This is a genomic window from Geomonas diazotrophica (assembly GCF_018919385.1).
In the GTDB taxonomy this organism is placed as follows: domain Bacteria; phylum Desulfobacterota; class Desulfuromonadia; order Geobacterales; family Geobacteraceae; genus Geomonas; species Geomonas diazotrophica.
In genome coordinates, this window is the sequence record NZ_JAHLMF010000004.1 from 172875 (window position 1) to 229459 (window position 56585).

General features: G+C 61.1%; 53 protein-coding genes (2 of these 53 cut by a window edge). 18 read left to right on the forward strand and 35 right to left on the reverse strand.

Features of this window, described 5'->3' with window-relative positions; translation table 11 throughout:
• On the forward strand, positions 1 to 128 hold the 3' portion of the coding sequence (locus KOM00_RS05585; RefSeq protein WP_236026761.1) for a sigma 54-interacting transcriptional regulator. Its footprint begins 1636 nt before the window's first position; 128 of the gene's 1764 nt are visible here — the last part of the coding sequence; the start codon falls outside the window, past its left edge; the stop codon is at positions 126 to 128.
• Between the two features lie 9 nt (positions 129 to 137).
• Here the strand turns inward: KOM00_RS05585 and KOM00_RS05590 are convergent, their stop codons facing one another.
• From KOM00_RS05590 to KOM00_RS05605, 4 genes are all read right to left on the reverse strand, one after another.
• Positions 138 to 380, reverse strand: coding sequence for a hypothetical protein (locus KOM00_RS05590; protein WP_216497849.1), 243 nt, complete (start codon positions 378 to 380; stop codon positions 138 to 140).
• A gap of 170 nt (positions 381 to 550) precedes the next feature.
• Positions 551 to 1672: a sigma 54-interacting transcriptional regulator gene (locus KOM00_RS05595; RefSeq protein ID WP_216497850.1), complete on the reverse strand. Its 1122-nt coding sequence runs from the start codon at positions 1670 to 1672 to the stop codon at positions 551 to 553.
• Between the two features lie 313 nt (positions 1673 to 1985).
• Entirely contained in the window at positions 1986 to 2918 is a 933-nt protein-coding gene (locus tag KOM00_RS20885) for a PAS domain-containing protein (RefSeq protein WP_239027522.1), read from the reverse strand.
• Positions 2919 to 3010: 92 nt separating this feature from the next.
• On the reverse strand, positions 3011 to 3301 hold the full coding sequence (locus KOM00_RS05605; protein ID WP_216497851.1) for a sll1863 family stress response protein: 291 nt from the start codon (positions 3299 to 3301) through the stop codon (positions 3011 to 3013).
• Between the two features lie 491 nt (positions 3302 to 3792).
• Here KOM00_RS05605 and KOM00_RS05610 point away from each other — a divergent pair, with 491 nt between their 5' ends.
• The 15 genes from KOM00_RS05610 to KOM00_RS05680 all read left to right on the forward strand — a co-directional run bounded on the left by KOM00_RS05610 (position 3793) and on the right by KOM00_RS05680 (position 15382).
• Positions 3793 to 4110 (forward strand): hypothetical protein, encoded by a 318-nt coding sequence (locus KOM00_RS05610; RefSeq protein ID WP_216497852.1) that lies wholly within the window; start codon positions 3793 to 3795, stop codon positions 4108 to 4110.
• A 36-nt stretch (positions 4111 to 4146) separates the two neighbouring features.
• Positions 4147 to 5022: a sensor histidine kinase gene (locus KOM00_RS05615; protein WP_216497853.1), complete on the forward strand. Its 876-nt coding sequence runs from the start codon at positions 4147 to 4149 to the stop codon at positions 5020 to 5022.
• A gap of 104 nt (positions 5023 to 5126) precedes the next feature.
• Positions 5127 to 5441, forward strand: coding sequence for a BON domain-containing protein (locus KOM00_RS05620; protein ID WP_216497854.1), 315 nt, complete (start codon positions 5127 to 5129; stop codon positions 5439 to 5441).
• Between the two features lie 103 nt (positions 5442 to 5544).
• Complete coding sequence (locus KOM00_RS05625; RefSeq protein WP_216497855.1) at positions 5545 to 5694, forward strand: lmo0937 family membrane protein; 150 nt, start codon at positions 5545 to 5547, stop codon at positions 5692 to 5694.
• A 138-nt stretch (positions 5695 to 5832) separates the two neighbouring features.
• Positions 5833 to 6201: a GGDEF domain-containing protein gene (locus KOM00_RS20985; RefSeq protein ID WP_216497932.1), complete on the forward strand. Its 369-nt coding sequence runs from the start codon at positions 5833 to 5835 to the stop codon at positions 6199 to 6201.
• Entirely contained in the window at positions 6198 to 6683 is a 486-nt protein-coding gene (locus tag KOM00_RS05635) for a ferritin-like domain-containing protein (protein WP_216497856.1), read from the forward strand. The genes KOM00_RS20985 and KOM00_RS05635 overlap by 4 nt, the downstream gene beginning before the upstream one ends.
• Positions 6684 to 7188: 505 nt before the next feature.
• A complete protein-coding gene (locus KOM00_RS05640; protein ID WP_239027523.1) occupies positions 7189 to 9345 on the forward strand; it encodes a putative bifunctional diguanylate cyclase/phosphodiesterase in 2157 nt (718 codons plus the stop codon).
• A gap of 481 nt (positions 9346 to 9826) precedes the next feature.
• A complete protein-coding gene (locus tag KOM00_RS05645; protein ID WP_216497858.1) occupies positions 9827 to 11164 on the forward strand; it encodes a M48 family metalloprotease in 1338 nt (445 codons plus the stop codon).
• 88 nt (positions 11165 to 11252) lie between these two features.
• Positions 11253 to 11675 carry a nucleotidyltransferase substrate binding protein gene (locus tag KOM00_RS05650; protein ID WP_216497859.1) on the forward strand — a complete coding sequence of 141 codons (423 nt, stop codon included), beginning with the start codon at positions 11253 to 11255 and terminating at the stop codon, positions 11673 to 11675.
• Entirely contained in the window at positions 11675 to 11983 is a 309-nt protein-coding gene (locus tag KOM00_RS05655; RefSeq protein ID WP_216497860.1) for a nucleotidyltransferase domain-containing protein, read from the forward strand. The genes KOM00_RS05650 and KOM00_RS05655 overlap by 1 nt, the downstream gene beginning before the upstream one ends.
• A 29-nt stretch (positions 11984 to 12012) precedes the next feature.
• Entirely contained in the window at positions 12013 to 12375 is a 363-nt protein-coding gene (locus tag KOM00_RS05660) for a hypothetical protein (RefSeq protein ID WP_216497861.1), read from the forward strand.
• Positions 12376 to 12422: 47 nt separating this feature from the next.
• Positions 12423 to 12983, forward strand: coding sequence for a dihydrofolate reductase family protein (locus KOM00_RS05665; protein WP_216497862.1), 561 nt, complete (start codon positions 12423 to 12425; stop codon positions 12981 to 12983).
• 177 nt (positions 12984 to 13160) lie between these two features.
• Positions 13161 to 13925, forward strand: coding sequence for an alpha/beta hydrolase (locus KOM00_RS05670; protein WP_216497863.1), 765 nt, complete (start codon positions 13161 to 13163; stop codon positions 13923 to 13925).
• Between the two features lie 23 nt (positions 13926 to 13948).
• The gene (gene merB / locus KOM00_RS05675) at positions 13949 to 14611 is read left to right on the forward strand and encodes an alkylmercury lyase MerB (RefSeq protein WP_216497864.1); all 663 of its coding nucleotides are present in this window, start codon (positions 13949 to 13951) and stop codon (positions 14609 to 14611) included.
• Between the two features lie 39 nt (positions 14612 to 14650).
• On the forward strand, positions 14651 to 15382 hold the full coding sequence (locus tag KOM00_RS05680) for a hypothetical protein (RefSeq protein WP_216497865.1): 732 nt from the start codon (positions 14651 to 14653) through the stop codon (positions 15380 to 15382).
• 273 nt (positions 15383 to 15655) lie between these two features.
• On the opposite strand, the gene KOM00_RS05685 is transcribed toward KOM00_RS05680, so the two are convergent.
• Positions 15656 to 16297 carry a hypothetical protein gene (locus tag KOM00_RS05685; RefSeq protein WP_216497866.1) on the reverse strand — a complete coding sequence of 214 codons (642 nt, stop codon included), beginning with the start codon at positions 16295 to 16297 and terminating at the stop codon, positions 15656 to 15658.
• Positions 16298 to 16341: 44 nt separating this feature from the next.
• Here KOM00_RS05685 and KOM00_RS05690 point away from each other — a divergent pair, with 44 nt between their 5' ends.
• On the forward strand, positions 16342 to 16605 hold the full coding sequence (locus KOM00_RS05690; RefSeq protein WP_216497867.1) for a hypothetical protein: 264 nt from the start codon (positions 16342 to 16344) through the stop codon (positions 16603 to 16605).
• Positions 16606 to 16946: 341 nt separating this feature from the next.
• Here the strand turns inward: KOM00_RS05690 and KOM00_RS05695 are convergent, their stop codons facing one another.
• The 8 genes from KOM00_RS05695 to KOM00_RS05730 all read right to left on the reverse strand — a co-directional run bounded on the left by KOM00_RS05695 (position 16947) and on the right by KOM00_RS05730 (position 27792).
• Entirely contained in the window at positions 16947 to 19370 is a 2424-nt protein-coding gene (locus KOM00_RS05695) for a glucan 1,4-alpha-glucosidase (RefSeq protein ID WP_216497868.1), read from the reverse strand.
• Positions 19371 to 19407: 37 nt separating this feature from the next.
• Positions 19408 to 20190: a 3-oxoacyl-ACP reductase FabG gene (gene fabG, locus KOM00_RS05700; protein ID WP_216497869.1), complete on the reverse strand. Its 783-nt coding sequence runs from the start codon at positions 20188 to 20190 to the stop codon at positions 19408 to 19410.
• 26 nt (positions 20191 to 20216) lie between these two features.
• Positions 20217 to 20996, reverse strand: a complete 780-nt coding sequence (locus tag KOM00_RS05705) for an MIP/aquaporin family protein (protein ID WP_216497870.1) — start codon at positions 20994 to 20996, stop codon at positions 20217 to 20219.
• Between the two features lie 260 nt (positions 20997 to 21256).
• Positions 21257 to 22330, reverse strand: a complete 1074-nt coding sequence (locus tag KOM00_RS05710; RefSeq protein ID WP_216497871.1) for a GTP pyrophosphokinase — start codon at positions 22328 to 22330, stop codon at positions 21257 to 21259.
• A gap of 252 nt (positions 22331 to 22582) precedes the next feature.
• Positions 22583 to 23713: a potassium channel family protein gene (locus KOM00_RS05715; protein WP_216497872.1), complete on the reverse strand. Its 1131-nt coding sequence runs from the start codon at positions 23711 to 23713 to the stop codon at positions 22583 to 22585.
• Positions 23714 to 23921: 208 nt separating this feature from the next.
• Positions 23922 to 25541: a sensor histidine kinase gene (locus tag KOM00_RS05720; protein ID WP_216497873.1), complete on the reverse strand. Its 1620-nt coding sequence runs from the start codon at positions 25539 to 25541 to the stop codon at positions 23922 to 23924.
• Positions 25538 to 26368 (reverse strand): phosphate/phosphite/phosphonate ABC transporter substrate-binding protein, encoded by an 831-nt coding sequence (locus KOM00_RS05725; protein ID WP_216497874.1) that lies wholly within the window; start codon positions 26366 to 26368, stop codon positions 25538 to 25540. The genes KOM00_RS05720 and KOM00_RS05725 overlap by 4 nt, the downstream gene beginning before the upstream one ends.
• A gap of 566 nt (positions 26369 to 26934) precedes the next feature.
• Positions 26935 to 27792: an SDR family oxidoreductase gene (locus KOM00_RS05730; protein ID WP_216497875.1), complete on the reverse strand. Its 858-nt coding sequence runs from the start codon at positions 27790 to 27792 to the stop codon at positions 26935 to 26937.
• A 97-nt stretch (positions 27793 to 27889) separates the two neighbouring features.
• On the opposite strand from KOM00_RS05730, the gene KOM00_RS05735 reads away from it, so the two are divergent.
• Positions 27890 to 28291 carry a winged helix-turn-helix transcriptional regulator gene (locus tag KOM00_RS05735; RefSeq protein ID WP_216497876.1) on the forward strand — a complete coding sequence of 134 codons (402 nt, stop codon included), beginning with the start codon at positions 27890 to 27892 and terminating at the stop codon, positions 28289 to 28291.
• 36 nt (positions 28292 to 28327) lie between these two features.
• On the opposite strand, the gene KOM00_RS05740 is transcribed toward KOM00_RS05735, so the two are convergent.
• From KOM00_RS05740 to KOM00_RS05845, 22 genes are all read right to left on the reverse strand, one after another.
• Positions 28328 to 29977, reverse strand: a complete 1650-nt coding sequence (locus tag KOM00_RS05740; RefSeq protein WP_216497877.1) for a PAS domain-containing sensor histidine kinase — start codon at positions 29975 to 29977, stop codon at positions 28328 to 28330.
• 102 nt (positions 29978 to 30079) lie between these two features.
• Positions 30080 to 32065 carry a (Fe-S)-binding protein gene (locus KOM00_RS05745; RefSeq protein WP_216497878.1) on the reverse strand — a complete coding sequence of 662 codons (1986 nt, stop codon included), beginning with the start codon at positions 32063 to 32065 and terminating at the stop codon, positions 30080 to 30082.
• 146 nt (positions 32066 to 32211) lie between these two features.
• Positions 32212 to 33555 (reverse strand): electron transfer flavoprotein subunit alpha, encoded by a 1344-nt coding sequence (locus KOM00_RS05750; RefSeq protein WP_216497879.1) that lies wholly within the window; start codon positions 33553 to 33555, stop codon positions 32212 to 32214.
• Positions 33556 to 33567: 12 nt separating this feature from the next.
• Entirely contained in the window at positions 33568 to 34380 is an 813-nt protein-coding gene (locus KOM00_RS05755; protein ID WP_216497880.1) for an electron transfer flavoprotein subunit beta/FixA family protein, read from the reverse strand.
• Positions 34381 to 34532: 152 nt separating this feature from the next.
• Positions 34533 to 35354 (reverse strand): CoA-transferase subunit beta, encoded by an 822-nt coding sequence (locus KOM00_RS05760; protein WP_216497881.1) that lies wholly within the window; start codon positions 35352 to 35354, stop codon positions 34533 to 34535.
• 1 nt (position 35355) lies between these two features.
• Positions 35356 to 36321: a CoA transferase subunit A gene (locus KOM00_RS05765; RefSeq protein WP_216497882.1), complete on the reverse strand. Its 966-nt coding sequence runs from the start codon at positions 36319 to 36321 to the stop codon at positions 35356 to 35358.
• A 99-nt stretch (positions 36322 to 36420) separates the two neighbouring features.
• Positions 36421 to 37578 carry an acyl-CoA dehydrogenase family protein gene (locus KOM00_RS05770; RefSeq protein WP_216497883.1) on the reverse strand — a complete coding sequence of 386 codons (1158 nt, stop codon included), beginning with the start codon at positions 37576 to 37578 and terminating at the stop codon, positions 36421 to 36423.
• A 46-nt stretch (positions 37579 to 37624) separates the two neighbouring features.
• Positions 37625 to 38542 carry an electron transfer flavoprotein subunit alpha/FixB family protein gene (locus KOM00_RS05775; protein ID WP_216497884.1) on the reverse strand — a complete coding sequence of 306 codons (918 nt, stop codon included), beginning with the start codon at positions 38540 to 38542 and terminating at the stop codon, positions 37625 to 37627.
• Positions 38543 to 38551: 9 nt separating this feature from the next.
• Entirely contained in the window at positions 38552 to 39328 is a 777-nt protein-coding gene (locus tag KOM00_RS05780; RefSeq protein ID WP_216497885.1) for an electron transfer flavoprotein subunit beta/FixA family protein, read from the reverse strand.
• 28 nt (positions 39329 to 39356) lie between these two features.
• Positions 39357 to 41474 carry a heterodisulfide reductase-related iron-sulfur binding cluster gene (locus KOM00_RS05785; RefSeq protein ID WP_216497886.1) on the reverse strand — a complete coding sequence of 706 codons (2118 nt, stop codon included), beginning with the start codon at positions 41472 to 41474 and terminating at the stop codon, positions 39357 to 39359.
• 95 nt (positions 41475 to 41569) lie between these two features.
• Positions 41570 to 42709 (reverse strand): acyl-CoA dehydrogenase, encoded by a 1140-nt coding sequence (locus KOM00_RS05790; RefSeq protein WP_216497887.1) that lies wholly within the window; start codon positions 42707 to 42709, stop codon positions 41570 to 41572.
• Positions 42710 to 42890: 181 nt separating this feature from the next.
• Positions 42891 to 43673: an enoyl-CoA hydratase/isomerase family protein gene (locus KOM00_RS05795; RefSeq protein WP_216497888.1), complete on the reverse strand. Its 783-nt coding sequence runs from the start codon at positions 43671 to 43673 to the stop codon at positions 42891 to 42893.
• Between the two features lie 18 nt (positions 43674 to 43691).
• Positions 43692 to 44543 (reverse strand): 3-hydroxybutyryl-CoA dehydrogenase, encoded by an 852-nt coding sequence (locus KOM00_RS05800; RefSeq protein WP_216497889.1) that lies wholly within the window; start codon positions 44541 to 44543, stop codon positions 43692 to 43694.
• A gap of 41 nt (positions 44544 to 44584) precedes the next feature.
• On the reverse strand, positions 44585 to 45760 hold the full coding sequence (locus KOM00_RS05805) for a thiolase family protein (protein ID WP_216497890.1): 1176 nt from the start codon (positions 45758 to 45760) through the stop codon (positions 44585 to 44587).
• Positions 45761 to 46014: 254 nt separating this feature from the next.
• Positions 46015 to 47181 (reverse strand): M24 family metallopeptidase, encoded by a 1167-nt coding sequence (locus KOM00_RS05810; protein ID WP_216497891.1) that lies wholly within the window; start codon positions 47179 to 47181, stop codon positions 46015 to 46017.
• On the reverse strand, positions 47175 to 47708 hold the full coding sequence (locus KOM00_RS05815; RefSeq protein ID WP_216497892.1) for a nitroreductase family protein: 534 nt from the start codon (positions 47706 to 47708) through the stop codon (positions 47175 to 47177). Before KOM00_RS05815 ends, KOM00_RS05810 begins: the two co-directional genes overlap by 7 nt.
• Before the next feature lie 150 nt (positions 47709 to 47858).
• The gene (gene icmF, locus KOM00_RS05820) at positions 47859 to 51107 is read right to left on the reverse strand and encodes a fused isobutyryl-CoA mutase/GTPase IcmF (RefSeq protein ID WP_216497893.1); all 3249 of its coding nucleotides are present in this window, start codon (positions 51105 to 51107) and stop codon (positions 47859 to 47861) included.
• A 25-nt stretch (positions 51108 to 51132) separates the two neighbouring features.
• A complete protein-coding gene (locus KOM00_RS05825; RefSeq protein WP_216497894.1) occupies positions 51133 to 51717 on the reverse strand; it encodes a DUF6125 family protein in 585 nt (194 codons plus the stop codon).
• Between the two features lie 219 nt (positions 51718 to 51936).
• Complete coding sequence (locus tag KOM00_RS05830; protein ID WP_216497895.1) at positions 51937 to 53946, reverse strand: solute symporter family protein; 2010 nt, start codon at positions 53944 to 53946, stop codon at positions 51937 to 51939.
• Between the two features lie 32 nt (positions 53947 to 53978).
• Positions 53979 to 54284 (reverse strand): DUF485 domain-containing protein, encoded by a 306-nt coding sequence (locus KOM00_RS05835; protein ID WP_216497896.1) that lies wholly within the window; start codon positions 54282 to 54284, stop codon positions 53979 to 53981.
• Between the two features lie 112 nt (positions 54285 to 54396).
• Positions 54397 to 55233, reverse strand: a complete 837-nt coding sequence (locus tag KOM00_RS05840) for an IclR family transcriptional regulator (RefSeq protein WP_216497897.1) — start codon at positions 55231 to 55233, stop codon at positions 54397 to 54399.
• Positions 55234 to 55256: 23 nt separating this feature from the next.
• Positions 55257 to 56585 carry the 3' portion of an acetyl-CoA hydrolase/transferase C-terminal domain-containing protein gene (locus KOM00_RS05845; protein WP_216497898.1) on the reverse strand. It continues 231 nt past the right edge of the window, so only the last 1329 of its 1560 coding nucleotides appear in the window; its start codon lies off the right edge, out of view; it ends in the stop codon at positions 55257 to 55259.

The window sequence follows — 56585 nt, forward strand, 5'->3', positions numbered from 1 at the left end:
ACATCCTCGGTGTGCTGCTGAAAACAGGTTGGCGCATCGAGGGAGCCAGTGGCGCGGCAGGGATACTCGGACTCAATGCCAGCACCCTGCGCGCCCGTATGCGGAAATTCGGAATCATCCGTAAATAGTTGGCAACTTCATGGCTTATGCTTCGATTCTTGATCGCGCTTTAACTTCCTGCAGCCTTCTATCAGTGCAATTTTCTGGGTCTCGATGGCTGCCTCACAGGAACGTTCATCTTCGGCGGTCAATGGCGCTGTACCGTTTCTCGACTCAAGCAGGTTTTCTATATTAGACTCGATCCCTCGTACGAACCCGATGAATTCTCTATATTGTCTTTCTTTGATGTCTTCTGTCTTGTCCTTGATGCTGATATCCATGGCAGTCTCCTTTTATTGGTATTCCTGGTCCTACGCCTTGCGTTTCGTGCCGGCGCAGTATGAATTGTCGAGGTAGCGGGACAGGTTGGCGAACCCGCCCTGGATTGCCGGCTCAGGGGATAGGGGAGCGATATATGTGACAGTCGTTGGGCAGGCAAACAGTTGATCCTTCACTGGTCACGCCTGTACTGGCGCAGGATGCCGAATTTCCGCATCCGTGCCCGAAGCGTGCTGGGATTAAGCCCGAGGAGTACGGCCGCTCCGCGATCCCCCTCGATGCGCCAACCTGTTTTTTGCAGCACGTTGAAGATGTAGCCACGTTCCAGTTCGGCAAGTGCCTTGATCTCCATCTCCCCAGTACGAATGATGCCGGACTTTTCCCAAACCTGCAGTTCGCCCCCATGGCCGGTGATCAACGCCCGCTCGATGATGTTCTCGAGCTCCCTGACGTTTCCGGGCCAGTGGTAAGACTGCAGGTCGCCTAGTGTAGCGCTGGAGACGCTTGCTGCCTTCTTGCCGATTTGCCCGTAGTGTTTGGCAAGGAAATGATCTACGAGCAGCGGGATGTCTTCTTTGCGCTTCCGAAGGGGGGGGATGGTGATGGGAAATGCGCTGAGGCGGCAGAACAGGTCCCCCCGAAACCTGCCAGCCCGAACCTCCGGCTCCAAGTCCCGGTTGCTTGCCACAATGACCCGCACATCGACCTTTATGGTGCGAGGGCTGTCCATACGCTGGAGTTCCCCGTCCTGGATGAGTCGGAGCAGTCTCCCCTGCAGTTCCGGTGACAGTTCGGCGATCTCTTCAAGGAGTATCGTGCTTGCATCGGCCAGCTCGAAACGCCCGATCTGCCGCCCCTCGGCTCCGGCACACTCTCCACTCTCCCACCCGAAGAGCTCGCATTCGACCAGGTTCGGAGGCAGTGCCGCTAGGTTGACCGTGACCATAGGCCGGTCCCTGCGAGAGCTTTTGTTGTGGATGGCGTGTGCCGCTACTCTCTTCCCCGTGCCGGCCTCTCCAATCAGCAGCACCGTCGTATTCAGGAAAGCTGCCTGTTCGACCCTCCGCAGGAGCTGCAAAATGGCGTTGCTTCTACCAATGACCTCGCCGAAGTTATACGTCTTGGCTATCTCCTGCTGCATGTATCTGTTCTCGGCCTGAAATCTGTCTTTCAAGCGCTTTATCTCCGCATAGGCGCCAAGGAGTGATCCCTCCGCCCTCTTGCGTTCCTCTATCTCCTGGGTCAGCTGCATATTCGCCCGGGCCAGGTCGTTGAGTCGTCTGTCCACCTCCATCCACCTCCACCCCCTCTCCGCTTCCCGTCAGGGAGGATTTCGCAACATGCGTGCCAGACAAAGCCGCCTGTGATGGAGGGTTCAAGCTGCCGATTAAACAGGGAAAAACCAGAGAAGGGATTCGGTGGGAGAGATAAGGCGTCGAGGGGAATCCGTCAGGTTTACCATAACTGCTACATATGACGGAGAGCCTTATGGCAGATGTTGGCGGGTGAGACCGATAAGGGGTGAAATCTTCAGCGGTAGCGGAAGCAATTGGCTTGACTTCGATCCTGAACCCAGCGCGCCGCTGGGAGATTAACCAACTGCCAAATTATAACGAACTCCCTGCTGCAACAAGCTTCTCAAGCCTCGCAATTTCCTCGCGCAAACCCGCCTCCAGGGCCTTGGCAGCGGTGATATCGGAAAAGGTGATCACCACCCCGTCGATTACCTCCTCCATGGTGCGGTAAGGCATGATGCGCACCAGATACCACCCCCCGTCGGCGGTGGCAATCTGCCTCTCAGAAAAGACCAGAGTCCGCAGTACCTCCTCCGCCTCCTCGATGATCTCAGGATAGTGCAGGTGGCTCACGATGTCACCCAGAGGACGCCCCACGTCACCCGGGATCAGCTTGAAAAGTTTATTGACCCCCTTGGTAAAGCGCCGGATGCGGAATTCGTTGTCCAGGAAGATGGTAGCTATTTCCGTGGAGTTCAAAAGATTCCTCATGTCGTTGTTTATCCGCGCGAGCTCGTCCATCTTCGACTGCTGCTCGGCGTTCACCGTCTGCAGCTCTTCGTTTAATGACTGCATCTCCTCCTTGGACGTGGTCAGCTCCTCGTTGGTGGACTGGAGCTCTTCGTTGGTGGATTGAAGCTCTTCGTTGGCTGACTTCAGCTCTTCTTGCGAGGACTGCATCTCCTCGCAGGTGGTCTGCAGCCTTCCCCGCAACTGCTGGAGTTCCTGCTCCAACTCGAGAACCCTGGCGTGATCGGATAGAGAGCCCTTGGCCCTAGTCGACCGTTTCCCCCCTGGAGTTGTAGCCTGGTCGATAAAAACGATCATCACCATCCCACTGAGCACCTCCGGCTCTTCTATGGCCCGGACGGTGACGTCAACGGTCTGCGTACTGCCCCCCTCAGCGATCTTGACCCCCTTGAGGATAACGGCCTCCTTTTGCCGGAGTGCCTTCTCGAACGCGATCCTCAGATCATAACTGAGTCCTTCGCGCGCCATGGCGAAGATATTCCAACCTTCACTCACATCCGCTTGATGGGCGCCTGGTCATACAAAGGTTCTCTTGGCGAAGAAGGCAAGCACTGCTATATTGAGAGAATAATTATCAACTGTTAAGCTTATTTTATTTTCATCACTGCGTCATGCAGGATGGTTCTGATCTCACCCAGGACCTGCTCAGTCCCCACTTTCAGATCCTCCCATTCGTCATCGCTTGCAACCGCAATCCTCTGCAACCGTTCACTTGCATCATCGTACTTGCGCTGCAAAGCCGCGATGGCTTGATGGTAATCCGAACTGGACTCCGCGGTGGCGGCGCTCGCCACCTTGTCCTTTAGCCGGTCGATCTGGTTATTCCATTCCACCATCTGCGCCGAGAGTTTCTCCACATACTCTTTTTGCTTGTCCATGTGTACCTCCTCCCACGCTGCCATACTGAACAAACCAGGTATTTCTTACTTTAAGAAGCTCTGAGGTACAACTAACGTGCCAGTTAAAACTCCTGACGTCTTAGAAGCTAAGACCTTGATATACTGCATATCCGCGAACTTTACCAATCACTGAGCACGGTAGCCGCCCAACAAATCTGTCGTATTTGGCGGTGCCGCAACATATGGAGGCCTGCCGGCGTAACGCGCGAGTTGCCATTGGCTGGGTCTCAAAAGAACCGGGATACCTTCTACCGCTAAGATAGCCGTAGGCCGTCATATGTCCCAGTTATGTCAAACATGACGGATCAGTTACGCCTGGATTTCGGCACCATCCCGACCCCCTTTCCAAATAGTCCCCTCATTTCAGATGATTTCGCTCTCGCTCTCCCTCGGGTCGTCTCTGGCGTGAAAGTTGCGAAGTCCCCTCTCAGCAGCAGACCAGTGAATTGTGATCTCACAAGGGAGAAGCTATGCAATCAGTCAGGATATCAGTCGACTTGTTTACAGCGCTCACCGGGGCACTGTTAACCATCAGTCCCATGACTTCGAGAGCGGCAGAACATGCACCAAATGCTTACGGTGAACCGTCTGCAACGTATGCCCCGGAACAAGTCTTCACCCCGGACGTCGGTGTAGCGGCCTGGAGTGATCTGTCGGTGGAAAGCGATGTCGTGAGGCACGCGAAAGAAAGGATCCCACATGGAGGTTCCGAACAAGACGATCTCTCCGGAGCGCTGCTGGAGGAAATGGTCAAAATGGACCAGGGCCAGCCTGTAAAAAGACCATGACCACTGAGCCGCAGCCGCTCCCGGAAAGGACATCATATGCGCATGGAAACTGAGACGCTCGGAAAGGGCCAAAAGCAGATACATGGAGACCGGGTGCCTAATGAAGTGAAAAGCCAGCAGGGCGGAGCCTCGCCATGGCGCCGCCCTGCGCAGGACCAGATCCGCGCTCTCCCCCCTGAGAATGAGCTCCCCCTGAGCCACGCCGATCAGCCGCGCGTGCAGCAGGAGTTGCAACTCATGACCGAGGCCAATAGCGATCTGGAGGCATTCAACGCCACCATTGCCCACGACCTCTGCTCAGCGATTACGGCCATCAGTGGCTATTGCCAGCTGCTCAGCGAGATTTGCCGGAACCAGCTCGATGACCAGGGGAAGGCATACCTCGAGTGCATCTATGATGCGACACGGGACACGAAACAGCTCATCGCGTCCTTGCTCAACTTTTCACGCGTCAGCCGCATCGAGTTGAGCCGGGAAAAAGTAAACTTGAGCGAGATGGCAAAAGTGGTGGCGAAGCAGCTGAGGCTCTCGTCACCGGCGCGGAGGGTCACCTTCCGAATCGCCCCGGGAATCAGCGTTGAAGGCGACCCTGGACTTTGTCGCAGCGTCCTGGACAACCTCATCGGCAACGCCTGGAAGCATAGCATCGGTCGTAAAACGACAGTCATAGAGTTCGGCACGATCCCAATGGCAGGGCAGACGGCCTATTTCGTCCGGGACAATGGGCCGGGATTTGACATGGCGTTTGCGGACCGGCTCTTTGTCCGTTTCCAGCGCCTGCCCGGGACCACCGCTGAGGGACACGGCATCGGCCTTGCCACCGTCGACAGAATCGTCAGACGCTACGGCGGCCGGGTCTGGGCCGAGAGCAAACCCGGGGAAGGCGCGACCTTCTTTTTCACCATGGGATGACCTGCTGACAACGGATGGTATTTGCATGACCAAGTCTCCAAAGGTCAGGTATCCCAGCTGCTACCGTTGAGACGGGAAATTCGAGCTTGAAAGGAGAGGCCATCATGTTAAAACCGCGTCGCGTTTTGAGACTTATCGCCTGCTTCGCACTGCTAAGCGCATGCCCGGCATACGCTGGTGCGCAGAACCAGGAAAGCACGGGTCAGTATGTCGACGACTCGGTGATCACGGCCAAGGTGAAGAGCGCCATATTCGGCGACCCCACGCTTAAATTGCTGCAGATAAAGGTAACAACCTACAAGGGTGTAGTTCAGTTGAGCGGGTTCGTCGATTCGAAGCAGAGTGCCGACAAGGCAGGGGAAGTCGCACGGGAGGTCAAGGGCGTCGTGTCTGTGCAAAACGACCTTATCGTGAAATAGCCGTTCATCTCGCTCGACAAAGGAAGACCTGCTCCGGCGGGTCTTCTCGGTTTTTACCACTCGAACGGGTAGCGGGCGCGCACTGCGCCGCAGGGAGGATCTCATGCTTTGGACAATTTGTCTGATTCTGATAGTTCTGTGGCTTGCGGGGATGGTTACCTCGTACACTATGGGGGGCCTGATCCATATCCTGCTGGTCATAGCCATAATCGTCTTGCTGGTGCGCGTCATCCAGGGGCGCAGGGTCCTTTGACCCATGCCGTTGACCATCGAGCCCGAGGAAAGCAGCCTGGTAAGGACCGCCACAGGGCCTATTTCGATGAAGAGTTGGAACGGCTGGCCCAGAGCGCTATGTTTCCCATGACCCTGGTGATGGCGGACGTCAACGAAACTGAAAGGTTTCAATGACGCACTGGGGCATGCAGCGGGAGACGAGCTGATAAAGATGGCGGCCCGGGTCATCAGGAGCGCCTTCCGTACCAAGGACATCGTTTCTCGGATCGGAGGAGACGAGTTTGCAGTAATCCTGCCGCAGACGGCAACCAGTGTGGCCAGGGAAACCGTCCGCCGGAGCATGAGTTGCCCGGAGGTCGCGAATGGCCAGGTGAGCATCGCCTTCGGCATAGCCACCGCAAAAGACAGGGATCAGCTTCGGGACACCTTGAAGCTCAGTGACGAGAGGATGTATCGCGAAAAGTCGGAGCAGAAACGATCGCAGCCAGAAGGCCCTGAAGACCAGGGAGGAGGGGGAACGCCATGAATGTTTTCGATTGCGCCATAAAGATGGAAGAGGACGCGAGGGGTTACTACCAGCAGCTGGCAGAGTCGGCCGGCACTGAGGAACTGAAGAATCTCTTCACCCTGCTGGCCCAGGCCGAGCAGGAACACCACGATGCCTTGGTGGAGCTGAAGGCGGGGATCAACTCAAGAAAATCGCAATTCGAGGCCTTGCGGGAGGCGGCGTGCCTCTTTAAACCCCTGCTCGCCAAGCGCGAACAGATGGCAGCGCTAAAAAAGGACCCGGACGCCTATCAGATGGTCACCCGCCAGGAGCAAAAATCGATAACATTCTACGAGGAGCTGGCTGCGCAGACAAAGGACGACGAGGCGCGCAAGATCGTTCTAAGTATCGCCGACGAGGAACGCAGGCACCTGAGCATCGTCGAAAATATCTATTCCTTCGTCGAGTCGCCCAAGAACTTCCTTGCCTGGGGCGAGTTTAGTAACATCCAGGAATACTGAGAGGTAAAAAGCCCCCTGATTCGGATTTCTCGGATTAGTACCGAAAGGCAGCCTTCGCTACAAAGCAAATATATCCATTATGACCTGGGCCCCTCCAGAGGGGCCCCCGCAATGGTGAAGCGCCAGTTTGTGGCGCTTTCTGCAACCCATTACGGATACTGTCAAATATGACAGTTTTCGCAGGCAGCAAGTCTTTGGCGAAGCACTCCCGGCACTGCATCACCCTGCAGAATCAGCCAGTTGATAACCACGCCCCGTTAAAACCAGCTGGCACGTTAGTTGCGACCTTCTCTGGGGAGGCGGTATCAAAGAGTGCTGACAACCAAGGGTGGCGGCAACCGGGCGGAAAATTGCGGAACCACCGTGCCAGAATGTTTGCAACTGGGTCATTGAGCAGGAAGTACACCAGCAGAGGTCGACAATGGAATCCGAACGGGGAAAAGAGAGACCGGACCGGACAAAGGATGAGACCCGGCGACTCCTTCATGAACTGCAGGTGCGTCAGGTGGAACTTGACGTGCAGAACGCGGAGCTGCGCCATACAAGGGATGAGCTCGAGGCGACGCTTGATAAGTTTACCGACCTCTACGATTTTGCCCCGATCGGATATTTCACCCTGGACCGCCAGGGGGCAATCCGCGCCGTTAACCTTAGTGGTGCCAGTCTCCTAGGCATCGAGCGCAGCGACCTTTTGGGAAGACTTTTCCTGGAATTTGTCCCCGCAAAGGCCCGCCCTGGCTTCTCCGAATTCCTCGGGAGGGTGTTCGACTTGCAGAAGAAGGAATCCTTGGAGACGGCGCTTAACCCGCAAGGGGATGCTCCTCTCTTTGTGCACATAGATGCCGCGCTCTGCGGTTCGGGGCTCGAGTGCCGCTGTGCCGTTTCGGACATCTCTGAGAAGAAGCAGGTCACCGACGCCCTGGCGAAGAGCGAGGAGCAGTACCGTGCCATAGTAAGCAACATAAACGAGTACGTCTACAGTGCCAGCTTCGAAAACAACGCCCTGGTGTCGACCTACCACAGTCCCAAGTGCGTCGACATCACCGGCTATTCCCCGGAGGAATACGCACGTGACCCCCACTTGTGGCTTTCCATGGTTCATGAAAATGACCGGGAACTAGTCCTTCGTTTTCTTGATGCCGTTTATGCCGGCAAAAAACCCGAGCCGATCAGGCACCGCATCCGGCACAAAAATGGCAGCGAACGGTGGATTCTGAACAGTTGTACGGTACAGAGGACGGAAAGCGAGGGGGTTGCCACGATTACACGGCTGGACGGCTTCATCCTCGACATCACCGAGTTGAAGCTCGCAGAGGAGAGCATATTTTTCCTTGCCTACCACGATCCGCTCACCGGGCTTCCCAACCGCAGCACGCTGTATAAGCGGATAACTCAGTTGATGACGGTAGCGAGGAGAACAGGCAAAGGCATAGCCTTGCTGTTTCTGGATATCGATGGTTTCAAGAAGGTAAACGACTCACTGGGCCACGATGTTGGAGACCGGGTCCTCCAGTCGGTTGCAAGGCGCCTGAAGGAATGCACGCGATACTGCGACATCGTGTCGCGGCTTGGGGGAGACGAGTTCGTCATCATGCTCTGGGATTGCGGGGCCGCGGAGGCTACAGTTGTGGCAAATAAAATCATCACTTCAGGTTTCAGCGTCCCGGAGGTCAGTGCCCCCCTTAACGCCAGCATCGGCATAAGCCTGTTCCCCCAGGACGGTACGGACTACCTCACACTGCTAAAGCACGCCGATGTCGCGATGTACCACGCCAAGAAATCCGGCGGCAAGAAGCATCAGTTCTTTACCCGCAGGTTAAACGAGCACGCCCGCGAGCGGTTCATCATGGAGGCCGATTTGCGGCACGCAGTGGAGCGAAGCGAGTTCGTGCTGTACTACCAGCCGAAGGTCGACCTCACCACCGGAAAATCCAGAAGCATGGAGGCGCTGATCCGCTGGCAGCATCCCGTCAGGGGGTTCACCCTGCCTGGCAATTTCATCGGCATAGCGGAGGAAACCGGGCTTCTTACCCCGATCAGCAAATGGACCATACGGACCGTCTGCCGGCAGCTACGCCAGTGGAGGCAGCAGGGGATCGGCCCTCTTTCTGTGGCGATAAACCTTTCAGCAACCTTCTTCCAGCAGGCAGACTGCGAGGAAATCATCGAGTCGGCCCTGTATGAAACAGGGGTGCCGCCCGAATGCCTGGAGCTGGAGCTGACCGAAGCCACCCTTATGAACGATCCGGACAGGGTCCTAGGGAGCATGGCCGCCATGAAAGCGCTTGGGGTGCAACTGTCCATCGACGATTTCGGGATGGGCTATTCCTGTCTCAATTATCTGAAGAAGCTCCCGATCGACAAGCTGAAGATCGACCAGTCCTTCATTCATAATATAGCTTTCGATACCGACAACATGGCGGTGGTTCGCGCCATCATGAGCATAGGTCGGAGCATGCAGCTCAAGGTAATAGCGGAAGGAGTGGAGAACGCCTCGCAACTCGCCTGGCTTCAGGCGGAGGGGAGCGAGGAAGCGCAGGGATTCTACTTCAGCCGCCCGATGTCGGTGAACGGGCTAACCCCTCTCCTCAAGCAGGGGGCCAACTACCTGCACAACCCGCGCGGCAAGCAGAGAATCAGGGAGTCGGAAATCCCCCGCTAGCTCCTGTCCTGCCCCCTCTTCTGCAGCATCGCGGTTAAGCGGTCGCCACTGTCCAACCGTTTTATCGACTATTATGGGCCTCGCTTTCCTCCTGGGAGCGAGGCTCCTTTTTATTCGGTGCCGCTTTCTGCCGCAACGCGTTCCGTCATATATGGCGACAAATACAACCGGATTCCGGGTGATGCCCGTTCTCCTCTTCCTCCGCCGGGTATGGATTCGCCCCCGCGGTGCCGCGATATGGCACTCGAGACAGAATGCCCCAGTAGGCAGTCGGGAAAATATTGACAGAAACGACAAATAGTACTACATAGCCGTTGGCCGTGCGACAAGACAGAGACAGTCGAATTGCTCGCACCAAACTCGCACCAAACTCGCACCAAACTTCCACCCAAAAGCCTGAATTTGGGTAATCCTTACCGGTCTGATGCGGACTCTGAAAGGCCTTTTTTCCATACCTAGCCCACAGAAAGAGGTCATTGCGATGAGTTCACGCTTGGTTGCCGTCACCTGCCCGTCGTGCGGGTTGAGCAAATCCGTCCCCTTTGACCAATGCCCGCCCGACGCGACGGTCACCAACTGTCCCAAGTGCAAAACAACCTTCGTCTTTTCCAGGGACGCAGCCTCGCTGCAAGCGCCGCCCCCCCTGGAGCAGGCCGCTCCCCCCAAGGCGGCAGGCACAACCGAGGCATCTGCTCCCCGGCAATGTCCCAAGTGCGGCTACGAGAGGAAGGAGTCCGACGCCGTCTTCGATGCCGCGTCCTGTCCCAAGTGTCACGTGGTCTATGCCAAGTGCACCGCTCCCGAGGTATCGGCAGCTGCCGCGAAAATTTCCGGCATCGTCCGCCCCGTCAACGCCGGCACCCTCATCTACCACCGCGAACACACCCTCTTCACCATCCACGCCGTGGTCGCCCTCATCTACTGGGTGGGCCTGGTCTTCGTTACCAAAGGCGCCTTTCTGTTCGCACTCCCCGCCCTCCTGGTCGCACTGCTGGTCGGCCAGTCCGCGCTGATAGCCCATCTCAAAGGGAACGGGATCAAGCTCTCCCCCACCCAGTTCCCGGACCTCTACGACCGGCACGTCCGCTGCTGCAAGGCCCTGGGGCTCGCCGACTATCCCGACGCCTACCTGATCAACGGCAGCGGTTTCCTCAACGCCTTCGCCACCAGGTTCCTGGGGAGGAACTTCGTGGTGCTGTTCTCCAACACCATCCAGGCCATGTCCGACCGTCCCGACGCCATCAACTTCTACATCGGACACGAGCTGGGACACATAAAGCAAAAGCACCTGCAGTGGGCCCCCTTTATCTGGCCGGTGAGCCTTCTTCCCCTGGTAGGCGCCGCCTACTCCCGCGCCCGCGAGTACACCTGCGACCAGTTCGGCCGGGCCTGCTGCGACAGTACCGAAAGCGCCTTGAAGGGGCTGATCGCCCTCTCCGCCGGGGAGAAGCTCTGGTCCGAGGTGAACATCGACGCCTACCTGGAGCAGACCGCGCACAGCAGCGGCTTCTGGATGTCGCTCCACGAGCTCATCTCCGACTACCCCTGGCTGGTCAAAAGGGCCGCCCGGATCAACAACCCGTTCGTCGCTCCCCCTCCGCGCAGCCTTTTCGCCTGGATCTTCGCCCTCTTCATGCCGCGCATGGGTGTAGGCGGCTCCGCCGCCGGCGTGCTCGTCACCGTGGCTATCATAGGGATCCTCGCCGCGATAGCCGTCCCCCAATTCGCAGCCTACAAGGCCAAGGCCCAAAACGCGCAGATGCGATCCATGCAGATGAACGTCCCTCCCCTGGGCAAGATGGCACCGAGGCAACCGTGAGTTCTGTTTGCGTTGAAACCACCCTAAAAAAAATGTAAAGTCCTCAGGAACCATAGAAATCGCAGTTGCTGTGGAAAAGGAGCCTGCCGTGCCTGAAGATATCCGCTGGAAACAGCGCTTCAACAATTACCTGAGGGCGTTGAAGACCTTGACAGAGGCAGTGCAGCTAGCGAATGAGCGCCAACTGACCAAGCTGGAAGAACAGGGAATGGTCCAAGGTTTCGAGTTCACCCACGAACTTGCCTGGAATGTTCTGAAAGATTATCTGAGCGAGAAAGGAATCATCGGCCTCATTGGCTCCAAGGACGCGACAAGAGAAGCATTCAAGAACGGGCTCATTGAAGATGGCACCGCGTGGATGGACATGATCAAGGCCCGCAATCTCAGCTCCCACACTTACAATCCTGAAACAGCAGAGGAGATCGTAGAAAGCGTACTTACCCGCTTTTACCCCCAGTTCGAGCTGATGGCGAAGAAGTTCACGGCGTTGGCAACAGACGAGGACGATTGATGCCCTTTGGCTTGAGCGATGACACTATCGAAAAGATCTGCGATGTCTTAAGCCATCATGCTGGCGTTAAAAAGGCAGTCCTGTACGGATCGCGGGCTAAGGGCAATTTCAAGCCTGGGTCAGACATAGACCTCACCCTTTACGGCGCACTCCTCACTACATTCGATCTCGGCTCGATTGCGGAAGAGCTTGATGACCTTTTGTTGCCCTACAAGATAGACCTCTCCCTGTTTGCCCGATTGGACCATACCGAGCTTAAGAAGCATATTGAACGGGTCGGCGTGGTGTTTTATCAACGGCCATCCTAACGTTTCCCGTACAGCCAAAGGAGTTCCCCATGCGTTACATCAATACCGACAAGATACTTGCCGCCCAGCTCACCACTCCGGCCGAAAATCCCCTCGTCGGCGACGACACGCGCCTCATCGACGTCTGGTTTGACGGCAGCGCGGTACGAAAGCAACTGTTCAAGAAGGTGCACAAGACCGAGCAGGAAGCGATGGCCCAGGAGCTCGAGAAGAGGGGTTTCATCCGCTCCGGCAACCTCCTGATCAACCCGAAAGCCGTTCTCTTCGCCGAAATGGAGCATGAGATCGTCGGCGGCCTCGTCACCATCGGCTACCAGGACAACGGCAAGCCGGTCGAGCTAAAGATGGATACCCAGGCCTTCAAGAACCTGTGCGAGCGGCTGGGGAATTAGGAGAGTCCGCTAGTCCGAAGGAACTGCAACTTTGAGGGCGTACCGTCATGAAGACACAGTACTACGCGGCGGCCAGTCTCGACGGATTCATTGCCACCGAAGACGATTCGTTGGACTGGCTTTTTCCCTTAGGCAATGTGGACGACACCAGCTATCCCGGATTTATCGCTGAGGTCGGCGCACTGGCGATGGGTTCAGCAACCTACGAATGGATGCTGCATCATGCCGACAAGGTGGCCCTCGAGACGGGGGCAGCGTGGCCGTACACCCAGCCAGTCTGGATATTTTCCAGCAGGGCGCTCCCGACCATCAAGGGAGCCAACATCCACTTCGTCCATGGCGACGTCCGGCCTGTTCATGCCGAAATGATCAAAGCGGCCGGCTCAAAGAACATCTGGATTGTAGGCGGAGGTGATTTAGCCGGTCAGTTCTACGATGCCGGGCTACTGGACGAGATAATCGTGCAAGTCGGTTCGGTCACGTTGGGAAAGGGTAAGCCGCTCTTCCCGCGTCGCTTAGTCACCCCCCCTTTGACTTTGGTATCTGTGCAGCAGTTCGGCTCAGGCTTCGCCGAGTTGCGGTACCAGGTCCCGAAGTGTGTCACATAAGGCTCTTCCTTTTACCTCACCACACTCACAGGCAAATGCCGGCTCTGTCACAGGCTGTTCCTGCGCCCATCAGATTCACACTGCCCACAGATTTAGCTTGAACAATAACATCGCATCCATTAAATTGGGCTTACCATCTTACCCAAGCATCCATCTCCCGATTAAGTTGCAGGCATCATGCGCTTACTGCTTACCATCATCTTCCTCTGCCTTGCGGTGCCTGCCCTTGCCGCAAATGATCGCCTGGTAAAGATTGAGACCAGGCCAGGGGTGTTCGTTCCCTTCTATTACATGAAACGCGAAGGAGCCAAGGCGACCGTCCTCTTGTTGACCGGAGGCAGCGGCGGCATCGCGGTAAAGAACGGCATCCCCACCTCCAACAACTTCCTGGTCAGAAGCAGGGACCTCTTCGCGGCCAACGGCTTCAACGTCGTCGTGGTCGGCAAGCCTTCCGACCACGACGATCTTGACGGAACCTTCCGAACCAGCCCGGAGCATGCCGAAGACCTGAGGCGGGTGATCGCCTTCGCGAAAGGCGATGCCGGTTCCCCCGTCTGGGTCATCGGGACCAGCATGGGGACTATTTCAGCCGCGGCACTGGCCACCGTCGCCGGCAAGGACGAGATAAACGGCATCGTGTTGACCTCCAGCGTCACCCGCAAAAAGGTTGGCGCCCTCCCCCAACAAAAGCTCGAACTGATAAAGCAGCCCGTACTGGTCGTGCATCATCAATCCGATGAGTGCAAGATCTGCGTCCCAGGCGACCTCCCCCAGATCATCCAGCAGATGAAAAACGCCCCCATCAAAAAGGAAGTCTACGTAAGCGGCGGCACCACCCCGACCGGGGACCCGTGCCAGGCGCTGCACCGGCATGGCTTCATCGGAGTAGAGAAAGAGGTCGTGGACCTTATTTCCGATTGGATCAAGAATCCAAAACCATAAGAGGCTGCAAAGGGAGTCACCTTATGATACGCCGTGAAGGAATAGCTATGGTGGATGTGAACGCATTCGATGCTGTTCAGGCGGGCTTGAACTGTGACCATCCGGAAGTCTGGCTGTTCCTACTGCGCGCCCTGAGTAAGGGACAGCCCGTCTCCCGTAAGAGCATAGCGGAGGCACTTGCGATGTCCCTACCCGACGTCGAAGTGGCGTTGGGGACTTTTGCAGATACCGTGTACGACGACAACGGAGACATAGTGGCCTGCGGCCTCTCGCTTCTTCCAACGCCGCACTCTTTTAAGGTTTGCGGCAAGGAGTTGTACACCTGGTGCGCCCTGGATGCTCTGATGTATCCCAGGGCACTGGACCAAGTGGTGCAGGTTGAATCGCGCTGCCCCGTCACGGGGAGTCGGGTTTGTTTGACGGTGGGTCCAACCGGAGTGAGCTACGTGTCACCGGCTGAAGTTGTCCTTTCCATGGTGATACCTGGAAAGAAGGGTGGCTGTTGCAATGTCCGTAGCAGTTTTTGCAGCGGGGTTCATTTCATCAGCTCAGAGGAAGCTGCCGCCACCTGGATGTCGCAACATCCTGACGCGTTCATTTTGTCAGTCCCTAAGGCATGGCAACTGGGAAATACAGTAGTGCAGCGAAGATTGGAAGGAGCCGCCGGCGTAACCGGTCACGATTGATTCTAATGCCGGCGAAGCGTTTGGGAATGAGGGGACCGGATGAAACTTAACATCACCACAACAACCATGCTTTGGCCTTTGATTGTTAGTTGCCTCCTCCTCGGCGGTTGCATCACATCCAGGGAAGAGTTCAACAAGGATCTCGACGCCATCGTCGAGAAGCCCGCGTCATTACACCAGTTGGTAACCGGCCCCGATCCCGATGGCGATATGTCAAGGCTCTACCGAGATCTGCTGCTCGATGACGCCGTACGAAAAGCCGTTTATGACGAGGCGGTGAAACAGGGGGTTAATTGGTCGACGGACAGGATGTTGGCTACTAACTGGTACAATACCCTCCATAGCCGCGGTCTCTCAAACTTGCCTCTCGCGCAGAAGCAGGCTATTCTCCGTGAAGTCAGCGGCGTGTTGAAAAGGCTGGACGACAACAGTTGCAACCCCCGCTCGTTTAAAATCGACGTAACGACCCTTCCTCCGGCGGAACGCAGGCGTTTCCTAGATTTTTTTGAATCAGCTATAAAGTTGGGAGCGACTTGCGAGGCACCCATCAAAGAGCCGAGCAAGGCTGAAATGATGGTGGCGATTGTAGCCTTAATTGCAAAGGGAAAAGAAAAGTATTCCGATCACGAGCTAGTTGAGATAATAACCCCCTTGTCAGAGCCGAAAGACGCAGTAAAGGGCGGGAAATGCAAATCCTTTGAGAAAATACTGGAGGCGCTACTTGAGCTGGACCCAAAGTATCAGCAGACTTTACTTGGCTTCATGAAGTAATCCCGCCCGACAGCAGGATCCTCGCTGAAAAGCCAGTCGGGGCCGAGCGGGACGCTGACCAGGTGGGAGAGGAACGGAAAAGCACCCCGATCCAAAGATACACCCGGGTGCCTGGAAGGCGGGTGACGCGTGTAAGATTATAAGACCATGAAAAACTTATATTCTTATGCATGTCCCCTTGGCTTGCGGCTAAAAAATCCAGTCGGGATGACGACAAAACGCCCCCGTCCAGAGATGGACGGGGGCGTCAACGTTTCGCAGCTAAAACTGTTCTTACAAGGACCTGATGCACACCGGCAGGCACCAGGGACCGCGGCCGTTGGAGGAGAGGATGCTGGCACGGATCCAGTACAGCTTGCCGGGCTCCCTGCCGGGAATGGAAATCTTCGAGGCCAGGGGAAAGTCATCTACATCTATCCATGTAGGATTTGTTGTCGGATCCTGATCGGTGATCTGTACCCGGTAGCTCTTGGCACCCGGGTACCTGATGATCTTGCCCAATAAGATCCCCGACTCCTTACCATGGCTAACCGTGAATTCCGGGGAAGGCGGAGGACCGGTAACGGTTTTCTTCACCTGCAGCGGACGAACCTTGAACCCCGCCCTCTGCAGAGCGTTGCGGTCGCTTTCGACAGCAAGTTCGACATACTTGCCGATCCTGGCCATCCGCTTCTTAGCCAACTCGTGAAACTCGTCCCTTTCCTTCACCATCGCCACATCATGGTTTTGCGCTCGGGCTATCGCGGCCTCTAAAAAATCCGCGTCCTCGCCCAACCCTTCGATCGACCTCAACCACGGTGGCCACGGCTTTAGGTTGGGGTGATCATGATTGAGCAGCATGACCTTGACGGTCCGCAGCATCTCCGCCGTCTCCTGGGGAGAAGAGCCGTATTGAGGGGCTAGCACTGTTTGCATAATTCCTCCTGGCTGGTGAAATCTCGTCTCCAGGAGAAGCATACATGAAACGAATCAAATTACAACAAACTAATTTTTTGTTTAGGCTTTCGAACAACATGCCACGCTTCGCTACCGGCCGCTGCAAAAGCCGGCCGGGTATGGATAAGGGCGGGCAATTCGCGCTGAGGCGGTCGGTCTTCTTGACCATCTTTGCCGCCCCCTTATCGGGCCCGCGAAAGAGTTGTGCAAGCATCGGCTATTTCTTTGCAAACATTGCGGATTGTTTCGCAAACTTCCCGCGAAAATTAAACTTTTCAACACACTGAAATAATATGAGTTTTAGGAAGATCGACAAAGGGTTGGTCAAAGTTGACGAATAGTTTGGCAAGGTTTCGGGAAAGTTTAACAAACTTCAGGCGAACCTATTAAAGGGTCCTGCCGAGTGGGCGAAGTCCGGCAGGATCCTTTTCAAACCTTCGCGCAGGCGTGTCGACATCCGCTGGAGGTGTATCAAAATCGGCGAATAGCGTCGCAAAGATCGCCCGCCGGTGTGAAAGGCTTATCGAATCCTGATCAAACTCTGCCCCTCGCTCGTCGACCTTCGGACGGGGTTTGGCAACATCTGCCGAAAGGTGCTCGAGGAATTTCTCCAATAAAGGTCAGCCACTTATCCGCCGAGTTGTGCGGCACCGATGCTGACTGCCCAGTCCACTCCCTCCCAATGTCCGGCCTCCAGCCAGTAAAACGTGAACCTTGCCTGTTTTCCTTCGGTTAGCGACCCGGTCGCCAGATCTGCTGAGTGAATCCCCAGCCCGGTATCGTTGGTTCGTATTTCCTGGGACGTGTTCCACTCATCAGGACTCCAGCGAATGACAGCGGGCGCCAGCGTCTCGATGCGCAGAATCTTGCCGGCTGGCAAGGAATGAATTTTGTGGTTGAAGCGCCACACCAGGCAAAAGGCCTCGGTATTTTCCGTCAGGTAACGGGCCACTGGCTGGGGCGGTATATCGAAGACCCGTCCGTCATTCAGTGAGCGGAGGAGCTTCAGGTATTCGGCGTGTGCCCAAACAAGCGGCATGGCCGAACCGGATGGCCGGCCGAAAAAAAGCTCCCGGTCCGGCAGGTCCGGCGCGTCCCAGATCTGCTCCGATAAAAGCCCGTCAGCGCTGGCAAAGGATTCTAAGGCTGCCTGAAGCCGCTTTGCCTCTTGCACCCGGCCTGCCGCCAGTTCGAAGTGGGCACGTTCGCCGGTCAGAAGCGGCCACACCCGGCCGATCCCGGTGCCATCAAAAGGTTCGCCATCTTCATGTTCGCCGTAGCCGTCACCATTGTACCGGTGCCAGATCGGGCCCTGCGGCGCCTCAACCTTGAGCAGCGCATCTACGACCTTGACCGTGTCCCGAATACGCGGGTCATCTGCTGCACGCAATCCGAATCGAACCAGTGCCAGGGCATCGGGGCTTACCAGGTGGCAGACAGGGCTTTCGGCCTGGTCCGTTGTCACGTTTTTTACAGCTATGCTCTCCAGGAACCGCGAAACACCCTCTTCTTTCACAATCGGCGCGATCCGGACGTAGTACCCAGCGACATCGTACTTGCGACACCAATCGGTGCCGCTCACGAACATCCAGCGATCAATCGATGCATGCCAGACATCGGCGGTCTCGCGCAGGTACCTTGCGATGCCAGGTTCATGGTGCAGATCGGCCAGGTCTGCCGCAGCCAGCAGCGCTGCGATTTCGGCGGCCACCGTGAACGGCGAATAGCCGGGATCTTCCTCCCACCGGTCCTGCGGGCTCACCGGTCCGTTGCGGACCAGGTAGGCGGCAGCCTGTCGCACCATCGGCCAGAACCTGGCCACGTCGGCGGTGTCCAGAGCCTTCTCGCGCCGGGCCAGGTCAACGAGCAGAACCGGCAGGGCTGTCTCGTCCATCTGGATGCCGTTCCAGTAGGGCGAACCGTCCAGCCACATGTTCTGGGCCCAGTGTCCGTCCGCCTCCTGGGTTGCCTGCAGATAGCAGAGCACACGGCGGACCTCCCCATGGGCGCCGGCAGCCAGGAGCCCCCCCGCCGACTCGGCCAAGTCGCGCGGCCAGGCGAGGTGATAGCCGCCCAGATCGTTATCCCCCTTGCTGAATCCCCACGGGATGGAAAGGCTCGCGATTATTCCGCCGGGGAAATTGAAGGCCTCGTGTGCGCGCACGACGGCCGTGCTGGTCCGGTAAAGATTTTGTCCATTGTCCGATCGGTTCTTGTCGAGTTGCAGCAGAGTCGCCTGCCACCCGCTCCACTGCCGAACATACTTCGATTGTGCTGCTTCGAAGCCGTCCTGGAGTGTTGCGCGGGCGCGGTTTCCGGCTTCAGCTGCGTTACGCCCAAACCCCAAGGCCAGCACGAATTCTCCTCCGCCAGCTTGCAGGTCGACCTCTGCCGTCAGGGCGACATTGCCGTTTTCGGCCCGCGTGTAGTCCCATGCCATCTGTTGGTGAGAGGTGATGTCCTGCCAGCCGTCTGAGAATCCAACGAAGCCCACGGAGCGCTTCATCCATGGAACTGAACAGGCTAGCGCCAGCGCATTTCCGTCCCGTTCGGCGAACAACATGGGCTGGCCTTTATACTCGCCAATCCAGGCCGTATTGCCGGCACCGTGATTGCCCAGGTGCGGCGCGAGCAGCACATAGAGTCGATAATCGGAGACCTGCCCCTTTTGGGCAACGAATCGGGTTTGTTGCAAGACGGTGTCCCGCTGCGGGTCAGCCAAAATCTTCTTCTCGATCCGGTAGCGACCAAGCCTGCACGTGTTGAACAGATGGAACGCAGGCACCCCCTTGGCCAGCCAGCGGAGTTCGCTGGTAGTGTCTCGCTTTTCCTCGGAAAGGAACTCTGCTCCGTCAGTGACGATCAACCCCATGTCGCGTACACAGGCCTGATCAATGCGAGGGTAATAGATCTCGTTAAAAATCCCGTGGCTCAGGGTAAACCAGACCCGGCTCTTGTCGCTCAGTGCGGTGCCCATACCCGACTTGGCACTGGAGGTCCAGCGCGCTGGAATTCCGGGCCAGCCCGGTGCATGTCCATCTGGCGCATCCATAACGCCTCCTGTTTCTGGGTTTCGTGCCTATTCCCCGCTAACCGCCCTGGGCGAAGTCGGGATAATCAGTCATGCCCCCATCCACGAAGACCGTGCGACCGGTCACGTAGGACGCGACGTCGGAGACCAGTACCACCACCATGCGGGCTACTTCCTCCGGATCGCCGAGCCGCCTCAAGGGAATCTTCTTAATCAAGTCATGCAGGTTCGCCGGATCGCTCCAAACGGAGCGGTTGATCGCAGTCTTGACCGCCCCGGGTGCAACCGACAACACCCGTATTCCGTGAGGAGCAGCCTCCTGGGCAAGGGTCTTGGTCAGCATGCTGATGGCAGCCTTACTGGTGGTATAGGCGCTATAGCCGGACCAGGCGATTTCTTCATGCACCGAGCTGATGTTTAGGATGACCCCGCTTTCCTGCGGCACCATCCGCTGCAGGGCTTCGCGCGCACAATAGAAGGCTCCCATCAGATTCACCTCGATCACTTCTCGCCATGTTTCAATACCGGTCTCCCATCCCAGAGCGCGACCACCATCAATGCCCGCATTGTTGACCAGTATATCAATCCCCCCCCAGGCAGCATCGATCCTTTGGAACATTTTCGCGACAGCCTCAGGGTTTGTAACGTCGGCTTTGATCGTAATGGCAACGCCGTGTTGCGACTGTATCCGTTGCGCGAGCGATTGCGCGACTTCGGGATGTGCAACGTAGTTGATCGCAACCCGCGCGCCCGCATCGGCAAGGCATAGTGAAATTGCCTCACCGATGCCGGAATTGCCGCCGGTGACAAGGGCACGCTTGCCGTCAAGCCTGATATTCATGGCACTCCTCCTCTTTGTGCAACGAATCAACCCTTCCAGCGAAAAACCCCGTATCGGTCGTGCCCAAAGTGGTAGAGCTTTGCGACCTCAACAGTGAGCCAAGCCGCCCCGGAAAACCGGTAAAAAGCTACGCCTAGAACAGCACCCAGCAATGGGCCCAACCAGTAAATCCACCAGCCATGCCAAGCGCCGGAGATCACCGCTGGGCCAAGGCTGCGGGCCGGATTAGTGCTAGTGCCGGAGATTGGCGCTTCCATGAAAACCATGGCGGCATACAAAATTGGAAATAAAGCAGGTGTGAAAGGCCGCAGTCGACGACGCCCGAGGAAGAAGAATAGCCCAACAATGAGGGCGCAAGTAGTGGCCACTTCTCCAAGCAATACCCAGAAGGCCCCGTAACCCGCACCGGGCAGGGTAGCACCGAACGCCACGCTGCGTCCCATCTCCCCCCACGCCATTAAGGGTAGCGCCCCGACCACTGCGCCGGTGAGCTGCGACAGTATATAGCCCAAAACATGACGAGCTCTCAGGGTGCCCATTAGCCAGAATGCCAGGGTGACAACCGGGTTGATGTGCGCTCCGCTTTCTTTGCCGAGCGGAGAGAGAGCAATCAGGGCACCGGTGGTGCCGAACAGAAAGCCTGTGACAAGCCGACGCCAACCTGCGCTCGGAACGAGTTGAACCATGGGGCTGTCTTGGCCAAAGGCCAGGATCACAATCGACAACCCAACTGCAACAAGCAACGCCGTGCCTATAAACTCCGCACCGAATAGCAGCCACGGAATAGGTCGATCATGCGTATCCATCCTGTTCCTTCTTTCCAGGCACATAAGGTGCGATATCGCTTTGATCTCATGCCGTCTCTGCTTTCCATCGTTAAACTTGAGTACAGGATAGCACTGGACAGGGCTATGTAAATCCGTTTTGAGACAGGGAGATGAGACAAGACAGTAGTAGGACGGTGAAACTGAGGGGGGGGAATTGAGAGGGGTCAGGTCTGGGCCCAGACCTGACCCCGGTATGCCCGGTACGCTTTTAAGACCTGGCGCGGATCAGAAACAGGGGATCAGGGCTGCGATGTTGCCGGCGCCGGCTGATTGGCCTTCAACCATGCGACGAAACGCTCCCTGTTCCTTCTCGACAAGATGCGTGAAAACTTCTCCTGGTCGTAGAGATAGAGACAGTGCCTGATCGAGGTGTAGGCGCTGAAGGTCCTCTCCGGGTTTTCCGCGAGCACGTGGTCGCGATACTCCCTGACGACCTTCAGGTTCTCGTTCAGACACCTGTGCAGTTCAGCCTTTTGCAGGGTGCTGTTTTGCTCCAATATGTCCTGGACGAAATCATCCACCTTCTCGTCGTCGAACACGAAGTCACGGAAAAAGTGCCCGGCAATGGGCAAGAAGTTGAAGGCGTTCACCGTCCTCGTGCCTGCGGTAACCGCCTGGCCCGGCGCGTCCGGTTCAATCTGCGTCACCGTCGCCTGCTGCATCAGGTCGGAGGTCGCGTTCCGGATCTCTTTAAACTCACGGTCGGCGAGCTCGAAAAGGGCGGCGAGCACGTTGATCCTGCGCTTCAGATCCACCGGGATCGACTTCTTGTACTTGATCTTGTGGTCCAGCATGCTCCAGGCGTCCTGGATCAGGGACCGAATCTGCACCTCGAAGCAGAGATCAGCCGGCGGCAGGTTCCTGGTGACATAAACCACCTCGGGGTCCAGGGCCAGGTCCATGTGCAGCCCCTTGTAGCCGAAGGAGTCTTCCGTACTCTCCACGGCGGAAGTCTTGTCGGTGACGTTTAGTATCTTGAAGTTGCGCTGCAGCAGCTCCGACACCACCGGCACCTCGTCTTCATAGAGGCAGACGATCCGCACGCCTATCAGGTCCGAGATGAAGTCCCTGATTTGGTAAGGCTGCTCGTCGGCCTCGAGTTTCCCTTGGTATTTGCGCTGGAACTTTTTTATGCACTCCTCTTTGTCCTTGACGCGCCCCTCGACCTTGGTGGTCGCCCCCGCTCCAGTCTGACTGACCAGGCTCCTGACGATGTCGACAAAGGAGTCCTTCGCCGCAATCAACAGCTTCTCGTTGGTCTCGTAGTATTTCCTGAAAAGTACTTTTTCCCGCTCAAAATCATGGGATGCCATATTTGAATTCCTTATGCCTCAAGAGCCGGAGTTCCTCCGTAGCCAGGGGTTCAGCGTCTTATCGGCTCTTGCGTATTCGCTCCTGCTCACGAATAGCACAGGCGGGCCCTTTCAAAAAGAGAATTCGGTCGAAAAGGATCGGGATCAGGCCGGGAAATGGACAAACGTTGGCGGGAAATTAAAACTGTCGGCGAAGAATTCGAAGAGCCACCTAAGGAAAAAGGAAGCGACTGGGACACTCGACTAAACGGCTCAAAAATGCCTCTCCTCAACCTCCTCCTGGGCTTTGTGGTGTTTCGCAGGGGGCTTCCAGAAGCTGGCCTGCCAGTTGTCCACCCCGTTTTCCCGCGCCACCCACGGAGGAAGACCGACCTTGAAATGCCGGGAGAGCGCGTTGACGTAGGGCTCGTACATGAGGCGCAACTCGGCAAGGTTCTGTTCCAGGACGTCCCTCTCCTTCAGCGTGTGGCCGCTGCGGCGAAGAATGTCGCAGATTTCGTCCAGCTTCGCCGACGGGAGCCGGTCAGCCCCTTGCCGCGGCTGGGTCTTGAACACGAGCGCCAGATCGACTACCGCATGGCGCGACATGGCAAAGGTGAGCTCCGCCTGGCGGTTGCAGGTTCCCTCCACCCCCGCCATGATCAGGGCGCAGGTGTCCAAAATCGCTGTAAGCGCGGTCAGCCAGGACTGGTTGTCGTGTTGGGAACGGAAATAGGCGAGCACAGGATAGGAAAGATGCCCCTCGAGAAACTCCGCGGACCAGCGCTCCCATTCGTGCAGCAGCTCGCGAAGCGATTCCGCCCCTCCGTGATGGCTGTGTCTGCGCAGCATCTCCGAAGCGGTGGGAGGTGAGCCGGCCCGGGCGTCGAGCAGGGAGATGCTCACCTCGCGTCGGGCGAAGGACTGGTTCAGAGCCGGCAGGTAGCTGATGACAAGGGCCAGGAAAGCGAACCCCATTCCCGATTCGACCACCACCAGCAGGCGTCCCAGGCTCGTTTTGGGCACCACGTCGCCGATGCCGAGGGTGAAGAAGGTGGTGCCGCTCAGGTAGAGGTCACTTATCAGTTCGGTGCCGCCGTCGCGATACAAAAGCCAGGAACCGCCCCAGTGGATGAGCGCGAAACCGGCGATCAGCACCGCCGCCCAGAGGCTCAAAAGAAGCAGCAGCGACAGCGGGCCGAAGTAGCTCAACCAGGTTTCCCGGCGCTTGGCCGGAACGAAGTTGTGGATGAGCCACGTCCAGGGACGCCAACTGCTGCGGTAGAAGACCCGCGTGATGCGGAAGCGGCGGGTCACCCGGCGCGGCAGGATGATGGTCTCGAATCCCTCCCAAAGCACCAGGAGCACCAGCACAGCCCCAAGAATCATCGCCACAATCGCCATAACCTTCCTCTCGCCCCACAGTCCGCGCTGCCGTTCACTCTCATAGCAGTATAACCCAGAACCATTGGCCACGGAGAAAATCTGAGGACTTCTGAGAAAAGCGGAAATCAAAAACAAAAAAAGAGGGGTTTCCCCCTCAAAGTGTCGTGCGGTTCTCAGATTTTCTCAGATTATCTCCGTGGCTAAGCGGTTTTTCCGTTTCGGGAGTCTACGCCACACATGCCTCCTGGCTCACCGGCAGCCTTACCTTGAAGATGGTACCGGCGCCGGGGGTACTTTCCACGGCGATCTCGCCGCTGTGCTTCCTGATGATGTCGTAACTGATCGACAGCCCAAGGCCGGTACCCTTGCCAACGTCCTTGGTGGTGAAAAAGGGTTCGAAGATCCGGTTGATGATCTCCTGGGGGATCCCCTTGCCGGTGTCGCTTACCGAGACGAAGACGTCCTCACCGTCGCTCCAGGTTCGGACCACGATCTCCCCGGAACTCTCTATGGCCTGCGAGGCGTTGATCAACAGGTTGAGAAACACCTGGTTGAGCTGCTGCGGGTAACAGCAGACTGGGGGGAGTACCCCGAACTCCCGCCTCAAGGTGGCGACGTACTTGATCTCGTTCCAGGCGATGTTGATGGTGGTCTCGAGGCATTCGTTCAGATCGACCCGCGAGTATTGAACCTGGTCCACCCGGGAGAAGTTCTTCAGGCTCTGGACAATGTGCTGCACCCGCCCTCCCCCTTCCAGGGATTCCGCAATCAGTTGTTTGCCGTCATCGAGGATGTGATCGATCTTTAGCTGCTTTCGGGTTTGGGAGAGCGCATCGGAGCCGGCGTCGTCGCCTCCTTTCCTGATGGCCTCGTCCTGGGCTGCGATGAATTCCTCCAGGCGTTGCAGGTATTTCCCGAGCGTGGACAGGTTGCTGGTGACGAACCCCATGGGGTTGTTGATCTCGTGGGCGACGCCGGCGGCAAGTTGTCCGATGGAGGCCATCTTCTCCTGCTGGGTGAGGTAGTTGTCCTTCTCCCGGTTCTTCGCCACCTCTTCCTGCACCCTGGACTCCAGGGTCAGATTCAAATCTTCGAGTTCCCGGGCACGTTCCTGCAACGCTTCCTTGGCCACGGTCAGCTCTCTCACCCGTTCCGAGATGGCGCGAGACATCATGTTGAAGGCCGCCCCCAGCCGCCCCACATCGTCTTGCCCCTCCCGCACCGGCGCCGGTGTCAGGTTGCCATTGGCAACCTCCAGGCTTGCCTTGGTGAGGGTGACCAGGTGCCGGGTCAGCCAGTACCCGAGCAGGGTCAGTATCACCGTGGAAAGAAGCACCTCGATAATGGCGATGGTCCCGCCCTGAAGCAACAGGAGGTGCCGCGCGGAAACGATCTGCGAGAGATCCAGGCCGAAGTGGAGGGTTCCCAGGGGCTGTCCCGTCTGGGCAATGGGGACCAGCACGTCGTAGCGCGGAGCCTGGGTCCCCTGGAACAACTCGAACCGTACACTGGGGGGAGGAAGGGCTTGGTCACGCCCCCAGCCGCTGGAAGCGACCCGCCTCCCTGCGCTGTCCAGGATCACGATGTACTTGACCCCGCCGGCACGCCGACTCTCGTCGATGACGGCCTGAACGGTGGCGAAATCCTGCTGTGCAAGGGGTGCGGTAAGGGCGGCAATGAGGACCGGCGACATCTGCTCGGCCTGCCACAGGGCCTGCTTGGTCATCGCACCGTGCAGAAGCCGTAAGCTGTTGAACACCATCACGAACAACATCAGAATTTCGATGCCGATGGCAAGCATCAACAGGCGCCCCCGCACCGTTGACCAGGGAGCGAGCGCTCTCATCTTTCTTCTTTTTTCAGCAGCCTTTTGACCTCGGCAGCATAGTGGTCCATACCTTCCAGTTCCCCATGGTGGAGCTTTCGGTAGCCGCCAAGCTTGTTGGTGTCGAAATAGCGTTTTCCCTCCGCCGTCTCCGCAAAGCCCCAAAGCGCTGCATTGATCGCCTTTTCACGAGCGGACCAGCGCTGGTTCAGCAGGTAGACCCTGCCGGCAAGGGGAGCGCTTTGGGCGATGATGCGCAACTGCCCTTGCACCTCCGGGCGCAGCTTCTGGAAGTTGGCCAGCGACGTGAAGCCGGCAGCGGCTTCACCGGTCAACAGTAACTGCGCCACGCTGTCCGAGGCGCTGACGAATTTCACCGGCAGCGAGGCAACGTGATTTTCGGCGAGCCAGTGCTCCCCCCAGAGGGTTACCAGCGATGCCGCGCTGAGCCCGAGGACCTTCTTCCCTTTCAGGTCCGCCGGCTTGGTTACGTCGCTGTTTCGGGGGACTATGGTGACCGCCTTGAAGTCGGCCTTGTAGGTGAGTTGCGGCAGGTAGCCGGCGTCGACTTGCAGCAGCCGCGCCTGGTGACCGGTGGTGATGGCGAGGTCGTACTTCTGGGCCAAGGCGCGCCGGGCGAATTCGTCGAAGTCGGGTGCGGTAACCACCTCCACCGGCATGTTCAGGCTCTTGCTGAGGTAAAGCCGCAACGGCTGGTACATCTCGAGAATCACCCTGGCACTGGTGTGGGGAGCTACCCCGATCACGAAAGCCCCTTGGGCAGAGGCGACCCCGGGGAAAAGCGCCAGAATCAATACCAAGCCAAAGAAACGGATTATGCTCCTCATCACTCCTCCTTGCTAACATGCCCGCTGCTTGTGATTGCCCGCTTGATGCACCACGAGAGAGACGGGACCCGGCATCTCAAACAATGCGGAAAAGCCGCTCATGTTCTTTGCTACTCGTTGACCGTATCGGTGCAGGCGGCAGAAACTTGAATGGGTTGCCGTGGAGGATGTGGGGGAATGCGGAGACAGCGAACCACTCTAATGGAAACGCCCGCTGGTCAGCACCAGCGGGCGTTTCTATGCTTTTGTCACTTCGGGCTTCACCTAAACTACCTCCGCCCACCATACGGGCCGCGCCCATAATGGCCGTAATAGTCATCGTAATAATATCCGTGGTGCCCGTAATAACCGTCCACCGGCACGATAATGCAGGCAGAGAGCAGTGAGGATAGCACCACTATTCCAACCAGGTACCGGACTCTCGTTTTCATCTCTGGACTCCTTTTCACCGGGACATGTCGTCTCTCCCTTTGATTATAAAGAGATTGAGGTGAAAAGTGGAAAAAGCCCGTCCGGTAACACCGGCGGGCCTTTCTCTTTGGAAACTCAAGGAACAAATATCTGCGTCAGGCACCTGCTTTGCCTTTTGCTATCACCGCTTCCAGGGAGGTGGTCGGCCTGCCGATCAGGGAGCTCAGCTGATGACTGCCGTCGAAGAGGCCGCCCTTGGCGGCGCCGCTGTCGGAGTCGGCCAGAAGCGCTGCGAGGGGTTCAGGAAGTCCGACCGATACGAGGAGTTGTTTGTACTCGAGCTCGGGAAGGTTCACGTAGTTGACCGGCTTGCCATACTGGCGGGATATCTCCGCAGCGAACTCGGTGAGGGTGTAGGTGGTGTCACCGGCCAGTTCGTAGACCCGTCCCCGATGCCCTTCCGAGGTGAGCACGGCGACGGCCGCTTCCGCGTAATCGGCGCGGGCGGCGGATGCAATCCGGCCATCTCCGGCGGAACCGTAGAAGGAGCCGTGTTCGACGGCTGGAGCAATGCTGGCAGCGTAGTTCTCGGTGTACCAGCCATTACGCAGGATAACGAAGGGGATGCTCGATTCGCGGATCAGCGTTTCGGTGGCGAGATGCTCGGCGGCCAGGCCGAGCGGAGAGCTGTCGGCGCGCAGCAGGCTGGTGTAGGCCAGGAGCTTCACGCCAGCCTTTTTCGCCGCTTCGATAACGGTGCGGTGCTGGCTGACGCGCTGCCCGACTTCGCTGGAGGAGATCAGCAGCAGCTTCTCGGCACCGGCAAGGGCGGATGCCCAGGTCTCGGGGGAGTTGTAGTCGGCCTGGCGCACATGCACCCCGAGAGAGGAGAGGTCCTTGGCCTTGTCGGGGTTGCGCACGGCGGCGACGATGCGGGAAGCGGGAACCTTCTTGAGCAGCGATGCGATGGCGAGGCGTCCTAACTGTCCGGTTGCTCCGGTAATGACGATCATGTGACTATCTCCTTTATGTCTGCGTTGGATCTATGTTACAGGTGGAGCATAGCAACAACGATTACAAAAAGTAAGTACGCACAAAAAGGTAAGTGTCATGAGTGAGCCGGAAGTAGTGAGCCTGTCGGACCAGATGCGCCGCGGGGAGCTGTTCTGCGTGCAGTGTCCGTCCCGGGAAATACTGAAGCATGTGACCAGTCAGTGGGGAGTTCTCGTGCTGGTTGCCCTGATGGAAAAGACGCACCGTTTCAGCGAGTTGCGGCGCAAGGTGGGCGGGGTGAGTGAAAAGATGCTGGCGCAGACGCTCCAATACCTGGAGAGGGACGGCTTTGTCGACCGGGTCTCCTTCCCGGTGGTGCCGCCCCACGTGGAATACTCGCTGACCCCGCTGGGGAGGGCCATCGGCGAGAAAGTCGAGTCGCTGGCCGACTGGATCGAAAGCAACCTGCCGAGCATCATGGCCGTTCAGAAGACAGTGCCCCCGGAAGTCGTCGAATAACAGACGAAGGGGGCGAAGGGGCTTCCGCTTGGGTTTTCACCCGCCCAGGGTGAAGTAGAAGGTGGCACCCTTGCCCACCGTACCCTCGCCCCAGATCCTGCCGCCGTGGCGCTCGACGATCTGGTGCGAGGTGGCAAGCCCTATCCCCATTCCGTCGAATTCGGAGCCGTGCAGCCGCTCGAAGGGCTTGAAAAGCTTGCCCTGGTAGCTCATGTCGAAGCCGGCGCCGTTGTCGGTCACGAAGAAGGCTTCTTCGCCGGAGGCGGTGGACTTGCCCACGGCGATCCTCGGGAAAGGGGTCTTGGAGGTGTACTTCCAGGCGTTTCCCAACAGGTTGCCCAAAAGCTGGTTGATCAGGTGGGCGTCTCCATGGACGGTGAGCCCGGGCTCTACCTCCTGGCATACCAGACGATGCGGCTCGGTTTCCTGCAGCATCTGCAGGATGGCGGCCGCGGCGGCACTGAGGTCGACGGGTTCAGGCAGGATGGGTGCCCGCGCCACCTTCGAGAGTTCCAGCAGGTGGTCGATGAGCGCCCCCATCTGGTTGGCGGCGCCCCTCATCCGGTCCAGATAGGTACGGGCCTCGTACGGCAGCGCCTGCCCGTACTCCTCGATGAGGATCGAACTGTAGCTGCTTATGTGCCGCAAGGGCGCCCTGAGGTCGTGCGACACCGAGTAGCTGAAGGACTCGCGCTCCCGGATGGCCGCCTGCAGGTCGGCGGTGCGCTGGCTGACCCGCTGCTCGAGAAACTCGTTGGCCTGTTTCAGCTCCTCCGTCTTGGCGAGCAGCCTGTTCTGCATCTGCTTTTGCTGGGCGACGTCCCAGGTGAGGTCGGCGAAGAGGGTGACGGTACGGACGTCGGCTTCGGTGTAGTCGGTGGCCTTGTTGCCGACGCCGAGGATGGCGACCACCTCCCCGTTCCTTTTGACCGGCATCACCAGGATGCGCACGACCGGGGCGTGCCCGGCGGGGAGCCCTTTGCGGTGGGGGAGACTTTCGTAGTCGTTGTAGATGGTGGCTTTGCCCAAATGAAGGCAATCGACCCAGACGCCGGCCTGGTCGATACTGTAGTGGCGATCCCGATCCTCGATGCCGCAGAACCTCTGCAAGGTGTTGGTGGACCAGGCTCTCAGTTCCACGCTTTTGCTCGCGGCATCGAAAAGGTGATAGAAGCCGATGCTGCTTTCGGTCAGCCTTTCCACCTCGTCGAGCGCTTCCACCATGAGCTCTTCCAGGGTATGCGCATCGGCGTACTGCATCAGGTTGATGCGGGAGAGATGGATGTCGTTGAGCCGTTTATGACAGGAGATGTCGTGCATGGTCACGAAGACCTGGTACGGCGAGGACTCCCCGGGGTGGAACATAGGGATGGCGTTCAGGTTGAACCAGCAGAAATGTCTTTTTTGCGGGTTGAAGACGCCGGCTACGAAGTCGAGCACGGGACGGCCGCTTTTGAGGGCGACCATGGAGGGGTGCAGCTCGGGAGGAAGTTCGGACCCGTCCTCCGCGATGACGCGCCAGTCCGGGTTCATCGAGGTCCGCCCCAGGAACTCGTCGCGCGTCAGGCCGAACATCTCCAGGGCGGCCGGGTTGACATCGGTCAGGGCGCCGTCAGCCGACTGGAAGAAGGCGCCCTGGGCCATCCGGTCGAACAGGGCGTGGTACTTGGCTGCATCGTCTCCCATTGCGATCCCTTCCGGATGAGGTTGCCGCGAAACCGGTGCAGGCTATCACATTAACGGGAGATAAAAAAGATTTTTAACGCGGCGTTGGCAAATAACCCGTTTTCAGGGGCGCAGCCCCTCCGCCACGACCTCAGCCAGTTCTTTCACCCTCACCCCGCCCCCCTGCAGGTCCTTCAGGCCGTCCTCCATCATGGTGAGGCAGTAGGGACAGCTGACGCAGATGGTGTCCGGTTTCTGCCGCAGCGCCTCCCTCACCCGGTTCAGGTTTATCCTCTCCCCTTCCTGCTCCTCCTGCCACATCCGCCCCCCTCCCGCCCCGCAGCAGAAGGAGCGTTCCGTGTTGCGGTCGAACTCTGCGGGTGCGGCGCCGGTAACGGCCTGCAGGGCATGCCGGGGGGCGTCGTAGACGTCGTTGTGCCGCCCCAGGTAGCAGGAGTCGTGAAAGAGCAGCCGCCCCAGGTCGGAAACCTGCTTCTTCAGCTGCAACCGCCCAGCGGCGAGGAGTGCGGCTATCAGTTCCGAGTGGTGCACCACTTCCAGTTCGACGCCGTACTGGCGATAATCGTTCTTGAGTGCGGAGAAGCAGTGAGGGCACTGGGTGACGATTTTCCTCACCCCGCGCTCGGCGAAGAGGCTGACGTTATCGCGCGCGGTCCGGTCGAAGACGTACTCGTTGCCCAGACGGCGCAGGCTGTCGCCGCAGCAGCGCTCATCCTTGCCCAAGGTGCCCCAGGAGACGCCGGCGGCGTCCAGGATCGTGGCCAGGGCAACCGTCACCTGCTTCTGCCGCGCATCGAAGGCTCCCGCGCAGCCGACGTAGAGCAGGTATTCGGTCTTACCCGCTTCGAACGGCCTGACCTCAAGGGCTGAGTGCCACTTGGTCCTCTCGGTGGGGGCGATCCCCCAGGGGTTGCTCCTCGCCTCGATGTTTTCGAAGAAGGTGGCCAACTCCTCCGGGAAGGCGGACTTCATCTGCACCAGGTGGCGGCGCATCTTGACGATCTTGGGCATGTGCTCGATGAGCACCGGGCAGACGTTCATGCAGGCCCCGCAGGTGGTGCAGGCCCAGATGCCCGGTTCGGTAGCGCTCCCCTCCCCTGCCGCTCCGATGAGCGGCAGCGCGGGCTCCTCCCCGGCCCGCAGAGCGGCGCCGTTGGCCAGGAGGTTGGTCTTCACGGCATGGATCACGGCGCGCGGGTTGAGCGACTTTCCCGTTGCGGCAGCGGGGCAGGCCTCCTGGCAGCGGCCGCACTCGGTGCAGGAAAAGGAATCGAAGAGATCCTTCCAGGTGAACTGGTCCACCCGCCCGACGCCGAAGCTCATCCCCCTGGCGAACTCCTCGCGGGGCTGCGTGTTGGGGCGCTCCCGGCCGGCAAGGAAACAGTTGGGGATGGCGGTCAGGATGTGCATGTGCTTGCTCCGGGGGAGGTAGGCGAGAAAGGAGAGGAGCGCGAGGGCGTGCAGCCACCAGGACCAGGTCGCCAGCGCCGAGGGATCGGCCGCCAGCGCCACCGGCAGGTGTCGCGCGATGAAGGCGGAGACCGGCATGGCGGCGGGATCCTCGCTCCCCATGGCGATCCTCGCTGCGTGCAGGCCGAAGTAGGCCAGCATGAGCAGGGCGATCAGGGAGAGGATCAGGAACGCCTCCGGGCTGCGCGCCTTGACGTAGTCGCTGCTCAGGGAGGGTTCGGGGAAGAAGAGCCTGCGGGCGCAGGCGATGAGGACGCAGGCCAGGCTCAGGAGGGAGACCAGGTCGAAGAGCAGAAGCAGGGCGTGGTGGAGCGGCGCCGGGAGCACGGCGAAGGTTGCCTGCGGCAAAAGGCCGCTCGCCAGGAACTCGGCGTTGGCGACGGCGAGGATGATGAAGGACCAGAAGATGACGAAGTGGTTCAGGCCGAAGGGTTTGCCCAGCACCCTCTGCTGTCCGAAGGCGAGCCGGAACATCCGTAGGCAGCGCGCACCCGGCGCATCGAGGCGCTCCTCGGGACGCCCGAGGGCCACGAGGCTGAACCGCCGGCAGCAGCCGAGGACGAAGACGGAGGCGGAGAGAAGCAGGAGTACGGCGAAGAGTTTCGGGTTCGGGGACATGGTCAATCCTTTAGATGCACAAAGGCTTTAACGCAAAGGCGCGGAGCCGCAGAGACGCAAGGAAAAAACTTATGAGGGGTAACCCTTTACTTCTTTGCGCCTTCGCGCCTTGGCGCCTTTGCGTTGGGGCTTTTTTGTTTGGTCTTTTAGCCGTTGCTGCAGACGGCCGTTTCCGGCGCCTTCTGCTTCAGGCTCCGCAGCCGCTCGGTGAGGGCCGGGACGACTTCGAACAAATCTCCCACGATGCCGAGATGGGCGACTTCGAAGATGGGGGCCTCGGGGTCACGGTTAATGGCGATGATCACGTCGGAGTCCTGCATCCCGACCAGGTGCTGAATGGCGCCGCTGATGCCGCAGGCGATGTAGATCTTGGGACGCACCGTCTTTCCGGTCTGCCCCACCTGCCGCTCGTGCGGCATCCACCCGGCGTCGACGGCGCTGCGCGAGGCGCCGACCACGCCGCCCAGCTCGTCAGCCAACTCCTGCAGCAGCACGAAGTTCTCCTTCCCCATCATGCCGCGCCCGCCGGAGACGATGAACTCGGCGCCGGCGACATCGACCTGGTCCTTGCTCCGGTCCGAGACAATTTCCAGCACCTTGGTGAGGATCTCTTCTTCCCGCACCTTGCTGCGCACCCTGATCACGGTGCCGCTGCTCCCGGCGACTCGCTCGGGCAGCGCCATGACGTGGGGACGGACCGTCGCCATCTGGGGCCGGAACTTGTCGCACATGATGGTGGCCATGATGTTGCCGCCGAAGGCGGGACGGGTCTGCATGAGGTTGCGGCGCTCGTCGATGCCAAGCCCGGTGCAGTCGGCGGTGAGCCCGGTGCCGACCACGGTCGCCACGGCTCCGGCCAAGTCCCGTCCCAGCCCGGTCGCTCCCATGAGCACGATCTCGGGGCGGTAGCTCTCGATCAGCCGGCAGACCGCCTTCAGGTATGCCTCGGTGCGGTAGTGCCGGAACACCGGCTCGTCGACGAGGTAGGCCTGGTCGGCCCCGTAGCAGAAGGATTCGTAACAGAGCTCCTCGACCCGCGAGCCCACCACCACGGCGGAGAGAGGCACCCCCAGGGCGTCGGCCAGCTCCCTTCCCTTCCCTATCAGCTCCCAGGAGACCCGGGCCGGCTCTCCTTCGGTCTGCTCGACGAAGACCCAGACACCGCGATAGGCGGCGAGTCTTTCGGAAAGGGCCCGCGCCTCCGGATCGACTTCCTCCTCGCCTCCGGCGCGTTCCCCGGCCAGTTGCTCCAGGATGCGCCGCTCTCCCGCCGTGAAGACGATCTCCAGCGCCTGGGCCGGGCAGACCTTGACGCACTTCACGCAGCCTATGCAGCTCGCGGCAACGATCTCGGGCTCGCCGCCGTCGGTCATCTCGACGGCGTTGACCGGACAGGCGCTTTGGCAGCGCCCACCGCAGGCGATACACCTTCCTTCCAAAAGCCGCGCCTTCCCTCGCGGCCTCTTCGTCCCTCCCTGCGCCTCGCTCATCACCTGGGCTCCCTATACGACGAGCAGATCCCTGCTCAAAAGTTTGTCGACCAGCAGGTCGGCGGCTCCTGCCGGGTCGGCGGCGCCATCGCCCACGATCTCCCCTTTCTGCCTTTCCGGGGAGAAGATGCGGCTCACCCAGGTCGGGGAGCCTTTCAGGCCGATCCCTTCCTGGTCCAGCTGCAGCTCCCGGTTGCTCCAGACCTGCACCGTCGCCTCCGCGGACTCCAGCCGCATGGGGACGGTCGGGTAGCGCGGGCGGTTCAGTTCGCGCACCACGGTGAGCAGCACCGGTAATGGTGCCTCCACGGTCTCGTGGCGCCCTTCCAGTTTGCGCCGCACCGTGATCCTCCCCAGCAGGGGATCGAGCTTCTCGATCCGGTCCACCAGGGTGAGCTGGGTGTAGCCGAGCCTGGTGGCGATACCGGGGCCCACCTGGGCCGTGTCGCCGTCGATGGTCTGCTTGCCGCAGATGACGATCCCCACTTTTTCCCGCAGGTTCAGCCTCCCGATCGCCTCGGAGAGCACCCGGCTGGTGGCCAGGGTGTCCGCCCCGCCGAAGACGCGGTCGGAGAGGAGGATGGCCTCATCCACCCCGAGGGCCAGCGCCTTCTTGAGGGTGGCCTCGGCATTTGGGGGCCCCATGGAAAGTGCCGCGACTCTGAAGCCGAAGCGGTCCTTCAGCCTGAGGGCCTCTTCCAGGGCGTGGGCGTCGTAGGGGTTGACGATGAAGGGGATCCCTTCGCGCACCAGGGTGTTGGTCACCGGGTCGATCTGTACCTGGGTTGTGTCCGGCACCTGTTTGATGCAGGCTACGACTAGCATTGCCAGCTCCGTTGACGTTGACGTAAAATGCAAAACCTGGTCAAAAAAATTTCTACTTGTTCTTGATCCCCGGCCGGATACGTCCACATCCCCTCTCCCGGAGGGAGAGGGGACTAATGGAAGATCATCGCCTATGAGGAAATAGTTTTGGGTTACACCGGTTTTACCTTGGGAATGAAGATCTGTCCCGGATCGAGCACCTCGTGGATGAAGTGCAGCTCCTCCCTGGTGGGAGGGAGGGTCTCGCCGCTCACCCGCGTGATGTCGAGGTCGAACTGGCACATGTCCCGGATCTGCTCGGGAGAGTTGCCGGCGTGGCAGGTGTCGAGGTAGATCCGGCCGCTCTCGTCGTCGAAACGGAACACCCCGAGCGTGGAGATCACCGCCGAGGGGCCGCCGCGGTAGGCAGCGCCGTAGAGCTCGCGCCGGTGCACCGTCTCGCCTCCCGGCCACTTGCGCACCCGCCACCCGGGGCTCGTGATGTAGCTCACCTGCTCGGTGAAGCGGCGCTTCTCGTGCACCATGATGAACACGGTGCGCCTGGCGAAGGAGTTGATGTCGGGGTTGCCGCCGCTGCCGGTCAGGCGCAGTTCGGGGTTCAGGTAGTCGCCGATGCAGGTGGTGTTCACGTTGCCGTACTGGTCCACCTCGGCCCCTCCCAGAAAGCCGAGGTCGACGTAGCCGCGCTGCGCGATGCTGAAGGCGTCGTGCAGCCCCGAGGAGCGCGAGGCGCCCATCTCGCAGCGGGCGTCGCCTACCGAGGTGGGGATCTCGGGGGGGCGGCCGTCGAGCGTCCCCGCCTCGAAGATCAGCTTGAGGTTGGGCGCATGGGTCTTCTGCGCCAGCATGATGGCCACCATGGGGAGCCCGGTGCCGGCGAAGACGATCTCGTTGTCCTGCACCTCGCGGGAGGCGGCGCAGCAGAGGAGGTCGGCCAGCCCGTATTCTTCCGGTTTTGCGAACTCTTTGTCCATGTCACTGCCCCCTTTTCACGCCGGTGCTGTACTTGAGCGCGGTGTTCGCCTTCAGGTTCAGCATCTTCGGCCAGCCGAGTTTTTCCAGGTAGGCCAGGTGATCCAGGCCATGGATCCACTCCTTGGCGAAGTCGTCGAAACCTTCCTGGGTCCTGGTCCCGGCGTAGAAATCCTTCAAAAACGCGCCGTCCACGTCGTAGCGGCCGAACATGCCGGTTGGGTGGGCGCCGAAGGGGACCTCGAGGATGTGATCCACCTCGAAGCTGGTGATGGTGTTCAGGTCGCTCTCGCGCCGCAGGTACTCCTCCGGGACGATCTCCTCCGCCATGACGATGGTGACGTCGGCCGCCCTGGCCACCTCGGGGTCGGAGTAGAACTGGCCGTTCACCCGCACCGTCCCCTCCTCCCCCACCTGCTGGACGCAGAGGATGGCCACGTCCACCTTGGCCGCCGGGACCAGCACCTGCGCGCCCGCGCCGTAGAAGGGGTCCTCGGTGAAGCGGTACTTGTGGCTCGGGATGCGCTTGCCGTCGCGAAGCCCCGCGTTCCCCAGCGTGTCGTAGGCGGGGTTGTGGATGTCGGTGCCGAGCGAGGTCTGGGTCACGGCGTAGGGGGCGCCCGAGGCGGCCGCGCTGAAGCGGAAGAGCATCTCGGCGTGGCTGTAATCCTCGACCAGGATCTCCTTGTTGCCGACCTTCCTGGAGAGGTTCGCGCCGTACTTGCCGTAGAGCTCGTGGCCGACCCAGCACGACTCCCAGATGTCGACGCAACCGGCGCCGACCAGGAACTCGGTCTGCGGCCCGCCGTTCACCTCGATGAGGTGGAGCCCCTTCCTCCCCTGCCTGATCAGCTCGTAGACGAGCGCGAAGGGGCGCCGCCAGATGGTGAAGCCGGAAAAAGTCAGGCTGGAGCCGTTCTTCACGATCTCGGCCGCCTGCTGCAACGTGATCCGCTTGCCGCTACTCATGCGTCCCTCCTAAAGGCAGATTAAGACTAAGACAGAGATTAAGTTTTGGGGTAAGCAAGGGATCTTCTTAATCTTAATCTCTGTCTCAATCTGATTCGTTCAGCTGAGGTTCTTCAGAATCTCCCGTGCGATGATGAGCCGCTGGATCTCGCTGGTTCCTTCGTAGATCGAGGTGATCCTGACGTCGCGGGCGTATCGCTCGACCGGGAAGTCCGCGGTGTAGCCATACCCTCCCAGCATCTGCACCGCGTCGTAGCAGGCGCGGTTGGCAGCCTCGGTGGCAAAGAGTTTGGCCATGGACGCCTCCTTGGCGAAGGGACGGCCGCTCTCCTTGCGGAAGGCGGCGTTCATGAGCAGCAGGCGCGCCGCCTCCAGTTCGGTGTAGCTGTCGGCGATCTTCCACTGGATGGCCTGGAAGCTGCTGATCTTCTGCCCGAACTGCACCCGCTCGGCGCTGTACCTGGTCGCGTAGTCCATGGCGGCGAGGCCGACCCCAAGCGCCAGGGAGCCGATACCGATCCTCCCCCCGCCCAGCTCTGCGACGGCGATCCGGAAACCGTCGTTCAACTTCCCCATCAGCGCGTCCTTCGGGATGCGGCAGTTGTCGAAGACAAGTTCGTTGGTCGCCGAGGCGTGCTGCCCGGTCTTCTCCTCCTGCTTGCCGATCACGAGGCCCGGCGTCCCCTGCTCCACCAGGAAGCAGCTGATCCCCTTCCCTTTGGGGGCCTCCCTGTCGGTCACGGCCCAGACCACGAAGACCCCGGCGTAGGGCGCGCTGGTGATGAATATCTTGGAGCCGTTCAGCACCCAGCTGTCACCGTCGAGGAGCGCGGTGGTGGTCATGCCGGCGGGGTCCGAACCGGCGCCGGTCTCGGTGAGGGCGAAGCTCCCTGCGGCGTAGGCACCGGAACAGATGCGCGGGATGTACTTCTCCTTTTGCTCCTGCGATCCGATGGCCTGGATCACCTCGCAGACCATGTTGTTCACCGAGACGGTCACCGCGGTGGAGGCGCAGGCACGGGCGATCTCGGTCATGGCGACGCTGAAGGCGACCACGCCCGCCTCGGAACCGCCATACTCCCCCTGGACGTTCAGCCCCATGAAGCCAAGCTCCGCCAGCTTCTTCAGGTTGGCGAGGAACGCGGGGCGGTCCCCCTCCCGGTCCAGCTTCGCCGCGAGCGGTTCCAGCTCGGAACGGGCGAAGTTGCGGGCGGTTTCCTGTATCAGCTTCTGCTCTTCGGTCAGATCGAGAAACATCGGTGTCTCCCCTTGGTTACCTGCTCAGGCAGGATCGGTTACTGGTTCATCTCGCGCACTTGGCGGTGAAGGCGGGGACGAACTGCATCACGTCCGCCACCACGAGGACGTCGGCGATCTCGCCGATCGGGGCGTCCTTGTCCTTGTTGATGGCAACGATGAAGTCGGCCTTCTTCATACCCGCCAGGTGCTGGATGGCGCCGCTGATGCCGCAGGCGACGTAGAGCTTGGGGCTCACCGTCTGCCCGGTGGTTCCCACCTGGTGGCTGTGATCGACCCAGCCGGCGTCGACCACCGGGCGGCTCGCGCCGAGTTCGCCCCCGAGGGCACTGGCCAGGGCGGCGATGACCGGGACGTTGTCCTTCTTGCCCACGCCACGGCCGGCGCTCACGATGACCTCGGCCTTACTGAGGTCGACCCCCTTCTGTTCGGCGGCCTCGTAGCCCACGAACTCGATGGCGGAGGCGGTCCCCGACAGCTCCAGCCGTTCCGGCTGCGGCGTACCCTGCGGCTCGCCGGACGGGGTGAAGGCACCCGCCTGGATGGTGAGGACGCAGCGGCCGCTTTTGGGCGTCACGGTCCGGCGCAGCTTCGCGTTGCAGGCATTCACCTCGTAGGCACCCTCGTTGAGCGCCACAATCTCGGAGACTTGGCCCGCCTTTAAAGCGACGGCGACGCGCGGGGCGAGGTCCCAGCCGTAGGAGGAATGGACGAAGACGATGCAGTCCGGGTTTTCCTTCTCGACGGCCTGCAGCACCAGTTGCTTGTGCTGGTCGGGGTTGTACTCGCCGTATTTGGCGGCATCGGCCAGGTAAAGCGTGCCGTCATATTTCGGGAGTTCGCTATCGCTCCCCACCAGCAGCATCACGCTGTCGGCGCCGAGGCGGTCGGCGAAGGCCTTGAGTTCGTAGGTGGTGTCGAGGAGCTTCCCCTGGCGGTATTCCCCTATCAGTAACGCTTTCATGGTCTCCTCCTATCTGAGCACCGCGGTCTTTTCCTTCAAGATCCCCATGAGCCGGTCCACCTGGGCACCGATCTCCCCTTCCAGCACGAGGCCGCCCCCCTTCTTGGCCGGAGGGTAGATCGCCGCGGTGGCGGTCAACTCGGCCTCCCCGGTGAGCTCGGCCGCCGTCAGGGAGGCGATCTCCTTCTTCTTCGCCTTCATGATGTTGGGGAGCGTCGGGTAGCGCGGGGTGTTGAGCCCCAGTTGGCAGGTGACCAGCGCCGGGAGCTTCAGCTTGGCCACTCCCTTGATCCCACCTTCCAGCTCTCTCTTGACGGTGATGGTGCCGCCGTCGTAGCTGAAGCCGACCAGGGTGGTGGCGCAGGAGACGCCGAGGAGCTCCGCCACGATGACGCCGACCTGCGCCGAACCCCGGTCCTGGGACTGCATCCCGGTGAAGATCAGGTCGAAACCTTCCCCCTTGGCGTAGCTCGCGATCATCGAGGCGATCTGCCAGGGATCTTTCTGGTAGTACCTGTCGTCCCGGATGTGGACGGCGCGGTCCCCACCCATGGCAAGGGCCTTCTTGATCGCCTCCACCGTCCGCTCGGGGCCGATGGAGAGGACCGTGATCTCGGGCTCACCGCCCAGCTGCTCCTTGAGCTGCACCGCCTGCTCCACCGCGTACTCGTCGTATTCGTTCATGCGGAAGGCGAGATCGCTCTCGTCGTACCAGGTCTTTTCACCGTTGGGCCTGAAGCGGGACTCCATGTCCGGCACCTGTTTGATGCATACCAGTATCTTCATAGCTTCCTCCTCTGAATTCTTTGCAGCGTCATGCCGACACGCCTTCCGCAGCCGCCAGCCGCTGCTCTTCCGGCGGCGCCGACTCCTTTCTCCCGGACGCCTCGGCCAGCGAGACCACCGCGGCCAGGCTCACTTCCCTTTCCGGCGTCCCGAAGTTCACCGGCATGGCCAGCCGTTCCACCACGACTTCGGCCAGGTCACGCACCGCCAGCTTCCCTTCGCAGTCGCCGGTCTTGATGCCGTCCTCGAACATGGTCAGGCAGAAGGGACAGTTGGAGACGATCAGCGGCGCACCGGTCGCCTCGGCCATCCGGACCCGCTGCACGTTGATCCGGCTCCCCAGCTTTTCCTCGGCAAGGATCCGGCCGCCGCCGGCGCCGCAGCAGAAACTCTCCAGCCCCGACCTCTGCATCTCGTTGATCCTGCCACCGGCGACGTGCAGCACGTTGCGCGGCTGCTCCATGATCCCCTGGTAGCGCCCGAGGTAGCAGGAGTCGTGGTAGGTGTAGTCGAACTGGTGCGGAGCAAGGGCGAGCGTCCCGTCCCCGATCAGCCGGTCGATGAAGACGGTGTAGTGTTCGACCTCGATGTCGAGCCCGAGGTCGCGGTAGTCGCGCCCCAGGGTGTTGAGACAGTGCGGGCAGGTGGTGACGATCTTTTTGACCCCGTATCCCTTGATCAGCTCGATGTTCTCCTGCGCGGTCATCTGGTAGAGGTACTCGTTGCCCAGCTTGCGCAGCGGTTCGCCGCAGCAGCGCTCCTCCTTGCCCAGGATGCCGACGCTCACCCCGGCCGCGTTGCAGATCTTCACGAAGCTCTTGGCGACCTCCTGGTTTCTCTTGTCGAAGGAGGCGTAGCAGCCAACGAAGTAGAGGATGTCCGCCTCCTCCCCTTCAGATAGGTGCCGTACCGCGAGACCGTCGGACCATTTGCCGCGCTCGGCGTAGGCCATGCCGAAGGGGTTGCCGTTCACCTCGACGTTGTTGGCCGCGACCATGACCTCCTCGCCGGGGAACTCCCCCTGCATGAGGACAAGGTTGCGCCTCATCTCGATCACCTTGTTGACGTGCTCCACCTGCGCCGGGCAGATCTCCTGGCAGGAGCGGCAGGTGGTGCAGGACCAGAGGGCGTCCCGTCCCACCGTCTCGATCAGGTCCGCCTGCGGCGCAGTACACGCGGTCTCGCCTATCTGCTGCACCACCTGCATGGGCGAGAGCGGCTTCTCGGTGTTGAAGGCGGGACAGCGGTCCTGGCACCTCTTGCAGCTGGTGCAGGCGTCGGCATCGAAGATGTCCTTCCAGGTGAGGTCGGCAACCTTGTCCACCCCGAAATGCTCCACCCCTTCCGCCTCCAGGTCGATGGTGTCGATGCTCCCCTTTGGCCGGAGATCAACGAAGAGATAGTTGGCGGGGGTGGTGATCAGGTGACGGAACTTGGTCCAGGGGATGGCGGCGATGAAGCCGGTGACCAGCAGGAAGTGGCACCACCACCAGAGCCGGTGCAGCTCCTTGAGGGACTGGAGGTCGAGCGCGGCGAACTGGCCGGCGACCATGAGCCCTATGGGCGAGAAGCGGGCCAGCTCCGGATTCTGGTGCAACTCGGTGGCGGCCATGCGCGCGCCTTCGGCGAAAAAGCCGGTGACGATTATGGCGGAAAGCAGGCCGTGCATCAGGTAATCGTCGCGGGTGATCTTGAGCCCTTCCGGCCGGGCCACGAAGCGACGCAGCGCGAGACCGAAGAGGGTGACGAGCGCGGCCAGCCCGGCCAGGTCCAGCACCAGCGAGTAAGCCTTGTAGAAGGCGCCGGTGAGGATGACGACACCGAAGAGCGGCTGCGAGAAATCGGCCTGGGCCATGACCAGGAGCGTCCCGATGAAGAGGACGGCGAAACCCCAGAAAAAGAGCGCGTGCGGGATCCCCGGGCCGGCGACGCGCAGCACCCTGACCTGGCCGAACAGGTTCGTCGCCGTCAGCGCGATCCGTTCACGGAGGTTGTCCATGCGGTTCAGGGGCCTCCCCTGCCGGTAGACCTCGATCCGCTTCCAGCACCCGTAGGCACAGGCCGCGAAGGCCATAAGGGTGAGCAGGTACATCGGGAGCACCACGCCGTGCCCTACGTTCCAATAGATTTCCCTGGTAGCTTCCATGAAGTCACTCCTGCTTGTTAACCGATCGATGCCGATGCCCCCTCCCGGCCTCCCCCTCGGGGGGAGGAGCAGGCGGGTGTCACGAGACGGCGCCGTTAGGAGAGCAGTATCTTCGAGATGACCACCCGCTGTACCTCGTTGGTCCCCTCGTAGATCTCGGTGATCTTGGCGTCGCGGAACATGCGCTCCACCTCGTAGTCGCAGATGAAGCCGTAGCCGCCGTGGATCTGGATCGCCTCCTTGGTGACGTAGGTTGCCGCCTCGGAAGCGAGCATCTTGCACATGGCCGACTCCGCCGTGTAGTTCTTCTTGGCGTCCTTGAGGCAGGCGGCCTTGTAGGTCATCAGCTTGCTGGTCTCGATGCGGGTGTACATGTCGGCCAGCTTGAACTGGACCGCCTGCAGCTCGCAGATGGGATGGTCGAACTGCTTGCGCTCCTTGGAGTAGGCGAGGGCCCGCTCGAAGGCGCCCTCGGCGATGCCGAGCGCCTGGGAGGCGATGCCGATGCGCCCGCCGTTCAGGGTGTCCATGGCGATCTTGAAACCCTGCCCTTCCTGCCCCAGGAGGTTCTCCGCCGGGATGCGCACGCTGTCCAGCGCGAAGGCGGTGGTGTAGCTGCCGCGAATGCCGAGCTTTTTCTCATTCTTGAGGATCTCGACCCCCGGTGAGTTGAGGTCGATGATGAAGGCGGAGACGCCCCTGTGCTTGAGGCTCTTGTCGGAGGTGGCGAAGAGGACGCCGGTGCCGCGATAGCCGCCGTTGGTGATGAAGATCTTGGAGCCGTTGATGACGAACTCGTCCCCCTCGCGCCGGTAGGTGGTCGAGATGGCCCCGGCGTCGCTGCCGGCATCGGGCTCGGTGAGGAGGAAGCAGCCGATCACCTTGCCGGTGTTCAGCGCCGGGAGCCACTTCTTCTTCTGCGCCTCGGTGCCGAAGGTGTAGATCGGGCCGCAGGCCAGGGAGGTGTGGGCCGAGATAAGTACGCCGCTGGAGCCGCAGGCCTTGGAGACCTCCTCGACCACGATGGCGTAGGAGAGCATGTCGAGGCCGGCGCCGTCGTACTCCTCGGGGAGGTAGCTCCCCAGAAAGCCCATCTCCGCCATCTTGTTGACCAGCGAGTCCGGGATCATGTGCTCCTCGTCGATCTGCATCGCGATCGGCTTGATCTCCTTCTCCACGAACTCGCGCACCGAATCCCTCAATACCTTGTGGTCCTGGCTCAATTCGAAATCCATTGCATCCTCCCTTTTGGTTACCTGTTTAGAGAACGACTCGTAACGGTTATTCCCCCTCTCCCTCTGGGAGAGGGGCAGGGGTGAGGGATCGCGACCCAGCAATTGCCCTGCAATCAGCAGCGCCCTCACCCGGCCTTCGGCCACCCTCTCCCGGAGGGAGAGGGAACGTGACCGCTCCCCGCTATTTCCCCTGGAACTGCGCCTTGCGCTTCTCCACGAAGGCGCCCATGCCTTCCTTCTGGTCCTCGGTGGCGAAGAGAACCCCGAAGAGGGAACTCTCGTAGCGGAAGCCGTCTTCTTTGGTCATGTTGAGCCCGTTGACGATGGCGTTCTTTGCGTACCCGACACCCAAGCTGCCGTTCTTCGCGATCTCCCGCGCCAGCTCCAGGGCCTTCGCCGCAAGCTCGGCCTGGGCGACCACCTCGTTGACCACGCCCCAGGCGAGGGCTTTCTGGGCGTTGATCATCCTGCCGCTATAGACCAGCTCCTTGGCCCGGTTGGGACCGATGAGACGGGAGAGGTTCTGGGTGCCGCCGAAGCCGGGGATGATGCCCAGGGTGACCTCGGGGAAACCGAGCTTGGCGTTGTCGGAGGCGTAGATAACGTCGCAGGCGAGCGCCAGTTCGAGGCCGCCCCCCAGGGCGTAGCCGTTGACCGCTGCGATCACGGGCTTGCTCATCTTCTCCATGAAGAGCATGACCCGCTGCCCCTGGAGGGCGAAACGGTGCCCCTCGAAGGAGGTCATGTCCGCCATTTCCTTGATGTCCGCGCCGGCGACGAAGGCCTTTTCTCCCGCACCGGTGAGGATCACCACCCGCACGGCGGGGTCCTGCTCCAGTTTGTAGAGGGTGCACTCCAACTCGCCAAGGACCTGGCTGTTCAGCGCGTTCAGGCTCGCCGGCCGGTTCACGGTGACCGTCGCCACTCCCTCGACGATCTCGCAGAGGATGTTCTGGTTTTCCATGATGATCGCTCCCCGGGCCTAGCCCTGATAGTCGTAGAATCCCTTCCCTGACTTCTTCCCCAGGTAACCGGCGTTGACCATGTTCACCAGGAGCGGACAGGGACGGTACTTGGGATCCTTGAAGCCGTCGTGCAGGACGTTGCAGATGGCGAGCACGGTGTCGAGGCCGATGAAATCGGCGAGGACCAGCGGCCCCATGGGCTGGTTGGTGCCGAGCTTCATCCCCTTGTCGATGTCCTCCGCCGAGGCAATCCCCTCGTAGAGCGCGAAGATCGCCTCGTTGATCATCGGGATCAGCACCCGGTTGACGATGAAGCCGGGGTAGTCCTTGGCGACCGCCATCTCCTTGCCGAGCCGCGCGACCAGGGCGCCGATGGCCTGGAAGGTCTCCTCGCTGGTACCCAGCCCCCGGATCACCTCGACCAACTGCATGATAGGCACCGGGTTCATGAAGTGCATGCCGATCACCTTGTCCGGCCGCCTGGTGCAGGCCGCGATGCGGGTGATGGAGATGGAGGATGTGTTGGAAGCCAAGATGGCGTTCTCCGCAACGATCTCGTCCAGCTTCTTGAACAGCTCGAACTTGAGGTTCTCGTTCTCCGTCGCAGCCTCCACCACCAGGTCGCAGGGTGCGAAGTCCTTGAGCTCCTTGGTGGCGGTGATGCGGGCCATGATCCCTTCGATGCTGGTGGTGAAGATCACCCCCTTCCTGGCCTGCCGCTCCAGGTTCTGCTCGATCGATTTGAGCGCCTTGTCAAGCTGAGCCTGGGAGATGTCGTAGAGCAGGACCTGATACGCGTGCTGGGCGAAGACGTGGGCGATGCCGCTTCCCATCTGCCCTGCCCCTATGACGCCTACTACCTTGAACATGTGAACCTCCTGTGGAAAGTTTGGATTCTGGAAATGCGGGATCAGACCCTCTCGAACAGTACCGCGACCGCCTCGCCTCCGCCGATGCAGAGCGTTGCCAAGCCGTAGCGGGCCTGGCGCCGGTGCAGCTCGCGGACCAGCGTCGCGGCCAGCCTGCCGCCGCTGGCGCCGATGGGATGGCCGATGGCGCAGGCGCCGCCGTTCACGTTCACCTTTTCCGGGTCGAGGGCGAGGTCCTTGATGGCGATCATGGCCACCGTGGCGAAGGCCTCGTTGATTTCGAAGAGGTCGATGTCGGAGGTCTTCAACCCCGCCTTGGCGCAGGCGACCTCGATGGCGCCCACCGGGGCCTCGGTGTAGCGCTCGGGGTGGAGGCTGCAGGTGGCGTGGGCCACGATGCGCGCCTTGGGCTTCAGGTTCAGGCGCTTCACCGCGTCGGCGCCGGCCAGCAGGGAAAACGCCGCGCCGTCGTTGATGGTCGAGGCGTTGGCCGCCGTGATGGTGCCGTCCTTTTTGAAGACCGGCTTCAGGGTGGTGAGCTTGCCGAAGTCGACCTTGAAGGGCTCCTCGTCCTCGGCCACCGTCACCTCGCCGCCGCGAACCTTTTTCAGCACCGGCACGATCTCGTCCCTGAAGATGCCGCCCCGGATCGCCTCCTGTGCCCTTGTGTAGGAGCGGCTGGCGAACTGATCCTGGGCTTCGCGGGAGAGTGAGTGGCGGTGAGCGGCCTCCTCGGCAATGTCCCCCATGTGCCGCCCGGAATAGGGATCCTGCAGGCCGTCGTAGATCATCAGATCGATGAGCTCACCGTGCCCCATGCGGTAGCCGTAGCGGGCCTTCTTCAGCACGAAAGGGGCGAGCGACATGTTCTCCATCCCCCCGGCGATGACCACTTCGGAATCGCCCAGCATGATGGAGCCTGCGCCGAGCATGATCGACTTCAAACCGCTGCCGCAGACCTTGTTGATGGTCATCGCGTGGGCGGAGTCGGGGATGCCCGCGTAGCGCATGGCCTGGCGGGCGGGAGCCTGCCCCACCCCGGCGCTGAGCACCTGCCCCGCGATGACTTCGTCGACCTGGGCCGGGTTGAGGTCGGTTCGCTCCAGGAGCGCCTTTATCACGGTGCCCCCCAATACGGGCGCCTCCACCTCCGAGAGGGAGCCGCCAAAGGAGCCAAATGGGGTTCTCAGTGATTCCACAACGAAGACGTCTTGCATGATTTCCCTCCCGCGGTTGTTTGTGTTGTGTAGAACTTTATCTATCGTTTACGTAAAAGTCAAGCAAAAGTATAACAGGATTATAAACAGGCGGAATCATTTTAACACATCATTGGCTCCACCGCAGCGGGACGCGGGACAGGCGGGACGTTACATGCCATAACCCATCAACAATACGCACTTAACGAATGGAGGCCACAAAAAAGGGGCTCGCTTTCACGAGCCCCACATTAAAACAAAAATTGTTTTCGGGTTCACACGCAGACGATATCGTCCGCCAGATCGGTCAGTTTCACCCCGCCTTCCCGGGCCACGGCAAACGTGTTTTCGATACCGACCACGCCGAGACCGGGGAGAACGAACTTGGGCTCGATGGCGACGGTCTGCCCCTCCTGCAGCGGCGACTTGAACCCCTGGGCCAGCACCGGGAACTCGTCCAGTTCGAGCCCCACGCCATGCCCCACGAACTTGGCGTTCTCGCCGGGCGCACCCATGAAGTTGCGCGCCAGCCCCGCGCTCTCGGCAATCCCGGCGGCCTGGGCGAAAAGCTCCTCGCACACCGCGCCGGGCTTCAGGTTCTCGGCCAGGTGCTGCTGGATCTGCAGCGAGGTGGCGAAGGCGCGCTCCAGCTCGGGTGCCAGTCTCCCCACCACGAACATGCGGGTCATGTCGACGATGTAGCCGTTGAAGACCCCGGTGTAGTCCACCAGCACCGGTACGTTCGCCTGGATGGTGTCGGTCGAGGCGCCGTGGGGAGAGGCGTTGGAGAGCCCCCGGCCGGTGACCGCGCCGTCGAAGAAACCGGGATTGCCGGCGCCGGAGCTGACGGCGAGCCCCTGGAACAGCTCCTGGTTGTAGGCGCGCATCCGGACATACCCTTCGCCCCCCGCCTTCCTCAGCCGGTATTCGAACTCGGCGGCGAGGTCCAGCTCGCGCATCCCCTCCTTCAGGAAACCGGGGATCTCTTTGAATACGCCGCAAAGCCGCGCCCCGCTTTCGCGCATCCGCTCCAGCTCCAGTTTCGACTTCACGCTGCGCAGCTCCCGGTTCAGGGAGGAGATGTCGACGAACTCCACCCCGGGCAGGAGCCTGGTGTAGTACTGGTATTGCTGCACCGGCGCCACGTCGAAGGTGAAGCCGATCCGCTTCACCTGGGGGGGAAACAGGGAGGGAAACTCCTTGCTGGAAGGAAAGGGGCGCGTGTCGTCGATGACGCTCTCCCCTTGGGCGCGGAAGTAGCTCTTGCGCACCATCAGGCGCGGCTTTCCCTCGGCGGGAACGAAGAGCACCGAGTTCTGGCGCGTGCCGGAAAAATAATAGATATCGATGGGATAGATAAAGAGGGCGGCATCCACCCCTTTCTCCTTCAGCCCGTCCTGCAGCCTGGCTATCCTTTGCTCCGATTCGGTCCTGGTCAGCATGCCTTCCCCCAGTCGTTGTGATAGGCGATCTCCGCCAGCTCCTTGCGCGGCCGCGCCTTGGGTTCCTGGTCCGGGTAACCCAGGGGCGTCACCCCGACCACCCGTATCCCTGCCGGGATGCCCAGCGACTCCTTCAGGGTCGGTTCGTCGAAGAGCCCCATCCAGCAGGTCCCGAGCCCCAGCCCGTGGGCCGCAAGGCAGATGTGCTCAAACGCTATCGCCGTGTCGGCCACGTAATACTCGATCCCGTTCTCCACCCCGGACTGGGCCGGGTCGGCACAGACCACGATGGTCACCGGCGCCTGTGCCAGTGCCTTCTTGCCCGGGTTGTCATCGGGAAAGGCGTCCAAAAGCGCGTTCCGCTTACCGGCGGCGGAAAGGACCAGGAAGCGCCAGCACTGCATGTTCTTCCAGGAAGGCGCCAGGCGCCCCGCATCGAGCACCTGGCTCACCTTGTCCCACTCGACCGGGGTGTCCCGGTACTTCCTGATGCTTCTCCTGTCGTTTATCGCTTGAAACACGTCCATGTTTTTCTCCTCTTCGTCTCCAACTCGATAGCGAAGGCGCCCCCCTCCCTACCCCTCCGGGGGAGGGAGACGCCTGGACCGGGCGTGCCATTCGGCCCACATGGTGCGCCTGTGGCCGGGCTCCTCCGTGCCGACCCGGGCAGCTCCGCGCTACATGTTGCGCCGGTACTCCCCTCCCACCTCGTAGAGCGCCCTGGTGATCTGCCCCAGCGAGGCGCACTGCACCGTTTCCATCAGCTCGGCAAAGATGTTGCCGCCGGCCACCGCCGCCTCCTGGAGCCGCTTCAGGGCGAGGGGCGCCTCATCCTTGTGCCGTTCCTGGAATGCGCGCAGGTTCCGGATCTGCTGTTCCTTCTCCTCCACGGTGGCGCGGGCCAGCTCCCCGGGGATCTGGTACCCCTCTTCGCCGGCGCGCGGGTTGAGGAAGGTGTTGACCCCGACGATGGGGAGCTCTCCGGAATGCTTCCTGGCCTCGTAGAGCATGGATTCGTCCTGGATCCTGCTGCGCTGGTACTGGGTCTCCATGGCGCCCAGCACCCCGCCGCGCTGGTCGATCCTCTCGAACTCGGCAAGGACCGCCTCCTCCACCAGGTCGGTGAGCTCGTCGATGATGAAAGCGCCCTGGAGCGGGTTCTCGTTCCTGGCGAGCCCGAGCTCCTTGGTGATGATCATCTGCACCGCCATGGCGCGGCGCACCGACGCCTCGGAGGGGGTGGTGACCGCCTCGTCGTAGGCGTTGGTGTGCAGCGAGTTGCAGTTGTCGTAGAGGGCCATCAGTGCCTGCAGCGTGGTGCGGATGTCGTTGAAATCCATCTCCTGGGCGTGCAGCGAGCGGCCGCTGGTCTGGATATGGTACTTGAGCTTTTGACTGCGGTCGTTGGCGCCGTACTTCTCCCGCATCACCACCGCCCAGATGCGCCGCGCCACCCGGCCGATCACCGTGTACTCCGGGTCGAGGCCGTTGCTGAAGAAGTAGGAGAGGTTCGGGGCGAAATCGTCGATATTCATGCCGCGCGAGAGGTAGTACTCGACGTAGGTGAAGCCGTTGGACAGGGTGAAAGCGAGCTGCGAGATCGGGTTCGCCCCGGCCTCGGCGATGTGGTAGCCGCTGATGGAGACCGAGTAGTAGTTACGCACCTGCTGCTCGATGAAGTACTGCTGGATGTCCCCCATCATCCTGAGCGCGAATTCCGTGGAGAAGATGCAGGTGTTCTGCCCCTGGTCCTCCTTGAGGATGTCCGCCTGGACGGTGCCGCGCACGGTCTGCAGGGTGCGGGCTTTCAGCTCGGCATACTCCGCGGGCGACGGCTCGCGCCCCTGCGCGTTTTTGAACTGCTCCAGCTGCTGCCTGATGGCCGCGTTGAAGAAGAAGGCGAGCATGATCGGCGCCGGCCCATTGATAGTGATGGAAACGCTGGTCGAGGGGGCGCAGAGGTCGAAGCCGGCGTAGAGCTTCTCCATGTCCTCGACGGTGCAGATGGAAACCCCGCTCTCCCCTACCTTGCCGTAGATGTCGGGGGGGTAATCCGGGTCCTCGCCGTAGAGGGTTACGCTGTCGAAGGCCGTGGAAAGGCGCTTGGCGCCGTCGTCCTGGCACAGGTAATGGAAGCGCCTGTTGGTCCGCTCCGGGGTCCCCTCCCCGGCGAACTGCCGCTTGGGGTCCTCCTCCACGCGCTTGAAGGGGAACACCCCCGCCGTGTAGGGGAAGAAGCCGGGGAGGTTCTCCTGCATGGACCACTTGACGATCTCCCCCCAGTCCTCGTAGTCGGGGAGAGAGACCTTAGGGATCCGGGTCCCGGATAGGGATGTGGTGTAGAGTTCGGTGCGGATCTCCTTGTCGCGTACCTTGGTGACTTGGACGTCCTGGCGGTAGCACTCCTTGAGCCCCTTCCAGCCGTCGATGATGCGGCGCGGCTCTTCCTGCAGCCTGGCGGAGAAAGAACCGATCAGCTGCTCCAGTTCGGCGATGGTCCCCTCACTCTTCACCTCTTTCCTGGCCCCGGAGAGCTGGAACAGGGTCCGTGCCACGGCCGCCTGCTCCTCGACTCCCTTGCGGTAGCCGCGCACGGCCTGGACGATCTCGCCCAGGTAGTGCACCCGGTCCGGCGGGATGATGTACTGCTTCAGGCTCTCGCGCTCGGCGATCTGCAGGCGCGACTGCCATCCGCTCTCCTTCTTCTCGTTGACCCGGTCCAAGAGGGCACGGTACAGCACGTTGGTGCCGGGGTCGTTGAACTGCGAGGCGATGGTGCCGTAGACCGGGATCTCCGTGTCCGGGATGTCGAAGAGGTTCCGGTTGCGGCGGTACTGCTTGCGCACGTTACGCAGCGCGTCCTCGGCCCCCTTGCGCTCGAACTTGTTGAGCGCCACCAGGTCGGCGAAGTCCAGCATGTCGATCTTCTCGAGCTGGGTGGGGGCGCCGAATTCGCAGGTCATCACGTAGAGCGACACGTCGCAGATCTCCACCACCCCGGCGTCCCCCTGCCCGATCCCGGAGGTCTCCACGATGACCAGGTCGAAGCCCGAGGCACGCACCACGTCGATGGCGTCCCGTATCGCCGCCGAGAGTTCGGAGCGGGAATCGCGGGTGGCCAGGGAGCGCATGTAGATCCGGTCGCTGTTGATGGAGTTCATCCTGATCCGGTCCCCCAGGAGCGCGCCGCCTGTGCGCTGCCGCGAGGGGTCCACCGCCAGGATCGCCACGCTCTTCTCCGGAAAATCCCTGACGAAGCGGCGCACCAGCTCGTCGGTGAGCGAGCTCTTCCCGGCGCCGCCGGTCCCGGTGATCCCGACCACGGGGACGTCGCGCCCCATGCCCCGGATCCGCTCCCGTACCGCCCCGTACCCCTCGCTTTGGTCGTGGACCGCCTGCTCGGCGAGTGTGATCAGGGTGTTGACCGCGCGGATGTCCCGCTCCTTGAGCCGATCGATCTCCCGGTCCGTGTCGCGCTCGGGGCTGAAGTCGCACAGCTCCAGCATGTGGTTTATCATCCCCTGCAGCCCCATGCGCCTGCCGTCCTCGGGGGAGAAGATCTTGCTCACCCCGTACTCCTCGATCTCGCGGATCTCCTCCGGGACGATGACCCCGCCCCCCCCTCCGAACACCTTGATGTGGTCGGCGCCGCGCTCCTTGAGCAGGTCGCAGATGTACTTGAAGAACGGGACATGCCCTCCCTGGTAGCAGCTCACCGCGATGCCCTGCGCGTCCTCCTGGATGGCGGCGGTGACGATGACGTCCACGGAGCGGTTGTGTCCCAGGTGGATCACCTCCGCGCCCGAGGACTGGAGCATCCGCCTGATGATGTTGGTGGCGGCATCGTGCCCGTCGAAGAGACTGGTCGCCGTGACGAAACGGATCTTGTGTCTGGAGCGATAAGGCTCCGCAGCGGCTATGTGCATGTCGTTTCTCCTTGTAACGTGGTCTTTACGGCTGCCCGGGGTTCAAGGTGAACTCCCAGGCGCACCAGAACTCATCGGGGTGCGGGTCGGGCGGACAGGCGATGCAGCGGGTCGCGATGCGGGAATCGACGGTCCGGGCGAACTCGGAGTATTCGACGATCCCGACCGATTTGCAGGGGTGGTCCGGGAGTCCCTTGCGCTTTCGGGCCGACTGCACCCGGCAGTCGAGCATCCGGAACACGGCCCGGGAGTCGGTCACCTCGATGCTTTCCTGCAGGTTCAGCCTGGCGTAGAAGCGGTGCTTCAAGCACTCCACCAGGGCGGGGATGCCTCCGCCGGACTTGATGGAGAGCCGCTCCATGATCCTCTTGGCCTCGATGACCGTGAAGAGCCGCCAGGCGTCGGTGTCGATGTCCACCGCCACCTCCATGCCGTACTTCTTCTCCAGGGACTGGAACCAGACCCCGTCGTGGGCGAGCCAGTTCTTGGCGTCGTCGACGATGATCCTCACCAGCTCCTCCTTGCTGAGCGAGTAGAGGAGCCGGACCCCCTCGTCTCCCTCCGGCTGCGAAACGGCCGCGATCTCCTGCAGGTTGTTAACGTGTGTCACGGTTGCACCTCCTTGATGAGTTTGCTCGGCGCCAGTCGCGGCTGTTCCATTACACAACTCGCATGCAAGCGAGTCCTTCCCCCTCCCTGTCCCTCCCCCTCCGGGGGAGGGAACGCTGTGTGGACGCCCCCTCCCCTTGGAAGAGGGAGGGAACGCTGTGGTGGACGCCCCTTCCCCCGGGAGGGGGGAGGCCGGGAGGGGGACAGGTTTGGCAAACGGCTAATGATCGGCGGCGCTGGTGATGCCGATGCCGGTATTCTGGCGCACGTCGATCTCGTCGAACATCTCCTCGGCACGGCGCTCCCGGAACAGGAGACAGCCAAAGACGGCGGCCAGGAAGCCGAGCGGGACCGAGACGATCCCCGGGTTCTTGAGCGGGAAGATCGGGGCGTCCAGGCCGACCATGGACTTGCCGTCCTTGTTCTTCACGTACTCCGTCCGCGATTTCTCCAGGGCCTGCACCTCCTTCTCGGCCAGCACCGTCCCCCCGGCCTGCTTCTTCTCGAGGGTTTCCACCACCTTCTTGGCGTCGGCAGCGATCTTTTTCGGATAGGTCATCACCGGCGAAACCATGACCAGTGTCAGGGCGGAGATGGTACCTACCACCAGGCCGGAAACGATCCCCGCCGTGTTGAACTTGCGCCAGAACAGGGACAACATGATGACCGGGAAGTTGCCGGACGCGGCGACCGCGAAGGCCAGCGCCACCAGGGCCACCACGTTCTCCTTCTCCGCCATGAGCCCCATCACGATGGCCGAGGTTCCCACGAAGAGCGAGGTGATCCGGGCCACCTTCACCTGCAGTTGTTGATCCGCCTTGCCGTCCTTGATGATGTTCACGTAGACGTCGTGGGCGATGGCTGCGGAGGCGGCGAGCACCAGGCCGGAGACCACGGCGAGGATGGTGGCGAAGGCGACCGCGCAGATGAAGGCGAGGAAGATGTCGCCGCCGAGGCTCCCCGCGCCGCCGCCCATATGCTGGGCCAGGAGCAGGGTCGCCATGTTGCCTCCCTTGTCCACGGCGGAGATCGCCTGCGGGGTGAGGTAGAGCGCGGCGCCGAAGCCGATCACGCTGATCATGAAGAAGAAGCTGGAGTTGAGGAACAGGGCCACGATGATGGACTTCCTGGCATCCTTCGCGCTCGGGACCGTGAAGAAGCGCATCAGGATGTGGGGCAGGCCGGCAGCGCCCAGCGCCCAGGCGAGGCCCAGGGAGATCTGGTCCAGGGGGTTCTTCAGGAACAGGCCCGGCTCCAGGAACCGCTGGCCGTAGTCGACCCCGGGTTTGGCGATCACGTCCTTCAACACGTTCATGCGCACGTGCTCCTGGATGGCGCCGTTACTGACCACGTCGGTGAAGAAGCGGACCGGGTTGAAGCCGGCCTTGATGGCAACCAGCAGGCAGAGGACGGTGGTTGCGCCCATCAGCAGGGATGCCTTGATGATCTGCACCCAGGTGGTCGCCTTCATGCCGCCGAAGACCACGTAGGCCACCATCAGCGCGCCGACGCCGATAACGGAGACGCGGTACGGGATGTTCAGCAGCATCTGCATCAGTTTGCCCGCGCCCACCATCTGGGCGATCAGGTAGAAGATGGAGACGGTAACGGTCGACAGCGCGGCGACGCCGCGCACCACCTTGGGCGAACTCCTGAAGCAGAGGATGTCGCCTAATGTGTACTTGCCGGCGTTGCGGCAGGGCTCGGCGATGACCAGGAGGATGGCGATGAAGGAGAACATCGGTCCCACCGCGTACATGAAGCCGTCGATGCCGTAGAGGGAGATGAGCCCCGACATCCCCAGGAACGAGGCGGCCGACATGTAGTCTCCGGCGATGGCCCAGCCGTTCTGGAAGCCGGTGATCCCGCCGCCGGCGGTGTAGAAGTCCGAGGCGGTCTGGGTCTTCTTGGCCGCCCAGATCACGACGCCCATGGTGACGGCGATGATGAGGGCGAACATGCCGATGGTGATGCCGCGGTTGGGGGTGATCTTGGCCGGTGCGGCGCCCCCCTTGGCCGGTGCGACCGCGGCCTTGGCGGCGACACTCGCGGCGGGAGCCGCGACCTGAGAAGCTGCGGCGCTGGCGGGTGCGGCTGCCGGTGAGACTGCGGCGGCGGGTGCGGCGACCTGGGGAGCTGCGGCGGTGGCGGAAGCCTCGGCACACACGGCGGCCGCGCCGAACATCGATAGCGACAGTGCTACGGTTAAAGCGGCGATCCTCTTTTTCATACCTGGTCCCCCTCTTTGTTTGATGGACGCATCTATTGCAAAGCTTCCAGGAGCTGCTTGGTGAGCCGGTCAAAGGTCTTGTTGGCCACGTGGGCGTAATAGATCGCCACCCCGATGGCCATGACGAACTGGGACAGGATGAAAAGGTAGCCGAAGTTGATGGGGCCGATGACCTTGATCCTGAAGGCCTCGGGGAAGTAGCCGGAGATGACCGGGAGCAGGAGGTAGTAGATGGTCGAGATGATCCACCAGGTGAAGAGGAAGTTCCGTTTTTTGCGTTTCAGCTCGATGAACTTGCTGTGGTTGGCGATTGCTTCCCATTGCTGTTTGTCCGACATGGCCGTCACTCCTTCTGTTAGGGTTACCAGCGACTGGAAGCGGGGCCGCCGCTTCCTTGTTCATCCCCCGGCCTGTGCCAAGGGGGCCAATAGCTCCAGGTGAGGGTCGCATTCAGGGGCGGGCGTAGCCGAACCTGGCGGAGAGGAGTTCTGCGCTCAGGCGCAGGGAAGGGATGATCTCCTGCTCCAACCGGTCCCCCAGCAGCCGGAACGAGGGCCCGATCAGCATCAGGGCGCCCACCACCTTGCCGGCGTAGTCACGGACCGCCACCGCCACGGTTACCACCCCGTCCCCCATGCCGCTGCACTCCACGGCGACCCCGTCCTCCCTGATCTGCTCCAGCTCGACCCGCAGGACGGCGAGGTCCGGGTGCTCCCCCCTGCCGCCGCGCCACCTCCGGCCGATCTGCTCCAACAGGTCCCACGAATCGATGGCACGCATCACCTTGCCGGCGGCGTTGGCGAAGAAGGGGAAGCGCCGTCCGACCAGCTCCCCCCGCTCCTGCCGCGAGGGATCCACCATATCCAGCAGCAGCACCTCGTCCCCGTTGGGGATCGCCATGTAGATCGCCTCGTTGTGCCGGCGGGCGAGGGCTTCCAGTACCGGGCGGGCATCTTTCAGGATGGTCACCTTCAGATCGTCGTCGTGCTCGGACAGGAGCGGGCGGACTATCGGGGCGAGCACCCTGCTGTTGCGGGCGTTTTGCAGCAGGGTCCGGGCCAGTTTCCTGGCGCGGCTCTCGTCGTACTTCCCGCTCTGGATCGCACACTGCACCAGCCCCTTGTCCTCCAGAAGCGCCAACAGAAGCCGGGTACGGTACGGCGTGATCCCCGCCTCGCGCGCCAGCGCCGATAACGAATACCCCTTGCCCCGGGCCGCCACTATCTCGAGGAGCTCGACCGCCTTCTGCAACTCGTCACTGGACAGCTCTCCTTTGTCCCTTTGCATCCGTCCACCCTCTCTGGTTCAGCTTAGTTCCAGTTGTCGATCTTCATGGTCCCTTTCTCCGCGAGGTGCTGCTGCATCTTGAACACCTTGAAGAGCAGGTGCGGTTCGTGCCCCACGTTGAGCTCGCAGCACTCGCGCTTGGCCCTTTCGTAGTACTCCTGCATCAGCGGCTTGTAGTCGGGGTGGACGCAGTTGTTGATGATGGTTTTGGCGCGCTCCCGGGGGGAGAGCCCCCGCAGGTCCGCGAGCCCCTGCTCGGTGACCAGGACGTCCAGGTCGTGCTCGGTATGGTCGACATGGGGCGCCATGGGGACCACGCAGGTGATGCCGGTGGGATCGGTCTTCGAGGGGCGCGTCGACGGGGTGTGCATGATGGAGAGGTAGGCGTTTCTCAAAAAGTCGCCGGAGCCGCCGATGCCGTTGATCATCCGGGTCCCGCCGACCAGGGTGGAGTTGGCGTGGCCGTAGATGTCGAACTCGACCGGGGTGTTCATGGCGATCACCCCGAGGCGGCGGATCGGTTCGGGGTTGTTGCTGATCTGCATCGGGCGCAGCACGACCTTCTGGACGTAGAAATCCCAGTTGTCGTAGAGCCGCTTGAAGCCGTTCTCGGAGAGGGAGAGCGAGGTGGAAGAGGCGAAGTCGAGCTTCCCGGAATCGAAGAAGTCCAGCATGGTGTCCTGGATCACCTCGGTCCAGACCTTCACGTTGGAGAAGGGACCTTTGACCATGCCGCCTACCACCGCGTTGGCTATGTTGCCAACGCCCGACTGCAGCGGCAGGAGGTTTTTCGGCAGGCGCCCGGCCTTCACCTCGAACTGGAAGAAGTCGAGGATGTGGGCGGCGATCTGCTCCGAGGTCTCGTCGGGGTCGGAAAGGGCGCGCCCCTTGTCCGGCAGGCGCGACTCCACGATGGCGAGGATCTTGTCCGGGTCGCAGGGGACGTAGGGGGAGCCGATCCGGTCGTCGACCCTGCTGATCAGGTACGGTTTCTTGTAGGGAGGGCGCTCGGTCATGACGATGTCATGGATCCCCTCGAAGGAGGGAATGGCGGTGTTGATCTCGATGATGAGCTTGTCGGAGTGCTGGATCACCTCGGTGGCGCAGCCGATGGAGCCCCCGAGGATGATGCTGCCGTCCTCGGTGATGCCGCTCGCCTCGATGAGACCCAGGTCGAAGCCGCCCCCCCTCTCCTTGGTGTAGAAACCGTAGGCGAGGTCCTGGGCGTAGAGGGAGAGGTGCTTGTCCCCCATGCGCACTGTCCCGTTGTTCACCTGCTTTTGCACCACCTTCCCGGTCTGGTAGGGCCAGCGCTTGTCGGTCATCAAAAGCGACGCCCAGCGGTCCTCGAT

Bases quoted from the DNA above. Each gene is read 5' to 3' on its own strand.
- KOM00_RS05590 (WP_216497849.1), bottom strand. From the start codon at position 380: ATGGATATCAGCATCAAGGACAAGACAGAAGACATCAAAGAAAGACAA.
- KOM00_RS05790 (WP_216497887.1), bottom strand. From the start codon at position 42,709: ATGGATTTCGAATTGAGCCAGGACCACAAGGTATTGAGGGATTCGGTG.
- KOM00_RS05635 (WP_216497856.1), top strand. From the start codon at position 6,198: ATGAATGTTTTCGATTGCGCCATAAAGATGGAAGAGGACGCGAGGGGT.
- KOM00_RS05625 (WP_216497855.1), top strand. From the start codon at position 5,545: ATGCTTTGGACAATTTGTCTGATTCTGATAGTTCTGTGGCTTGCGGGG.
- KOM00_RS05780 (WP_216497885.1), bottom strand. From the start codon at position 39,328: ATGAAGATACTGGTATGCATCAAACAGGTGCCGGACATGGAGTCCCGC.
- KOM00_RS05770 (WP_216497883.1), bottom strand. From the start codon at position 37,578: ATGTTTCTCGATCTGACCGAAGAGCAGAAGCTGATACAGGAAACCGCC.
- KOM00_RS05795 (WP_216497888.1), bottom strand. From the start codon at position 43,673: ATGGAAAACCAGAACATCCTCTGCGAGATCGTCGAGGGAGTGGCGACG.
- KOM00_RS05615 (WP_216497853.1), top strand. From the start codon at position 4,147: ATGCGCATGGAAACTGAGACGCTCGGAAAGGGCCAAAAGCAGATACAT.
- KOM00_RS05620 (WP_216497854.1), top strand. From the start codon at position 5,127: ATGTTAAAACCGCGTCGCGTTTTGAGACTTATCGCCTGCTTCGCACTG.
- KOM00_RS05680 (WP_216497865.1), top strand. From the start codon at position 14,651: ATGAAACTTAACATCACCACAACAACCATGCTTTGGCCTTTGATTGTT.
- KOM00_RS05775 (WP_216497884.1), bottom strand. From the start codon at position 38,542: ATGAAAGCGTTACTGATAGGGGAATACCGCCAGGGGAAGCTCCTCGAC.
- KOM00_RS05690 (WP_216497867.1), top strand. From the start codon at position 16,342: ATGAAACGAATCAAATTACAACAAACTAATTTTTTGTTTAGGCTTTCG.
- KOM00_RS05610 (WP_216497852.1), top strand. From the start codon at position 3,793: ATGCAATCAGTCAGGATATCAGTCGACTTGTTTACAGCGCTCACCGGG.
- KOM00_RS05815 (WP_216497892.1), bottom strand. From the start codon at position 47,708: ATGGACGTGTTTCAAGCGATAAACGACAGGAGAAGCATCAGGAAGTAC.
- KOM00_RS05835 (WP_216497896.1), bottom strand. From the start codon at position 54,284: ATGTCGGACAAACAGCAATGGGAAGCAATCGCCAACCACAGCAAGTTC.
- KOM00_RS05695 (WP_216497868.1), bottom strand. From the start codon at position 19,370: ATGGATGCGCCAGATGGACATGCACCGGGCTGGCCCGGAATTCCAGCG.
- KOM00_RS05765 (WP_216497882.1), bottom strand. From the start codon at position 36,321: ATGAGTAGCGGCAAGCGGATCACGTTGCAGCAGGCGGCCGAGATCGTG.
- KOM00_RS05705 (WP_216497870.1), bottom strand. From the start codon at position 20,996: ATGGATACGCATGATCGACCTATTCCGTGGCTGCTATTCGGTGCGGAG.
- KOM00_RS05645 (WP_216497858.1), top strand. From the start codon at position 9,827: ATGAGTTCACGCTTGGTTGCCGTCACCTGCCCGTCGTGCGGGTTGAGC.
- KOM00_RS05800 (WP_216497889.1), bottom strand. From the start codon at position 44,543: ATGTTCAAGGTAGTAGGCGTCATAGGGGCAGGGCAGATGGGAAGCGGC.
- KOM00_RS05715 (WP_216497872.1), bottom strand. From the start codon at position 23,713: ATGGCGATTGTGGCGATGATTCTTGGGGCTGTGCTGGTGCTCCTGGTG.
- merB (WP_216497864.1), top strand. From the start codon at position 13,949: ATGATACGCCGTGAAGGAATAGCTATGGTGGATGTGAACGCATTCGAT.
- KOM00_RS05685 (WP_216497866.1), bottom strand. From the start codon at position 16,297: ATGCAAACAGTGCTAGCCCCTCAATACGGCTCTTCTCCCCAGGAGACG.
- icmF (WP_216497893.1), bottom strand. From the start codon at position 51,107: ATGCACATAGCCGCTGCGGAGCCTTATCGCTCCAGACACAAGATCCGT.
- KOM00_RS05745 (WP_216497878.1), bottom strand. From the start codon at position 32,065: ATGTCCCCGAACCCGAAACTCTTCGCCGTACTCCTGCTTCTCTCCGCC.
- KOM00_RS05660 (WP_216497861.1), top strand. From the start codon at position 12,013: ATGCGTTACATCAATACCGACAAGATACTTGCCGCCCAGCTCACCACT.
- KOM00_RS05760 (WP_216497881.1), bottom strand. From the start codon at position 35,354: ATGGACAAAGAGTTCGCAAAACCGGAAGAATACGGGCTGGCCGACCTC.
- KOM00_RS05755 (WP_216497880.1), bottom strand. From the start codon at position 34,380: ATGCTAGTCGTAGCCTGCATCAAACAGGTGCCGGACACAACCCAGGTA.
- KOM00_RS05725 (WP_216497874.1), bottom strand. From the start codon at position 26,368: ATGAGGAGCATAATCCGTTTCTTTGGCTTGGTATTGATTCTGGCGCTT.
- KOM00_RS05665 (WP_216497862.1), top strand. From the start codon at position 12,423: ATGAAGACACAGTACTACGCGGCGGCCAGTCTCGACGGATTCATTGCC.
- KOM00_RS05595 (WP_216497850.1), bottom strand. From the start codon at position 1,672: ATGGAGGTGGACAGACGACTCAACGACCTGGCCCGGGCGAATATGCAG.
- KOM00_RS05830 (WP_216497895.1), bottom strand. From the start codon at position 53,946: ATGAAAAAGAGGATCGCCGCTTTAACCGTAGCACTGTCGCTATCGATG.
- KOM00_RS05605 (WP_216497851.1), bottom strand. From the start codon at position 3,301: ATGGACAAGCAAAAAGAGTATGTGGAGAAACTCTCGGCGCAGATGGTG.
- KOM00_RS05805 (WP_216497890.1), bottom strand. From the start codon at position 45,760: ATGCAAGACGTCTTCGTTGTGGAATCACTGAGAACCCCATTTGGCTCC.
- KOM00_RS05730 (WP_216497875.1), bottom strand. From the start codon at position 27,792: ATGATCGTCATTACCGGAGCAACCGGACAGTTAGGACGCCTCGCCATC.
- KOM00_RS05670 (WP_216497863.1), top strand. From the start codon at position 13,161: ATGCGCTTACTGCTTACCATCATCTTCCTCTGCCTTGCGGTGCCTGCC.
- KOM00_RS05840 (WP_216497897.1), bottom strand. From the start codon at position 55,233: ATGCAAAGGGACAAAGGAGAGCTGTCCAGTGACGAGTTGCAGAAGGCG.
- KOM00_RS05740 (WP_216497877.1), bottom strand. From the start codon at position 29,977: ATGGGAGACGATGCAGCCAAGTACCACGCCCTGTTCGACCGGATGGCC.
- KOM00_RS05785 (WP_216497886.1), bottom strand. From the start codon at position 41,474: ATGGAAGCTACCAGGGAAATCTATTGGAACGTAGGGCACGGCGTGGTG.
- KOM00_RS05750 (WP_216497879.1), bottom strand. From the start codon at position 33,555: ATGAGCGAGGCGCAGGGAGGGACGAAGAGGCCGCGAGGGAAGGCGCGG.
- KOM00_RS05810 (WP_216497891.1), bottom strand. From the start codon at position 47,181: ATGCTGACCAGGACCGAATCGGAGCAAAGGATAGCCAGGCTGCAGGAC.
- KOM00_RS05655 (WP_216497860.1), top strand. From the start codon at position 11,675: ATGCCCTTTGGCTTGAGCGATGACACTATCGAAAAGATCTGCGATGTC.
- KOM00_RS05720 (WP_216497873.1), bottom strand. From the start codon at position 25,541: ATGAGAGCGCTCGCTCCCTGGTCAACGGTGCGGGGGCGCCTGTTGATG.
- KOM00_RS05735 (WP_216497876.1), top strand. From the start codon at position 27,890: ATGAGTGAGCCGGAAGTAGTGAGCCTGTCGGACCAGATGCGCCGCGGG.
- fabG (WP_216497869.1), bottom strand. From the start codon at position 20,190: ATGAATATCAGGCTTGACGGCAAGCGTGCCCTTGTCACCGGCGGCAAT.
- KOM00_RS05710 (WP_216497871.1), bottom strand. From the start codon at position 22,330: ATGGCATCCCATGATTTTGAGCGGGAAAAAGTACTTTTCAGGAAATAC.